The organism is Flavonifractor sp. An306, assembly GCF_002159455.1.
Classification (GTDB): domain Bacteria; phylum Bacillota; class Clostridia; order Oscillospirales; family Oscillospiraceae; genus Flavonifractor.
The window spans coordinates 1-43,782 of record NZ_NFIQ01000030.1 but is presented as its reverse complement, the minus strand read 5'-3'; the positions used below and the strand labels follow the sequence as shown (position 1 = coordinate 43,782).

The following is a 43,782-nucleotide window of genomic DNA, read 5'->3' as shown; positions in this document are numbered from 1 at the left end:
CCGCCCCCCCTCCGGTGGAGGACCAGGCGGCCGCCGCCTTCCGCCGCACTGAGGAGATCCGCCGCAAAGCCCTGGCGGGGCTCAAATCTCCCAAGCCCTCAGAGAAAAAGGGGGGGAAAGGGAGCCCCAAGAGCCGCGGCAAGCTGCTCTTCGGCAAGCACGAGATCAAGCGCATGGCCACCCCCATGCGTCAGCTGGAGCTGGACATGGGCACGGTGATCGTGGAGGGGGACGTGTTCGCCATCGACCACCGGGAGCTGAAAAAGCGGGGGGCCTGGGTGGTGTCCTTCGATGTCACCGACTACACCGGGTCGGTGCGCATCAACAAGTTCTTCCCCGGGGACGAGGGCAAGGGCATTGTGGACGGGGTAAAGAAGGGCCAGCGGCTGCTTATCCAAGGCAAGCTGAACATCGACCGCTTCACCGGCGACATGGTGCTGGAGCCCTACGCCATCATGGAGACCGAGCGGGAGCAGCGGGTGGACGGCGCGCCGGAGAAGCGGGTGGAGCTCCATCTGCATACCAATATGTCCGCCATGGACGCCCTCACCGCCGTGGGGTCCAAGATGGACTCCCCCATCGGCAGCGACAAGAACGTGGTGAAGCGGGCGGAGCGGTGGGGCCACCGGGCCATCGCCATCACCGACCACGGGGTGGCCCACTCCTTCCCCAACGCCTGGCACTCCGCCAAGCAGATCAAGCTCCTCTACGGGGTGGAGGCCTATTTCATCAACGACGTGGACGACCGGGTGGCCGTCCACGGGGAGCAGGACCAGCCCCTGGAGGGGGAGATCGTCTGCTTCGACCTGGAGACCACCGGCCTGGATAACCGCCGGGAGGTCATCATCGAGATCGGGGCGGTGGTGCTGCGGAACGGGGAGGTGGCCGAGCAGTTCTCCACCTTTGTGGATCCGGGCAGGCCCCTGACTCGGGAGATCACCGAGCTCACCGGCATCACCGACCAGATGCTGGAGGGGGCCCCCTCCCAGGAAAAGGCCATCCGGGCTTTTCTGGACTTTGTGGGGGACCGGCCCCTGGCCGCCCACAACGCTGAGTTCGACATGGGCTTTCTGGCCGCCGGGTGCCGCCGGCTGGGCATCCCCTTTGACAAGACCTCCATTGACAGCCTGATCCTGGCCCAGAACCTGCTGCCCGACCTGGGCAAATACAAGCTGAATATCGTGGCGGAGCACCTGAACCTGCCCGCCTTCAACCACCACCGGGCCTATGACGACGCGGCCACGGTGGGCTATATGCTCATACCCTTCTTCGACATGCTGCGGGACAAGGGGGTACATACCCTCCAGCAAATCAACCCCGCCATGGCCAGGCTCCGCTCCGGGGGCAAGGCCAAGCGGCACCCCAAACACCTCATTGTGCTGGCCAAGAATCAGCTGGGCCTGCGCAACCTGTACAAGCTGATCTCCGCCTCCTACCTGGACCACTTCAAGCGGTATCCCATCATGCCCAAGAGCCTCATCAACCAGCACCGGGAGGGCCTGATCATCGGCTCGGCCTGCGAGGCGGGGGAGCTGTTCCAGGCCGTTATCAAGCGCAAGGACTTTCAGGAGCTCAAGCGCATCGCCTCCTGGTACGACTTTCTGGAGATCCAGCCCCTGTGCAACAACGCCTTCATGCTCCGCAAGGGGATGGTGCGCAGCGAGGAGGAGCTGCGGGACTTCAATCGCACGGTGGTGGCCCTGGGGGAGGCCCTGGACAAGCCGGTGTGCGCCACCGGGGACGTCCACTTCCTGGACCCGGAGGACGAGATCTACCGCCATATCCTGCTGGCCTCCAAGGGCTTTGAGGACGCCGACTCCCCCCTGCCCCTCTACTTTAAGACCACCCAGGAGATGCTGGACGAATTTGCCTACCTGGGGGAGGAGAAGGCCTACGAGGTGGTGGTGCGCAACACCAACCTGGTGGCCGACTGGTGCGAGGAGGTAGTGCCTCTGCCCCAGGGCCTGTTCGCCCCCAAGATTGAAAACTCCGCCGAGGAGCTGACCAGGCTGGTGTGGGACAAGGCCCACGCCCTCTACGGCGAGGAGCCTCCCCAGATCGTGGTGGACCGGATCAACGCCGAACTGGGGGACATCATCAAATGTAAATACGACGTGATCTACATGTCGGCCCAGAAGCTGGTGCAGGACTCCCTGGACCACGGCTACCTGGTGGGTTCCCGTGGCTCGGTAGGCTCCTCCCTGGTGGCCTTCATGTCGGGCATCACGGAAGTCAACTCCCTGCCCCCCCACTACCGCTGCCCCAAGTGCAAGCACTCCGACTTCGAGACGGCCAAGGAGCTGGGTATCGGCTGCGGGGCCGACATGCCCGACGGGGTGTGCCCCGTCTGCGGCACCCCCTACGAAAAGGACGGCTTCAACATCCCCTTTGAGACCTTCCTGGGCTTCGGAGGCGACAAGGTGCCCGATATCGACCTGAATTTTTCCGGCGAGTACCAGTCCAACGCCCACCGGTACACCTTTGAGCTGTTTGGCCAGACCCACGTGTTCCGGGCGGGCACCATCGGCACCGTGAAGGACAAGATCGCCTTCGGCTACGTTAAGCACTATCTGGACGACCACGGCATCAACGGCACCCGGGCGGAGGAGAACCGCCTGTCCCTGGGGTGCAGCGGGGTGAAGCGCACCACCGGCCAGCACCCCGGCGGCATGGTGGTCATCCCCCAGAACCGGGAGATCTATGACTTCTGCCCGGTGCAGCATCCCGCCGACGACCCCAACAGCGACATTATCACCACCCACTTTGAGTACCACTCCATGGAGTCCAACCTGCTGAAGCTGGACATGCTGGGCCACGACGACCCCACCATGATCCGGATGCTCCAGGACCTGACAGGGGTGGACCCCCAGAAGATCCCACTGGACGACAAAGACACCATGAGCATCTTCACCTCCTCCAAGGTGCTGGGCTTTGAGAATGACCCCATCCTGGGCCCCACCGGGGCGGTGGCCATCCCCGAGTTCAACACCAAGTTCACCCGGGGGATGCTGATGGACACCCAGCCCCATGAGTTTGACATCCTGCTGCGGCTGTCCGGCTTCTCCCACGGTACCGACGTGTGGCTGGGCAACGCCCGGGACCTGGTGGTGGAGCAGGGTATCCCCGTCGGCCAGGCCATCGGCTGCCGGGACGACATCATGATCTTCCTCATCTCCCGCGGCATGCCGGAAAAGCGCTCCTTCAAGATCATGGAGGCGGTGCGAAAGGGAAAGGGTCTGCCCGACGGGGCAGAGGAGGAGATGAAGGCCGCCGGCGTGCCCGACTGGTACATCGGCTCCTGCAAGAAGATCAAGTACCTCTTCCCCAAGGCCCACGCCGTGGCCTACGTCATGATGGCCTTCCGCATCGCCTGGTTCAAGGTCCACCGGCCCCTGGCCTTCTACGCCGCCTTTTTCTCCATCCGGGCCAAGGCCTTCGACGCCACCTGCATGTGTATGGGTATGGACGTGTGCAAGGCCAAGATGCAGGAGATCGAGAGCAAGGAGAAGCCCACCCCGGTGGAGGAGGACATGCTGGTCACCCTGGAGGTGGTGTACGAGTTCTACCTCCGGGGCTTTACCTTTGAGGCCATGGACCTGTACCGTTCCCATGCGGTGAACTTCCTGCCCGACATGGAGAAGGGCACCCTGCTGCCCCCCTTTACCTCCATCCCCGGCCTGGGGGAGACCGCCGCCTGGTCCATCATGGAGCAGCGGGAGGGCAAGCACTTTATCTCCATTGAAGAGTTTTCCGCCGCCTGCCCCAAGGTGTCCAAGACCCACATCGAGCAGCTCAAGGCGGTGGGGGCCCTGGACGGTATGCCGGACACCAGCCAGATCACCCTGTTTGACATGTTCTGAGGAAAGAAAGAGAGGTTTGTATGAAAAAACGCCTTTTGTCGCTGCTGACAGCGGCGGCGCTGCTGTGCACGCTGCTGAGCACCACCGCCCTGGCCCGGGAGACCGACTTTTTTGACGCCTGGCCGGAAGACGTGGACTTCAACACCCTGACCTGGGGCCCGGCGGACGCCGGGGAACTCTATGGCCTGCTGGAGGACCTGAAAGCGGCCTGCGCCCAGTCAAACAACGAGGCCCGGGTACTGGAGCTGATGGAGCAGGTCGAGACAGAATGGGAGGACCTGCAGACCCGGTATGCCGTGTGTACGGTGGCCTATTACCGGGACGTGACCGCCGTTGCCCAGGACTATGTGGCCTGGGGCCAGCTGATGGTAGAGGCCCAGAACGCCTATATCCTGGCCCAGCGGGAGCTGCTCCAGTCCCAGTACGGACAGGCGCTGGCTCAGGCCGTGGGAATGGAGGCGGAGGAGCTGCTGGCCCAGCTGACCCCGGACGACCAGCGGCAGCAGGAGCTGATGAGCCGGGACCAGGAGCTGATCAACGACTACTGGACCGCCGTGGGCGCTGAATATGAGGTGACCTGGCAGGACCGGAGCTGGACCCAGGCGGAGCTGGATCAGGACGAGAGCCTGACCCCGGAGGAGGCCGGTCAGGTGCAGCGCCTGCTGGACCAGGCCCGCAATGCCGCCGCCGTTTCCATTTTGCTGGAGATGGTGGAGGTGCGCAACGAATACGCCCGCAGCAAGGGATATGACAATTATGCCTCCTACGCCTATGAGAACGTATATTACCGGGACTACAGCCTGGAGGATGCCCAGCAGCTCTATGCCCAGGTGAAGGAGGAGATCGCCCCCCTGCTGAACCAGATCCCGCTCGTAGTCCAGAACCGGGAGGAGCTGTTTGACGACCAGCTGAGCGATTATGTGGCCGACCTGACTCAGGAGGAGACGCTGGAGCTGGTGGAGCCCTGTGTGGAGGAGGTCTCCAGCGAATACGCCGAGCTGTTCCGGTATATGCGGGAGAACAACCTGGCGGATATCGGTCCCCTGGACACCAAGATGGACGTGGGCTTTACCACGGACCTGCCCGCCTACCGTTCGGCGGTGATGTTCAACTGTCCCTCCGGCAGTTACTACGATGTGGAGAGCCTGCTCCACGAGTTCGGCCACTACGCCGAAATGTGTCTGTCCGATGCGGTGGGGGGCGGCTTTGAGTGCATTGACGTGGCCGAGATTGACTCCCAGGGTCTGGAGCTGCTCAGCCTGAACTTTGCCGATCAGATGTTCCCCCAGGCCGGAGACGCCTACCGGGTGCGGGTGCTGTACCAGCTCCTGACCAATGTGGCAAACGGCTGCCTGATGGATGAGTTCCAGGCGGCCCTGTACGCCGGCGGGGACTGGACGGCGGAGGAGCTCAACGCCTTGATGGAGGAGCTGCTGGAGGAGTACGATATCGTTGGAATGTTCGGGGACAACTCCGACTACAACTGGGTGCTGATCAGCCACACCTTCGAGTCTCCCATGTACTATATCAGCTATGCCACCTCCGCCCTCTCCGCCCTGGAGCTGTTTCTGGATGCTCAGACCGATTTTGACGGGGCGGCGGATACCTACCTGAGCCTGGTGGCCATGGGCACCGGCCTGGGCTACCGGGAGGCGGTGCGTGAGGCCGGGCTGTCGGATATCTTCCAGGCGGGTGCGGTGTCTGCCCTGGCCCAGAGGCTCCAGGACTACCTGAATGGCCAGGTGTATGATCTGCCGCAGATGGCCGACCTGGAGGGCCACTGGTCCTCGGACGCGGCTCTGTTCTGCACTGCCGTCGGCCTGTTCCGGGGTGACGGGGCGGGCAGCTTCCGGCCCGACGGCACCATGACCCGGGCCCAGATGGTTACCATCCTCTGGCGGCTGATGGGCCAGCCGGAGCCGGAGGGAGCGCCTGTGTCCTTCACCGACGTGGCGGATGGCGTCTGGTATGCCCAGGCGGTCCAGTGGGCTGCCCAGACCGGCATTGTGAAGGGAACGGGGAGCGCCCGGTTTGAGCCCGATGGGTTGGTGACCTGGGAGCAGCTGGCCGTCGTGCTGGACCGCCTGCTGGGGGAGGACAGCGCGCTGGGCGGCGAACTGGACAGCCAGGGCGTCCTCACCCGGGGAGAGGCTGCGGTCCTGTTCCAGCGCCTGCTGACCGGCGACCTGGCGGCCTGATTGGTTTGCCGCCTGTCAGAACCCCCGGACCTTCTGGCCCGGGGGTTCTTCGCCTGTATTTCCACTTGACAATGGTTGGATGTTATAGTATAGTAGCGTGGTAAAGTGCGAAAGTAGAAGGGGGAACTCCCATGAGCGTCATGATTAACACCCCGGAGGGCACCCGGGACCGGCTGTTTGCCGAGTGCCAGGAGCGCCGCCAGGTGCAGGCCCGTCTGACCCGCCTGTTCCGGCAGCGGGGTTTTTTGGAGGTGTCCACCCCGGACACCGAATTTTATGATCTGTTTGCCCTGTCGGGCAGCGCCATCCCGCAGGAGCGGATGATCAAGGTGTGGGACCCCAGCGGCAAGATCTGCGTCATGCGGCCCGACTCCACCACACCCATCGCCCGGGTGGCGGCCACCAAGCTGAAGGCGGTGGCGCTGCCCCAGCGGCTGTACTACGACCAGACAGTGTACCGTTCCAACCCCGCCCACAACGGCGGCAGCCGGGAGCTCCCCCAGTGCGGGGTGGAGCTCATCGGGGCCGGCGGGAAGAAGGCGGACGTGGAGATCATCGTCACCGCCATCGACGCCCTGCGCTCCTGCGGGGCCGCCAGGTTCCATGTGGAGCTGGGCCACGCCGGGTATTTCCGGGAGCTGGCCGGCCGGCTGGAGCTGGGGGAGGAGGCGGTGGAGGAGATGCGGGCCCTCATCGAGGGGAAGAACTTCGCCGCCCTCAACGCCTTTCTGGAGCCCCACCGGGGCAACCCGGCCTGCGCCGCCCTGGAGCGGCTCAGCCGCCTGTTCGGTGGGGTGGAGGTGCTGGCCCAGGCGGAGAAGCTGGCGGGCAAGACCCCGGCGGTGGACTATCTCTCCGAGGTGTACGACGAGCTGTCCGCCGCGGGCTACGGGGCCTATGTCCGCTTTGACCTGGGCATGGTCCATCAGATCGACTACTACACCGGCGTGGTGTTCCGGGGCTATGTGGAGGGGGCGGGAGACGCCGTCCTCTCCGGCGGCCGGTACGACAATCTGGTGGGGGTGTTCGGCCGGGAGGCCCAGGCCACCGGCTTCGCCGTGGATGTGGACGCGGTGGCCCGCACCCTGCCGGAGATCGCCCCGCCGGTGCTGCGGGTGGTGGTCCACTACGAGCCGGGCTATCTGGCTCAGGCCCTGGAGGCGGTGGACGGCCGCCCCGCCGGCACCAGCGAGCTCTCCCCCTGCCGCACCCTGGAGTCCAGCCTGAACCTGGCCCGGGACAAGGGGGCGGAGGCTGTGCTGGTCTTTGACAAGGACGGAGAAAGGATGGTGCGGGTATGAGCGAGCGTCTGAAAATCGCCATCACCAAGGGCCGCCTGCTGGACAAGAGCGTGGAGCTCTTCGAGGGGGCGGGTCTGGACTGCTCCCCCATCAAGGACCCGGGCCGCCGGCTGGTCCACAGCCTGCCCAACTACCCCCTGGACGCGGTGCTGGCCAAGGCCCCCGACGTGATCACCTACGTGGAGCACGGGGTATGCGATCTGGGCATCGTGGGCAAGGACACCATTCTGGAAAAGGGCGGGTCCTTCTATGAGGTGCTGGACCTGGGCTTCGGCAGGTGCCGCTTCGCCCTGGCCGTCAAGCAGGGCAGCGACTTCTTTGGTACCTACAAGACCCGGCGGGTGGCCTCCAAGTACCCGGAGGTGACCCGGGCCTTCTTTGCCCAGAAGGGTATGGATGTGGACATCATCAAGATCGAGGGCAGCGTGGAGCTGGCCCCCATCCTGAACCTCACCGACGCCATTGTGGACATTGTGGAGACGGGGGCCACTCTGAAGGCCAACGGCCTGGTGCCCATTGAGGACGTGGCCCCGGTGTCCGCCCGGCTCATTGTCAATACCGCCAGCATGAAGCTGTATAAGGATCAGATCGCAGATTTTATCGCCCGCTGCGAGGGAGAATTGGAGAAGCGGAAATGATACAGATTGTAAAGGCCGACGGCTCCGCCGAGGAGGCGGTGCTGGCCGCCATGAGGGCCCGGGCCGCCCAGGCCAACCAGGCCATCGACGCCGCCGCGGCGGAGATCATGGAGACCGTCAGGGAAAAGGGGTTTGAGGCGGTGCGGGACTACTCCCTCCGCTTCGACAAGGCCGAGCCCCGGGAGCTTACCCCGGCTGAGCTGGACGCGGCCTATGGCCGCTGCCCCAAGGAATTGATCGCCGCCCTGGAGCGGGCGGCGGCCAATATCCGGGATTATAACGAAAAGCTGCTGAGCCGCACCATGGAGTGGACCTCCCCCGACGGAGGGATCGTGGGCCGGGTGGTCCGGGGCCTGACCCGGGTGGGCATCTACGTCCCCGGCGGCACCGCCGCCTACCCCAGCAGCGTGCTGATGAACGCGGTGCCCGCCAAGGTGGCGGGGGTGGAGGAGATCGTCATGGTGACGCCCCCCACTGAAAACCTCAACGACGCGGTGCTGGCCGCCGCCAAAATCGCCGGGGTGGACCGGGTGATCGCCGTGGGCGGCGCCCAGGCGGTGGCCGCCCTCACCTACGGGGCGGGCTTCATCCCCCGGGTGGATAAGCTGGTGGGCCCCGGCAACGCCTACGTGGCCGCCGCCAAGCGGCAGGCCTACGGCAAGCTGGACATCGATATGGTGGCCGGTCCCTCTGAGGTGCTGGTGATCGCCGACGGCAAGGCCAACCCCAAGTTCGTGGCCGCCGACCTGCTGAGCCAGGCCGAGCACGACAAGCTGGCCTCCGCCGTGCTGCTCACCGATTCCATGGAGCTGGCTCAGGCGGTGGACGCTGAGATCATCCGCCAGACCGGCTATCTCAGCCGCTCGGAGATTATGGAGTGCTCCCTCCGGGACTTCGGCTGCGCCATCGTGTGCGAGAGCCTGGCCGACTGCGCCGCTCTGGCCAACGAGGTGGCGCCGGAGCACCTGGAAATTGTCACCGAGGATCCCAGGGCTCTGCTGCCCGCTATCAAAAACGCCGGGGCGGTGTTTTTGGGGGCCTGGTCCCCGGAGCCTCTGGGGGATTACCTGGCCGGGCCCGACCACGTGCTGCCCACCAGCGGCACCGCCCGGTTCTTCTCCCCCCTCAGCGTGGACAGTTTCCTCAAAACCATGAGCATCATCCAGTATGATCAGGCCAGTCTGGCCCCCATCAAGGACCAGATCATCACCCTGGCCCAGAGCGAAAAGCTCACCGCCCACGCCAATTCCATCCAGGTGCGGTTTGAATCGGATGGGCTGGTCAAGGAGGAAATTTGATGGACATTCCCGTGTATCAATCGGATGCCCCAGTGCGGGCCTATTCCATAGAGCGCAAGACGAAGGAGACCCAAATCAGTGTGAACCTCTGCCTGGAGGGCGGGCCGGTGGAGATCCACACCGGCATCGGGTTTTTCGACCACATGCTTACCGCCTTTGCCTTTTACGGCGGCCTGGGGCTGGAACTGGCCGTCAAAGGCGACCTGGAGGTGGACGGCCACCACACGGTGGAGGATACGGGCATCGTGCTGGGCCAGGCTATGAGCCGGGCTTTGGGGGGCCGGAAGGGGATCCGCCGGTTTGCCTCCGCCTACATCCCCATGGACGAGGCCCTGTGCTTTGCCGCCCTGGACTTCTCCAACCGGCCTTTCCTGGTGTTTGACGCCGACATGCCCCAGCCCATGATCGGCGCCTATGACGCCTGCCTTACCGAGGAGTTTATGCGGGCCTTCGCGGTAAACAGCGGCCTGACCTTACATATGAAATGTCTGTACGGCAAAAACGCCCACCACATCACCGAGGCCCTGTTCAAGGCCCTGGGGGTGGCGGTACGGGAGGCCGTCCAGGTCACCGGCGCCGGGGTCACCTCCACCAAGGGGGTGCTGTGATGGCGGGAGAGCTGCGGGTGCGCCCCTACAGGGCGGAGGACCTGCCCGCCCTGGCGGAGATCTGGAACCAGATTGTGGAGGACGGCGTGGCGTACCCCCAGGAGGAGACCCTGGACGGGGTAGAGGCGGCGGCCTTTTTTGCCGGCCAGAGCCGCACCGCCGTGGCTGAGCTGGACGGGAAGGTAGTGGGGCTATATATTTTGTACCCCAACAATGTGGGCCGCTGCAGCCACATTGCCAACGCCAGCTACGGCGTGAGCCGGGACTGCCGGGGCCGGGGCGTGGGCCGGGCCCTGGTGGAGGACAGTCTGGCGGCCTGCGGAGCGCTGGGCTTCCGGCTGCTCCAGTTCAACGCTGTGGTGGCCAGCAATCTGGGAGCAATCGCCCTGTACCAGTCCCTGGGTTTCCAGCGGGTGGGAACCATTCCAGGCGGATTTCGCCTGAAGGACGGCAGATATGAGGATATTATCGTCTTTTACCACAGGGTATAAGGCGGAAGGAGAGAGCGCATGGGCTATACCGCCATTGTGGATTACGGCGTGGGCAACCTGAAAAGCGTCACCAACGCCATGGACTACCTGGGCCTGAGCACCCGGATCACCAGCGACACCAGGGAGCTGGAGCAGGCCGACGCCATCATCCTGCCCGGCGTGGGGGCCTTCCCCGACGCGGCGGATAAGCTGCGCCAGACCGGCCTGGACAGGGTGCTGACCGCCCAGGCGGAGAAGAAACCCATCCTGGGCATCTGCCTGGGGATGCAGCTGCTGCTGGACCGGGGAGAGGAAGTGCGGGAGTGCGCCGGTCTGGGGCTGGTACCCGGCCGGGTGCGGAGGATCGAGACCGGCCTGAAGCTGCCCCACATCGGCTGGAACAGCCTGAGTTTCCCCAATCCCTCCCCGCTGCTGGCCGGGGTGGAGGAGGGCAGCTACGTCTACTTTGTCCACTCTTTCTGTGCCGTGGCGGACGACCCGGCCACCGTCATCGCCCGGACCGACTACGGCGTGCCGGTGACGGCGGCGGTGCAGCGGGGCAACGTGTACGGCTGCCAGTTCCACCCGGAGAAGAGCGGCGAGGTGGGGCTGCAGATTTTACGGAATTTCGGAGGGCTGAACACATGATCCTGTTTCCGGCCATAGATTTGAAGAACGGTCAGGCGGTACGCCTGTACAAGGGGGACTTTGCCACCGCCCATCAGGTGGCCGCCGACCCCCTGGCGGTGGCCAGGGATTTTTATAATGCCGGGGCCCGGTATGTCCATATGGTAGACCTGGACGGGGCCCGCAGCGGCGCCCGGCAGAACGGGTCTATCGTGCAGGCGGTGGCGGAGCAGTCCGGCCTGAAGGTGGAGCTGGGGGGCGGCATCCGCTCCATGGCCGACCTGGAGGAAGTATTTTCTCTGGGCGTGTGGCGGTGCGTCATCGGCTCCGCCGCCGTCAGTCACCCGGAGTTCGTAAAAGAGGCGGTGGAACAGTACGGCGAGCGGGTGGCCGTGGGCATCGACGCCATGGACGGCATCGTGAAAACCGCCGGGTGGGAGCAGTCCTCGGGGCTCAACTACCTGGACTTCTCCAGGTCCATGGAGGGCCTGGGGGTCCGCACCATCATCTTTACCGACATCGCCACCGACGGCATGCTGTCCGGCCCCTCCTTTGACCGGCTGGCGGAACTCCAGAAGGCGGTAAGCTGTCAGATCACCGCCTCCGGCGGGGTGTCTTCCAACGAGGATCTGTCCAAACTGAACGCCATGGGCCTGTACGGGGCCATCATCGGCAAGGCCTATTATGCCGGGACGGTGGACCTGCCGGCGGCGGTAAAGGAGGCGGGCGAGCAGTGTTAGCCAAACGGATCATCCCCTGCCTGGACGTGCGGGACGGCCGGGTGGTGAAGGGGGTCAACTTTGTCAACATCCGGGACGCCGGAGACCCGGTGGAGCTGGCCAAATATTATTCCGACCAGGGGGCCGACGAGATCGTATTCCTGGATATCACCGCCACCAGCGATGCCCGGGACACCGTGGCCGACGTGGTGGAGCGCACCGCCGCCCAGGTGTTCGTCCCTCTGACGGTGGGGGGCGGCATCCGCACCGTGGAGGACTTTCAGCGGCTGCTACGGGCGGGGGCGGACAAAATTTCGGTGAACTCCGCCGCCGTGGCCCGGCCGGAGCTGATCTCTGAGGCGGCGGAGCGGTTCGGCTCCCAGTGTGTGGTGCTGGCCGCCGACGCCCGGGCCAGAGGCGACGGCACCTGGGAGGTTGTCGTGGCGGGCGGAAGAAAACCCACCGGCATGGACCTCATCCAGTGGGTCAAACAGGCGGAGGCCCTGGGGGCGGGGGAAATTCTGCTCACCTCCATGGACGCCGACGGCACCAAGGCGGGCTTTGATTTGGCCATGACCAAGGCGGTCACCGAGGCGGTGTCCATCCCGGTGATCGCCTCCGGCGGCTGCGGGTCCCTGGCCCATTTTGCGGAGGTCTTTGAACAAACCAACTGTGACGCCGCACTGGCCGCTTCCCTGTTCCACTTCGGGGAGCTGACGGTACCCCAGGTGAAGGACTATCTGCGCACCCAAAACATCCCCGTGAGGTGAACCATGGACTTTGATTTGCATTTGCTCTTTCAGAAATCCGACCTGATCCCGGTGATCATCCAGGACGCGGAGACTAAAGATATCCTGATGCTGGGCTTCACCAATCGGGAGGCGGTGGAGCTGACCCTGAAAACCAGGACCGCCTGGTTCTGGTCCCGCAGCCGTCAAAAGCTGTGGAACAAGGGGGAGAGCTCGGGCCACTTCCTCCATGTGAAGAAGGTGGTTACCGACTGCGATACCGACACCCTGCTCTATCTCTGCGTACCCCAGGGCCCCACCTGCCACACCGGGGCCAGAAGCTGCTTTTTCAACGACATTTGGGAGGAAACCACATGAATGATACCGTATTGCGGGACCTGTACCAGGTGGTGCTGAACCGCAAGAGCGACCCTCAGGAGGGGTCCTACACCTGCTACCTGTTTGACAAGGGCCTGGACAAGATCCTGAAGAAGGTGGGGGAGGAGTGCTCCGAGACCATCATCGCCGCCAAGAACGGCAAGCAGGAGGAGACGGTGGGGGAGATCTCCGACCTCATCTACCACCTAATGGTGATGATGGCCGACCAGAACATCCCCCTGGACGCGGTGCTCTCCGAGCTGGAGCGCCGCAGCCACAAGATCGGCAATCTCAAGCAGATGAAAACCGTGGACCATGAGACCTGAAAAGGAGGCGCTGCCTGGGCAGCGCCTCCTTTTTTATGCCTGACCGTAGGTGACGAACAGGGTATACAGCCGGCTGATGGTGTTCCAGCTGTCCTGATCCAGGATACCGGTCTCCGGTCGGCCGTCCAGCCGCTGGACCCAGCGGATGTTGCGCTGGGTGGCGGCGTCGTTCTGGCCGGTGACGGGGGCGGACTCCACCCCGTCCAGCAGCCGGGCCAGGGCCCGGAACATGGACTGCACCAGATAGAGGTGGACGCTGTTCTGGTCCGGCTGGACGGTAAAGCCGCCCTTGGGGTAGGTCCGGCCGGGGAGAGGGCCCGCCAGCCGGGCCCTGGCCTGGAGATAGAGGGCGGCGATGGCGTCCCAGGTGGCCTGGTTTACCTGCCCGGTGACCGGGGGAAAAAACTCCCGCTGAAACAGCATGACGGCCTCCAGGGTGCGCTCCCCAAAGATGCCGTCGGGGGTGAGGCGGGGGAGGAAATCATAGAGGAAGGACAGCTCCCGCAGCATGGTCTGGAGGCTGCGGACGGGCTGGCCGATGAGGCGGATCTCCTGGGGTACAATCATGAGGCGGCTCCTCTCTGGTCGGCGGAGCCCAGGGTCATGGGCTGGCCGGGATACTGGGTCAGGCCGGTGGCCTGGCTCTCAGGCAGGTCGGGACGGAATTGCTCGGGGATCACGTTGGTGTAGGTGCTTACCGTGTCCACGATACCGGCATACAGCCGGTACAGGGCGGCCCAGGTCTGGGGGCCCATGATGCCGTCCTGGGGCAGGCCGGTCATCCGCTGGACGGCGATGACGGCGTTTTTGGTGGCCGGGCCGTAGATGCCGTCGATGGCTACCGAGGGAATGTTGCTGTAGAACTCGGCCACCACCGACAGCACGTACTGGATCACCTTCACCGACTCCCCACGGTCCCCCTCCCGCAGCACGTTGGGGAAGGGCTGGCTGCCGGTTTCGGGGTAGTAGGTCTGGCCCTGGCTGATGAGCTCCGCCAGGTCCAGCACCCCCACGTAGAGAAACACCATTTTATACCAGGTGGAGTTGCCCACAATGCCGTCGGGGGTCAGGTCGAAGATCTCCTGGAACTTTTTCACCGCCGCCTCGGTGGCCGGGCCAAAGACGCCGTCCACCGGGTAAACCTTGGGTATGGCGGGGTAGTCCCGGGAGATCCGGTTGAGCATCACCTGGATGCGCTGCACCGCCTCGCCGCTGTCGTACCGGCGGATGGGGTAACCGGGGTAGGAGTAGCGGATGCCCTGCACCGGGGCGTTGGTCACCAGCTCGATGTTGTCGCCGTAGTAGTAGCGCAGGATGGACATGTAATCCGCCCCCTCCTCCGCCATGGCCTGGCTGCCCCACTGGGAGAGCCCGTCGCAGGTGACGGTGGTGCCGTTGCAGAATTTGGCGGCCAGGGGCTCCACAAAGCCGATGCGCCGTATGTAGGAGTTAAACATCTCATCCACCAGCTGGCTGATGTTCTCAAAGATATTGCGGCCCTTGATGAACTTCTGGTCGTAGGCGGTGGAGGAGGTGATGTTGAAGGGATAGCCCCGGCTGGGGTAAAACTCGGTGTACACCCGGTTGAGGGCGAAGGAGATGATGGCCAGGATGTTGGCATGGAGGGCGGCGGTCTCCCAGGTGGGGTAGATTTCGCTGGAGGCCACGTTTTTCACGTAATCGGGAAAGGACACCGTGACGTTCTCCGCGTTGGACCCCGGCGGGCCCAGGTGTACCGTGATGTACTGGGGCACGTAGGGGGTAATGGGCAGGGTTTCAGGCATGCTATCCCTCCTTTACAGGCTCTGGGGCGGGATGTTCACCGGGTGCTCGGGCAGCAGGGCGTCCGTCTGCTCCGGCAGGGGGATGAGCTCCAGGTCCTGGATGGTCTCCGTATTGGGGAAGATCTGCACGTTTTCCACCACCAGCAGCTCATAGCCCGGGGACTCCGCCCAAATGTCGCACACCGCGAAGGGCTCCACCGTGCCGGGGGATTCACTGGCGGCGTCATCCGGGGTGCTCACCTGTACCGGGGCGGTGCGGCCGTTTCCGTCGGTGACCCGCACCGCCAGCAGTTTGTGCCGACCCTCCGCTCCCCGCTGGGTAAAGGCCACCGTGGCGCCTGATACGGGAATCTGTGCCCTTGAGGTGTAAACCCGGGTCAAAATGGTTCCAAATGCGTCCAACTGACATTCCTCCTTTTACGGCATCCTATGCCGCCAGGCTCCCCGGGGTTCCCCGGTGAATTGGACGGGAGAAGTTGACAAGGGCACCTGTTTCGAGTAAACTAAACAGGAACGATTGGCAGTTATGCTCTGGAAAGAGTGTGATTTATGATGAAAAAGCAAAAGGTGTCCAGCGCGGTGATCCGCCGCCTGCCCCGATATTACCGCCACCTGAACGACCTGCATCAGGCGGGGGTGGAGCGCATCTCCTCCAACGCCCTGGGGGCGTCTCTGGGCCTTACTGCCTCCCAGATCCGGCAGGATCTGTCCTGCTTCGGTGAATTCGGGCAGCAGGGCTACGGCTATAATGTGAGCAGCCTGCGGGACGAGGTGGCTGACATCCTGGGAGTCAACCGGGGGCACAGCGCTGTGATTTTGGGCGTGGGCAACCTGGGCCGGGCGCTGATGGAGAATTTCCACTTCGACCGCTTCGGCGTGACCCTGGCCGCCGCCTTTGACGTGGTGCCGGAAATTGTGGGGCGCTCCTGCTCCGGGGTGCCGGTGTACCATACCGACCAGCTGGAGGAGTATTTGACCCAGCATCCGGCCAATATCGGCGTGCTGACGGTGCCTGGCCGGGTGGCCAACCGGGTGGCCGAGCGGCTGGTTTCCGCCGGCGTCAAGGGGATCTGGAACTTCACCAATATCGAGCTGACGGTGGATGCCCCCGACATTGTGGTGGAGGATGTCCACTTTGCCGACAGCCTGCTGGCCCTGAACTACATGATTTCGGAGGCGCCATGAAGAAAACCATCGTGCTCCTGCTGACGGCCGCCGTTCTGGTGAGCGGCGCGGCGGCTTACGCCACCGGCGCCCTGACCGGGGAGTCGCTGATTTCCAAAAGCTACATCACTGATACCTATGTGCCCGACGTGGAAAAGCAGGTCTCCCAGCGTGTGCAGGAGCGGACGGAGCAGGCTTACCAGGCCGCCCTCACCGCCCTGAACCAGGCCCACAGCGCCTATCTGGCCCAGGCCGGCAGCGGCGGCAGCGGCAGCGGCGAAACAGTCGGGACGGGAACCTATGTATCCGCCCTGACCGATCTGCGATTCAAGAAGGGGGACGTGATCACCCTCTCCACCGGCTCCGGCGGGATGCTGCTGGCGGGGGACGCATGGATATCCTATACCGGCGGCGGGGTGGTGGACGTGACGGCGGGGGAGACGGTTCTCTCCGGCACCGCCATGGTCCCGCGGCACCGCTATTTGGCGGGGGAGAACACCACCGCCAGCCTGACCATCACCTCGGATACCGCGGTGCTCAGTGTGGAGGGGTATTATTCCCTTGCCGTCAGCGGCAGCGTGGACTATAACGCCCTGGCCGACGCCCTGTTTGAGATGGGTCTGTTCCAGGGCAGCGGCACCACATACGGCAGCGGCTACGACCTGGAGAACCCCACCACCCGGATCATGGGGGTGGTGATGTTCCTGCGCCTTATCGGGGAGGAGCAGGCCGCCCTGTCCAGCACGGCAGTCAACCCCTTTGTGGACACCCCCGCCTGGTGCGACCGCTATGTGGCCTACGCCTTTGAGAAGGGCTACACCAACGGCGTGGGAGAGAGTGCCTCCGGGGCGCTGTACTTTGCCCCTGACCGCCAGATCTCGGCGGAGGAGTACATGACCCTGATTCTCCGGGCCCTGGGCTATACCGACAGCGGGGCCGCCCCCGACTTTACCTGGGATACCGCCCTGTCCAAGGCTGTGTCCTGGGGGATCCTCAGCAGCGGGGAGCAGGCTATGCTGTCCCAGAGCCAGTTTTTGCGGGCCCAGGTGGTCTATCTCTCCTATTTTGCCCTGAACGCCCCCATGAAGGGGGGCGGCGTGCTGCTGGACCGCACCGTGTCCAGCGGCGGACTGAACCGCGGCCAGCTGGAGCAGATCATGGCGGCGGTGACAGTGCCAAGACTGTAAGATGGGAACGCGCGGCCCCTGCGGGGGCCGCGCGTTTTGTCTGTCAGAAGGGACAGGGTGGAAGGGGAGGAGTTTTGGTGATGTTGCGCATTGACAACTGTTAGCAATGAAACTAAACTGGGAGTAGCGCAAAAAAGGAGATGAGCGGATGCGTCAGGAGCACCACGTGGGATATGAGATCAAGGCGCTGGCCAACCTCTTGCGGCGCAAGGTGCTGGAGACCGCGGGAGAGCCCGAGGGAGACGATTTTACCGAGATGCAGGCCAAGATTCTGGGCTTTTTGTGCCATAATCAGGATCAGGAGGTGTACCAGAAGGACATTGAGGAGGCCTTTTACATCCGGCGGTCTACCGCCTCCCGCCTGCTGAAGCGGCTGGAGGCTGACGGCTTTATCCTGCGGCAGTCGGTATCCTGGGACGCCCGGCTCAAGCGGGTGACCACCACGCCCAAGGCGGAGGCTCTGCATCAGGAGATTATGGAGCGTATCGCCAGCGTGGAGCGGACGCTGACCCGGGACATTTCCCAGCAGGAGCTGGACCAGTTTCTGGCCACGGTAGAGAAGCTCAAGCGGAACCTGATGTAGGAGCGCGACAACAGAGATCCAAGGAGGAGACCTATGAAGAAGAAACGAGGGCTTACAAGCTGTATTCAGGAATTTACGCGGGATACCATTCTCACCCCCATCTTTGTCATCGGTGAGGTGGCCTTTGACGTGCTGATCCCCATGATGACCGGCAAGCTGCTGGACGAGGGCGTAAAGGCGGGCAGCATGTCCCATATCCTGCAGTACGGGGTTCTGGTGGTGGCCATGGCCCTGATGGCCCTGCTGCTGGGCGCCCTGTCCGGCCGGTTCGCCGCCCGGGCCTCCACCGGCTTTTCCCGCAATCTGCGCCGGGAGATGTATCAGCAGGTGCAGAAGTTTTCCTTTTCCAACATTGACAAATTCTCCACCGGCGGCATCATCACCCGCCTGACCACCGATGTGACCAACGTGCAGATGGCCTTTATGATGATCATTCGCATCGCGGTGCGTTGCCCCATCATGCTCATCTGCGCCTGGGTGCTCACCTTTACCATCAATCCCCAGCTGGCCCTCATCTTCCTGGTGGTTATCCCCATCCTGGCGGTGGGCCTGCTGGTGATCATGAAGTCGGCCCATCCCCTGTTTGAGCGGGTGTTCAAGAAGTACGACTGGCTGAACAACGTGGTACAGGAGAACCTGCTGGGCATCCGTGTGGTGAAGTCCTTTGTCCGGGAGGACCACGAGAAGGAGAAGTTCGGCAAGGTGTCCAATGAGATCTACATGGACTTCTCCAAGGCGGAAAAGATCATCGCCTTCAATATGCCCCTGATGCAGATCTGCGTCTACGCCTGTATGCTCACCGTGTCCTGGATCGGCGCCAACCTGGTGGTGGGCGGCGAGCTGACCACCGGCCAGCTCACCAGCATGTTCAGCTATATCATGATGATCCTCATGAGCCTGATGATGCTGTCCATGGTGCTGGTGATGATCATTCTGGCCCGTGCCTCCGCCGAGCGGATTGTGGAGCTGCTCAACGAGGAGAGCGACCTGAAGAACGGGCCCAACCCCGTCCATGAGGTGAAGGACGGCTCCGTGGTCTTTGAGAACGTCAGCTTCAGCTACGCCAAGGACCCCACCAAGGAATGCTTGAAGGACGTGAACCTCACCATCAATTCCGGCGAGACGGTGGGTATCTTGGGCGGCACCGGCACCTCCAAGACCACCCTGGTGCAGCTGATCCCCCGCCTGTACGACGCCACCGAGGGCCGTGTGCTGGTGGGCGGCGTGGACGTGCGGGACTACGACATGGACGCCCTGCGGGAGCAGGTGGCCATGGTGCTCCAGAAAAACGTGCTGTTCTCCGGCACCATCAAGGACAATCTGCGCTGGGGCAACAAGGAGGCCACCGACGAGGAGATGGTCCGGGTGTGCAAGCTGGCCCAGGCCGATCCCTTCATTCAGGAGTTCCCCGACAAGTACGACACCCACATCGAGCAGGGCGGCTCCAACGTGTCCGGCGGCCAGAAACAGCGGCTGTGTATTGCCCGGGCTCTGCTGAAAAAGCCCAAGATCCTCATTCTGGACGACTCCACCTCCGCCGTGGACACCAAGACCGACGCCCTGATCCGCAAGGCCTTCCGGGATGAGATCCCCGAGACCACCAAGTTCATCATCGCCCAGCGTATTTCCTCCATTGAGGAGGCCGACAAGATTCTGGTGATGGACGGCGGCAGGATCGCCGCCATGGGCACCCACGACCAGCTCCTCAAGAGCTGCGAGATCTACCGCGAGATTTACCAGTCCCAGACGAAGGGAGGCAGCGACGATGAATAAGTATCCGGTCAAAAAGTCCCACACCGTCCGCCGGCTGATGCGTTACGTGGGCAAGGGCTACGGCGTGCAGTTTGTGCTGGTGCTGCTGTGTATTCTGGTCAGCGCCACGGCCTCTGTGTCCGGCTCCCTCTTCCTGGGCTCCCTCATTGACGACTATATCACCCCCCTGCTGGCCATGGACAACCCGGTGTTTGACGGGCTGCTCCGTGCTCTGACCATGATGGGCTGCCTGTACCTCACCGGCGCGCTGTGCGCCCTGATCTATAACCGGCTGATGGTCACCATCTCCCAGGGCGTGCAGAAGAAGATCCGGGACGACCTGTTCGGCCACATGCAGGAGCTGCCCATCAAGTACTTCGACACCCACGCCCACGGCGACGTGATGAGCGTCTACACCAACGACGTGGACACCCTCCGCCAGATGTTCTCCCAGAGCATCCCCCAGGTCATCAACTCCCTGATGATGATTGTGGTGGCCTTCATCGGGATGCTGTTTACCGATCTGCTGCTCACCGGCGTGGTCATCCTGTGTATCATCGGCATGCTGACCGTCACCCGGTTCCTGGCGGGCCGCAGCGGCCGCTATTTCGTCCGCCAGCAGGTGAAGCTGGGCGATCTGAACGGCTATATCGAGGAGATGATCAACGGCCAGAAGGTGGTCAAGGTGTTCTGCCATGAAGCCGAGGCCCAGGAGGGCTTCGACCAGGTGAACAACGCCCTGTTTGAGAGCGCCGACAAGGCCAACAAGTACGCCAACATCCTCATGCCCATCCTCATCAATATCGGCAACATCCAGTACGTGATCATTGCCATGGCCGGCGGCGCCCTGGCCCTCAGCGGCATCGGCTCCGGCATCACCCTGGGCGTCATCGCCACCTTCCTCCAGCTGTCCAAGAGCCTGTCCAACCCCATCAGCCAGATCTCCCAGCAGCTCAACTCGGTGGTCATGGCCCTGGCCGGCGCCCAGCGGATCTTTGATCTGATGGATGAGCCGGTGGAGGAGGACCACGGCAGAGTGACCCTGGTGAATGTGAACTTTGACCAGGAGGGCAACCTCCATGAGACCGACCAGCGCACCAATATCTGGGCCTGGAAGGTGCCCCAGGAGGACGGCAGCTACTCCTACGTGCGCCTCACCGGCGACGTGCGCTTTGACGACGTGGACTTTGCCTACGAGGAGGGCAAGACCATCCTCCACGACATCACCCTGTTCGCCAAGCCCGGCCAGAAGCTGGCCTTCGTGGGAGCCACCGGCGCGGGCAAGACCACCATCACCAACCTGATCAACCGCTTCTACGATATTGCCGACGGCAAGATCCGCTACGACGGTATCTCCATCAACGACATCCACAAGCCCGACCTGCGCCGCTCCCTGGGCATCGTGCTCCAGGATACCAACCTGTTCACCGGCACCGTCCGGGAGAACATCCGCTACGGTAACCTGGAGGCCACCGACGAGGAGGTGGAGGCCGCCGCTCAGCTGGCCAACGCCGACGACTTCATCCGCCGCCTGCCCCAGGGGTATGACACCATGCTTACCGGCAACGGCGCCAACCTGTCCCAGGGCCAGCGGCAGCTCATCGCCATCGCCCGGGCCGCTGTGGCCGACCCCCCGGTGATGATCCTGGACGAGGCAACCTCCTCCATCGACACCCGTACCGAGGCCATTGTCCAGCAGGGCATGGACGCGCTGATGAGCGGCCGCACCGTGTTTGTCATCGCCCACCGGCTCTCCACCGTCCGCAACTCCGACGCCATCATGGTGCTGGACCACGGCCGGATCGTGGAGCGGGGCAACCACGAGGACCTGATCGCCCAGCACGGTATCTACTACCAGCTGTACACCGGCGCATTTGAATTGGAGTAAAAAAGCAGCCCCTTTCCCGCACCTCTCCGCCGCCCTGGCATAGTATGGAATGAGACCGGGCCGGACAGCGGGAGCCACCCGCCGCCAGCTCCAGGTTTCCATTTTAAACCAGGAGGTACTTCATGATGGGGTGCAACAATGGCTGTGGTTTTGGCGGCGGTAGCTGCCTGTGGATCATCCTGATCATCATTCTGCTCTGCTGCTGCTGCGGGAACGGCAACGCGGGCGGTAACAGCTGCGGCTGCGGCAACAGCTGCTGCTGAGACGACCGTACCATAGCCGGAAGCCGGCATAACAAGGAGCGCCGCGGGGCATTGCCCCGCGGCGCTCCGTGCTTTTTCCATATAATAGAAAACAGATAGGAGATGTTGTTATGAATCAGCACGCAAAGGTGACCGCCCTCTTTTTCAGCCCCACCGGAGGTACCAGGGCCTATGTGGAGGAGATTGCGGGCGCCATGTCCGACCACGTGGAGACATGGGATCTGACCCGGCCGGAGGTGCGGCGGCAGAGCCGGTCCTTTGGATCCGACGAGGTGGTGGTGCTGGGCGTGCCGGTGTACTATGGCCGGGTGCCCGAGGTGGAGGGCCTGCTGGACGGCCTGACGGGATCGGACACCCCGGCGGTGCTGGCGGCGGTGTACGGCAACCGGGCCATTGACGACGCTCTGGCGGAGCTGGCCGACCTGTGCGCCGCCCGGGGCTTCCGGCCGGTGGCGGCGGGGGAGTTCATCGCCCCCCACACTTTCTCCGCCAAGATAGGGGCCGGCCGGCCGGATGAGGCGGACCGGGAGGCGGCCCGGGCGCTGGGCAAACAAGCGTCAGACAAGCTGGACAAGCCGGACTGGACCCAGCCCCAGCTGCCGGGAAAGCGGCCCTACCGGGAGTTCCAGGTGGCGCCCTTCTATCCGGAGGGGGACAGCCGCTGCGTCCAGTGCGGCGCCTGCGTCCGTACCTGCCCGGTGGAGGCCATTTCCAGCCAGGATCCCAGGCAGACCGACTCGGAGCGGTGCCTGCGCTGCCTGGCCTGTGTCCGGGCCTGCCCCACCGGCAGCCGGGCGGTGCGGAGCATGGCCTACGACGCCACGGTGGACAAGCTGGAGCACGCCCTGGTCCAGCCCCGCCAGCCCCAGCTGTACCTCTGAGGACTCAGACTGCCTGGAGCTTGTCCTGAGCGGGCATCCGCCGCATCTCCCGCCAGGTGAGCAGGCCGGCCACCAGCAGGGCGGCGGTGTCGGCGATGGGCCCGGCGTACATCACCCCGTCGATCCCCCATAGCAGGGGGAAGAGCAGGATCAGGGGGATGAGGAAGAGCACCTGCCGGGTGAGGGAGATGAGGATGCCCTTTTTGGCCTTGCCGATGGAGGTAAAGAAGTTGGAGGTAATGGGCTGCACCGCGTTGACGAAGGTCATCAGCATAAAAATACGGAAGTAGCGTTCGGAGAACTGGAAGTACAGCTGGGAGCCGGAGGAGTCGAAAATACCGGCAATCTGCCGGGGGAAGAGCTGGAAGCACAAAAAGGCCACGCAGCAGATCAGGGTGGCCACGATGATGGCCTTCCGGTAGGCCTCCCGCACCCGGCTGTACTTGCCGGCCCCGTAGTTGAAGCTGAAAATGGGCTGGCAGCCCTGGGAGATGCCGATGGTGAAGCCCAGCACCAGGATATTCACCTTGGAGATCACCCCCACACAGGCCAGGGGGATGTCGGAGCCGTACTGGGACTGGGCGCCATAGTAGGTCAGGGTGTTGTTGAGCACCACCTGTACCAGCAGCATGGCGATCTGGTTGAAGAAGGGGGCCATGCCCAGGGAGAAGATGTCCTTCAGCAGCCTGGCCTTTGGCCGCAGGTCGGCCCGGGTGAGGGGGACGGTGCGGATTTTGGTGCGCAGCAGGTAGCCCAGGGCTAGGGCCAGGGAGAGGGCCTGACCCAGCACGGTGGCCAGGGCGCCGCCGTCCACCCCCATGTCCAGGGGGAAAATAAAGATGGGGTCCAGAATGGTGTTGAGCACCGCCCCCGACAGGGTGCAGAACATGGAGTAGGCCGGGCTGCCGTCGGCCCGGATCATGTTGCTGGCCCCGGTGGTGAAGGTGACCATGGGCAGGCCGAAGGCGATGATGCCGGTGTAGGTCATGGCGTAGGGAAACACGTCGGGGGTGGCGGCAAAGAAGGTGAGCAGGGGGGCCCGGAGGAAGTAGGCCGCCAGCCCCAGGCAGACGCCCAGCACAGCCAGCACCGTCAGTCCGGTGCCCGCCACCTGCCGGGCGGTGTCCCGCCGTCCCGCACCCAGGTTCAGGTTGAAGTTGGCCGCTGTGCCGATGCCCATAAGCAGGGCGATGGCGGTGGAGGCGGTGACAAAGGGAAAGGCCACCGTGGTGGCCGCGTTGCCCAGATAGCCCACCCCCTGGCCAATGAAAATCTGGTCCACAATGTTGTACAGAGAGGTGACCAGAAAGGCGATCACCGACGGAATGGCGAATTTGGGCAGCAGCCTGCCGATGGGCGCGGTGCCCAGGGGGTTGCTCCGGGTAGGTTCCATTTGCCTCACCTCAAATTTGGAAGTTGCGGATTTATTTTAATACAGGGATATTGATATGTCAATATTCCGGACAGGGAAAGGGGGCCGTCCCGTATGGGGACGGCCCCCTGTTTTCTGCCCTTATGCCGCCGGAGGCTCCTCTTCTGGCCTCCGGCCGGTGAGGAGGAAGGATACCCGGGCGGTAAACAGGTCCGCCTCGGTCTGTACCGCGAAGCTGCCGCCGCAGGCCTCGGTGAAGGTGCGGGCGATGGACAGGCCCAGGCCGCTGCCTCCGTCGGTACGGCTGGCGTCTCCCCGGACGAACCGTTCGGTCAGGTCCACCCCCTGGGGCAGCTCGTCCCGGGAAATATTCCGCACCATGGCGGTGGCCGTGCCTTCTGCCACCGTCAGGTCCAGGTAGATCCGGGAGCCACCCAGAGCGTATTTCAGGGCGTTGCCGATGAGGTTCTGAAACACCCGGTACAGCCGGTCCCCGTCGGCCTCGATCCACACCGGCTCCTCCGGCAGCCGGGGCCGCAGGGAAGCGGGGGAGGCCTCGATGGCCTCGCTCATGTCTGCCAGGGTCTGCCGCAGCAGCTTGGCATAGTCCAGGGGCGCCATCGTCACCTGCAGATTCCCGGCGGCCGCCTTGCTCACCTCGAATACGTCCCGCACCATGGTCTGGAGCCGCTGGGACTTTTCCGACAAAATCCGCACGTAATCCCGGGCGTGCTCCGGCAGACCCTCCTCCTGTCCCAGCAGCTCCACATAGCTGACAATGGAGGTGAGGGGGGTTTTCAGGTCGTGGGACACATTGGCAATGAGCTCAATTTTGGTGCGCTCGCTCTTCATCTGCTCCTCCAGAGCGGCCCGCAGTCCGTCCTCCATGTGGCCCAGACTGGCGGCGGCCTCCCGCAAGTCGGAGTCCTCCGGCAAAGCCAGCTTCCCGGTGGGGCTGCCCGCTCCGGCGGCCTGAATGTGGGTGAGCAACCGGTCCATATCCGCCGTGGTTTTCCGGTTGGCGGTCATCAGCTTGAGCTGGGCGGCGATCAGGCCCGTGCCCACCAGAAAGAAGCCCGCCAGCACCAGAGGCCACAGACTGTAATAGTACCGCTGGTAGAGGCTGGGGAACCGGGCCAGCCACACCAGGAAAAAGGGAACGCACAGGACAAACTGGAGCACCGCCCGCCGGTCCATCCGCCGCTGGACCGTCCAGCCCAGCTCCTGCCGCCGGAACAGCCGGACGCAGGCGGCGCAGAAGCTGTGGCTCCGGAGATGGCCAAAGTTGTACCGCAGGTCATTGAGGTAGAGGCAGGACCACCACAGGGGCAGCGGCGTGGCCAGGCACCAGGGGAGTCCACCGCTATTGCTGTAGACAAACAGCTGAAGGAGACACACCCCGCAGCCGCTCCACAGAAAGACCAGAGGCACCAGCAGAAGTGCTTTCACTTCCAGCCAGATGTGGCCGGTGAACCAGCCGATGGCCTCCACCCCCCGCCGCCGGTGCCGCCGCCAGAGGATGGACCACACCAGCAGAGCGGCCCCCGCTGCCGGAGGCACCACCAGCAACCAGATCACATAGGTGCGCACCTGGGCCATGTTCTGCACCACGTTGTAGGGCCCGTAGCTCCAGCCGTAGTCCACCGGCTCCTTTGCCGCCGCCAGACACACCACGACGTCCTGGCCGCCCGCCGAGATCCAGGCCGTCTCCAGCTCCCGGAACATGCCGTCGCCATATGTGTCCAGCTCCTGGCCGTCCTTCCAGATGGTGACGGAGTTTTGGGCGAACACCAGCAGGAAGTTGTAGCCCTCGGGCAAGGTGTCCGGGGAGGAGAGGTCGCCGGTGGTGTTGGAGACCAGCCACTGACCCTCTTTGCCCACTTGGTAGAGCAGGTTGGAATCCCTCTCCTCCAGTGGCATGCTGTAGAGGTCGGGATAGGCGGCGTAGTCCAGCAGGGCGTACAGATCATCGCCGATCATCTGGCGAAACACCTGAGTCTGCTGGTAGTCCCCCCGGAAGGCGTCCACCAGGTTGGTCCGGACACTGGCGCTGGTGCCGGTAAAGAGATACAGCCACCCCCCTCCGCTGTACAGCAGCAAGGTCACACCCAGCACGAAGGCCAGCACGGCCAGGCCCGGCTTAATGCTTCTCCATTTTGTATCCAATGCCCCACACCACCTTTAGATATTCCGGCTCCTTTGGATTGAGCTCGATTTTCTCCCGAATGCGCCGTATGTGGACCATCACCGTGTTCTCGGTGGCAAAGGGCTCCTCCCCCCACACCCGGCGGTAGATTTCCTCCGCGGGAAAGACCCGGCCTGCATTGCGCATCAGCAGCTCCACGATCTTCAGCTCGGTGGCGGTGAGCCGTACCGGCTCCCCGTCCACCAGCAGGGTGCGCTCCTCCACCTGGTAGCGCAGCCGCCCGTTGACGATCTCCTGCTCCCTGGCTGGCGCATTCACATCCCCCAGCTGGGTGTACCGCCGCAGGTGGCTGCGCACCCTGGCCACCAGCTCCTGGGGGTGAAAGGGCTTGGCGATGTAGTCGTCCGCCCCCATGGAGAGACCCAGCACCTTGTCGGTGTCTTCGCTTTTGGCGCTGAGGATCAGGATGGGCAGGTTGCGCTTCTCCCGGATGCGCAGCACCGCCGAGAGCCCGTCCAGCTTGGGCATCATTACGTCAATGAGGATGAGCCGCAGGCTGGGCTCCAGCGCCAGGTCCAGGGCCTCCATGCCGTTGTAGGCCTTCAGCACCCGGTAGCCCTCTTTTTCCAGTAAAATGGCGATGGCCTTGACGATCTCGGCGTCATCATCCACCACCAGCACGCACTCATTCATGTAATCCCCCCTGTGGACATAGAATAGCCCAGATTTCTTTCAAACTCAACGGCTGAAATCTTTCAGAATTCTTAAGAAACAGAGCCTTGACAGCAAAGTTAAAAGGTGCTAAATTATTAGTAACAATTACTATTAGCAAATAATGGAGGTCAATATCATGGAACTGAAAGGAACCCGTACGGAACAGAATCTGCTTGCCGCTTTCAGCGGCGAGTCTATGGCCCGGAATAAGTATCTCTTCTTTGCTGAGAAGGCCAAGCAGGAGGGACATGAGGAAGTAGCCGAGCTCTTTGAGAAGATGGCCCAGAACGAAGGGGTCCACGGCAAGCTGCTGTACCAGCGGCTCAAGGGGGTGGGCAGCAGCGCCGCCAACCTTCAGGAGGCCGTCATGGGGGAGTATGGCGAGTGGAGCAGCATGTACCCCTCCTTTGCCAAGATTGCCCGGGAGGAGGGCTTTGAGGGCATCGGGGAGCTCTTCGACCAGATCAGCAAGATCGAGCGGGACCATGAGCACCGTTTCCTGGCGGCGCTGGCCAAGCTGAACGGGGCGGCACCCGCTGCCAAGCCGGCCGCTCCCGCCGCCTCTGCTTCTGCGCCTGCCGCCAAGACCACCAAGACGGTGGAGGTGGCCGGCTACCGCTGCATGTTCTGCGGCGCTACCTATGAGCAGCGGCCCGACGTGTGCGGCGTGTGCGAGGCCATCGGCTCCTTTGAGCCCACCACCATCCAGAAGACGGTGGAGGTCTGAGCAAAGTGAAACCGGGGGACGTCCTCAGGGACGTCCCCCGGTTTTTGTGTTGTATCAGATCTCCCGCAGCTTCAGCTGCCCCTTCTGGCTCTTTTTGATCTCGTAGAGCACCTGATCGGCCAGCTGGTACAGCTCCGCGAAGGTGCGGGGGGTGTGGCCGTATACGCCGCCCACCGACAGGGTGGACTGGGCCGCGGGGCATTGGCTCCAGGTCATCTCGCCATAGGCCTGGATCAGGGCCGTGACCTTGCGCTCAATGGCGGCCACATCCTGACAGTCCGTCACAAAAACCGCGAACTCGTCGCCGCCCAGGCGGCAGACGGTGTCGGACTTTCGGAAGGACTCCATCATCTACTCGGCGATATAGCACAGCACCCGGTCTCCCTGCTCGTGTCCGTAGATGTCGTTGACCTGCTTGAAATTGTCCAGGTCCACCATGAAAAACACGTAGTCGGAGGTGGTTTGTACGGCATGGGTGATGCGCTCCTTGCCGCCCTTGCGGTTGTATACGCCGGTGAGGGGATCGTTGGAGGCCTCCTGCAGCAGATGGGTCTGGGTGTTGACCTGCTGGGAGATGTCAATGAGTACGCTGATGATGGCGTCCCGGCCGTCGCTGGAGACCGTCCGGCGGCCGATGTCATGCACCCAGAGATAGGTGCCGTCCTGCTTGCGCATCCGGTACTCAATCTCATACTGATCCCCCGGGGCGGGAAGGTGCTGGAGCGCCCTGCTGATGAGTTCCCGGTCCTCCGGGTGGATGCAGTTGATGATATAGCCGTGAATGTCTGCCTCGAAGGCCTGATAGCGCTCATAGCCCACCATTTGCAGCAGGCGGTCGTTGGCCACGTAGAGGGGGAAATCTTTCTCCACATATCCGCCAATGATGCCGCCGGGCATGATCTGGCTGATGATCTCCATCAGTTCGTGCTGGGTCTCCCAGTTGATCACTTTGGGCCCCTCCGAGATAAACCTCATGGGCAGATATTCGCCCTCTTCCTGGTAGCTGCTGGACTCGGAGGCATGGAGGGTGTCAATGGTGATGGTATCGTTCTCCTTGTGAAGGCCGGCGGTAACACGCAGGAAATACAAAGCCTCCACCCCGTTGGGGGCCTTGACCTGCATTTCCAGATTGCAGAAGCAGTCCCAGCAGTTCTCCATCCGGCGTTTCTCGTTGTAATTGGTGATGGTATAGTGCAGCGGTCCGGGGAGCAGGGCGATCTCATCGTAAAGCAGCTCGCGGAAAGCCGCCTTTTCAAGCGCGACCTCTCCTTCTCCTGTACCAATGCTGTAAAGATGGTCGGAAAGCAGGGAAAGGGTTTTCTCGGCGTCTCGCTCTACGAAGTAGTGATGAAAGAACTCGTCCAGCACGGAATAGATCTCGCAGTTTTCACACATCATATCCCGCCTTTCCACCGGCGACCCCCTCCTTATGCTATTCTATGTTCTGATGGCTTTCGCTGACCAACTGATACACGTCATGGACCTCCATGGGGCGATAGTAATAGTAGCCCTGGATCATATCGCAGCCGGTGTCCAGGATGATGGAGTTCTGGTCGGCGTCCTCCACGCCCTCCATACATACCGCCTTGCCGAACTGGTGGCAGGCATAGACGATACTCCGGATGAAATTCATTTTTTCGTCGGATTCGGTTACCTCCTGAACCAGGGACTTGTCCAGCTTGATGATGCTGGAGGGATATTGCAGCAGCATCCGCAAAGAGGAATAGCCGCTGCCAAAGTCATCCAGGGCAATATACAGCCCCATTTTCTGGCATTCTGCCACAAACTCCTCCAGCTTTTTGGGCTGCTCATCCAGGCAGCTCTCGGTCAGCTCGGCCACCAGGCTGGAGCCGGCCAGCTGGTATTTTTCCAGGACATCCCGCATGAAGGGCAAAAATCCGCTGTCAGAGAGCTGGAGCAGGCTGACGTTAAAGGTGAGATAGAAGGCCGGATCATAGGCGTGGAGCCGGGCGCAGGTACAGGCCGCCTGCTCAAAGACCCACCGGCCCGCCAGATGGATCATGTTCTCCTTCTCCAAAATGGGGATGAAGATTCCGGGGGAGACGTCCCGGCCCTCAAAGGTCCAGCGCAGCAGCACCTCGCCGCCGATGGCCGTTCCGTCCCCGGCGGCCACCACGGGCTGGATGACGATGCGGAAATGCTGCATGCCATGGGTTACGTCCTGACAGAGGGCCAGGGCCATATTGGACATCTGCTTGATCTGCTGGATGCTCTGGGCGGAGTATTCCACATACTGATCCTTGACCTCCTGCCTGGCCACCCGGATGAGGGAGATCAGGTTGTCCACCAGGTCCTCCGGCGTGAAGTCATGGCAGGGGTATTCCATCAGACCGAAGGAGCAGGTGTTCTGGATGGAGATGCCCATGGATTCATAGCAGTCCCTGATGATACTCCGCAGCTGTTCCACAAGGCTCTCTTTCGTTTCGCTCTGAAAGACGATGGGGTGGACGATGGCCATGCACCGCATGCCCTCCAGACGGTAGAAGTACATTTTCCAGGACAGATTTTCCATCAGGCTGTCCACCACTTTTTTCAGCAGGCGGTCGCCGTAGGACCGGCCCTTGGTGCTGTTGACCTCGGTGATACCATTGAGGCTGAAGCCGATGACCAGGGATTTTTCCCCGTTGGTGTTCTGATCGGCCAGATGGCGGTAGGCGGTGTGTTCCCGGGGCAGGTTGCTGATGGGGTCGATGACGAAGCTGACGTCCTGATGGGTGACCCGGCCGGAGAAGAACAGGGGTGTGGTTTTCTCCTGATCCCACTTCAGCATACCGTAGCAGCGGATCCACTGGTTGTTGCCATGGATGTCCCGCACCCGGTAGCTCAAATCGTGGAGGGTGCGCTTTTCCCGCAGCATCCCGGAGATATCCTGCCAGAACAGGTCCTGGAATTCCGGCGTGCTGATGCGCTTGGCCCACAGCTTCAGCAGCCCGGGGACCACATTGTCCTGGAATCCAAAGTCGTCCCGCATATTGTCTGAGATGTAAAAGATATCCCGCTGCATGTCGCCGAAATAGAAATAGCTGGAGGCATTGTCCTGGGCGATGGACTGGAACAGGGCCTCCGTATCGCAGTAGGCGATGTTCAAGAAATCCTGGAAGGGGCCGTCGGACCGGAAGGCGGGGGTCGGCAGGTCAGAGAGCTGATCTCTGTGCTTCGCGCCGGGCAGGGCGTGGTTTTTGTCATAATAGGCCCGCTTGTTCTGGTACATGGCCTGACCGGCCTGACTGACCAGCTTTTCCAGCATCAGCGGCTGCTGGTCCGACCAGACGTACCCGACGGAGAGGCTGAGCTGGTGATTCCGCAGCTGGTTTTGCAGCGCGGAGACATGGTCGTGAAAGACATCCTCCGGGCAGTTGGAGTATACCACGGTAAACTCATCGCCGCCGCTGCGGAAGATCATACAGTCGCGCAGCGTGTCCCGGATCAGATTATAACAGCGGCAGATCAGCCGGTCGCCCGCCTCATGGCCCTGGGCGTCGTTGATCCGCTTCAGGCCGGTGATGTCGCAGTTGAGCACGCCGATGGACTGCGCGTTCAGGGTTCCGTAGCGCTCAACCAGAGCGTTGCGGTTGAGGGCCCCGGTCATCTGGTCGTAATAGCTCAGCTCGTGAAGGCGGCGCAGCAGATCCCGACGCTTCAGCAGGGAGGTGGTAAAATACCCGATCACGTTGAGCAGGGGGGTCACCAGGCTCATCATCTGCTCGTTGGGGTTGTCCACCCCCAGAAAACCAATCACCTGGCCGTCCACCTTGATGGGACCGGCGGCCAGGGAGGTGATGTCCTGGGGCTTCAGGATAGCGTAGGCCTCCGGATGTTTGGCACGGATCTCCTCCAGCTGGTCGATGACGATGACCTCGTTCCTTTCAAAGGGAGGCATCCACCAGTCGATGGCGGACAGGGGCACGCTCTGCAGCACCGCCTTTTGGGGAGAGACATTTTCCGCACACCACTCATAGGTGTTTTTCACCACAAACTCGTCCTGCTGTTCAAAAATATAGGCCCGGTCGCAGGAGAAGGTGGTGCCCAGATAGGACAGCATATTGTGAATGGGGCCCTCCGGCGTGGCGCTGGAGAAGATCTGCTGCAGGCACTCGTTCAAAATGGTCTCGCTGCGGGCGTAATAATAGGGTGTTCTGCACACCACGTCGGCGTCCACGTCGATGGCGATCTCCATCCGGTACTGCCGGCCATTGTGGAAAAAGGAGCCGTCCTTCACCAGAAAGCGCTTGCCCAGAACCGGGTTTTTGTGGGTCCAGGAGAGGAATTTTCCCACCTCCAGGTTCTGGTTGGTGCAGAAATCGCAGGGTGAACCCCGCCCCTGTAAAACCGCATAGCAGGGCTGTCCCACATAGTCGCTGTGGGACGTATAGCCAAGCGCATTGCGCAGATGCCGGTTCATGAACACAAGCTCATAGGTCTGCACATCTGACACGTACACCATTTCGTCCAGATCTTCAAAGAACTCCCATATGTTGTCCATAGACAGGCACCTCATCTTTTCTATGCGGACATGCATTTATTTCCTGTACCTAAAGAGTACCACGGGACGGAACATTTTTCAATTACCGGAAACAATATCAACTGGGAATTTTGCAAATGTAAAAAAAGACCGTGAGAGCTGAACAACAGATCTCACGGTCTTGGCGCAGAAGGAGGGATTTGAACCCTCGCACGGTTTAACCCGCCTACTCCCTTAGCAGGGGAGCCCCTTCGGCCACTTGGGTACTTCTGCATACAGAATACGCTGCCGAATCAAAGCGCAATATAAAAATGGCGGAGAGAGTGGGATTCGAACCCACGGATGCTTGCACATCGCCGGTTTTCAAGACCGGTTCCTTCAACCACTCGGACATCTCTCCAAGTCCGGGCTCCGGCCAAATACAAAAGAAATTATACAACACTTCCCCGGTCTTGTCAATGAAAAATGAAAATATTTTCTTTGGCGGCGGGCCCTCAGTTGAGGGCCCATACGCCGAAGTTGAGATAGGCCGCGAAGCTGACCCACAGCAGATAGGGCAGCTGCAGCCAGGCGGCCGGCTTGTCGCAGGCCCGGAAGAGCAGGAGCATGGCCAGTATCAGCCCCCACAGGGCGGCCAGCCACACCAGTGCGAAGCCGTAGGCCTGGGCGTTGAAGAAGATGAGGCTCCAGCAGAAGTTGAAGGCCAGCTGCACGCCGAACACGGTCAGAGCCCGGGTCCGGGCGGGGGAAGGGGGCGTCAGCCATACCCGGGCCGCCCCCACCCCCATCAGGGCGAACAGGGCGCTCCACACCACGGGGAACACCACGCTGGGCGGGGAGAGGGGCGGCTTTGCGGTGGTTTTGGCGTAGAGGTCCGCCCCCTGCTGGGTCAGCCAGCCGGAGAGGCCGCCCACCGCCTCAACCGCCAGAATACTCAGAGCATAAACTTTCCATGGCTTTGTTTTCACGCTGCATCACCCGGGGCTAGCTTATGCACTCCGCCGGCCGGTCATACGTGACAGATCCAGGGGACAGACCTGGCGGCGGGCTATGCCTCCGGGACAAAGGACAGGGTGCAGCTTTTTTGCTCGCCCGCTCCGTCGCCGAAGGAGACGGTCACGCTGTCGGTATGCCAGGTCACGGCGTAATCGCCCGCTTCAATGGGCTTGTAGCCGTCGTCCGTGATTTCGCTGGCCCGCAGGCGCACCACCAGCGGATGGACCCGCTCATACACGCTTACCGAACCGGCCAGAAGAACGCTGCGCTCGTGTACCACAATGGTGTGCGCGCCGTCCGGGGATGTAAAGCTGTGGTTGCAGTCTCCGTTGTCCCAAAACAGACAGAACAGATTGGAGAGGAGCAGCAATACCGCCAGCCCAAAAACGGTGAGGCCGAGAAAAACACGGTCGCTCGGCTTGTGCTCGCTGCCCAGGCGATAATGCAATACGGCCAGCAACGTGCCGCTGATGAAGGCCAGATCGTTGAACAGGCACTGAAAAACCGGTCCCGTTCCCCATGTCCCAAGCAGGAACGCATGGCCCGGAGCGATCAGATACATGCTTATATGGAGAACCGGCCAGAGAAAGCACAGGGAGAAAGCCGCACACAGCAGGAGCTTGCTCCTTTTAACGGCTGGTTCATCCGCCTGCCGGCCTGATACTGTCTGGTCCGTCAGGATGCCAGCGCCCAGAGCAATAAAAAGCACGCAGCCAAATGCCTCCAGAGAGTACATAGTGACCCCCTCCTTTTGAAAAGGCACCCCATTGCGCGGACAAATGGGGTGCCGGTTTTTATGTATTCAGGACTTGTGAGCTTCCTGGCTGCTGTGGAGCAGCCGCTCGTGGTCCTCCAGCAGGGCCTGGGAGGCCATGCCGAAGGCCTCGGCGTCCTCGTAGCGGTTGACCAGCTCGCTCTCCTGCAGGTCGCTGTAGTCCTTCTCCTTGCCGCGGTAGACCAGCTTCAGCAGGATGGGGGTGAGAATGGTGGTGGCAATGACCATCAGCACCACCGGCCCGAAAAATTCCTCCTTCATCAGGCCCACGGCGATGCCGTTGTTGGCCACGATCAGGGCCACCTCGCCACGGGAGATCATCCCCACGCCGATGCGCAGGGAGTCCTGTCCGGAGTAGCCGCACAGTCTGGCGCCCAGTCCGCAGCCGATGACCTTGGAGGCCACCGCCCACACAATGAGCAGAACGGAGAAGAGAATGATGGCCATGCTCATCTGGGGCAAGACCACCTTCAGGCCCAGGCTGGCGAAAAAGACCGGGGAGAGCAGGGTGTAGGAGAGGGTGTCGAACCGGTCCTGCAGGTAGGTTGCACGGGGGGTCTTGGCGAAGATCAGTCCGGCGATGTAGGCTCCGGTGATATCGGCCACGCCGAAGAAGGCCTCCGCCACGTAGGCGTACAGCAGGCAGAAGGCGAAGGAGATGACCACAAAGCGGCGCTTGTCCCGGTTATAGCGCTTGAACCACCACTCTGCCGCCCGGTGGAGCAGCATCCAGGCCACCACGCTGACGGCGAAGAAGGCGGCGATCTTCACCAGCACCAGCACCAGGCTGGTTCCGGTGCCCGACAGGCTGGTGATGATGGTGAGGGCCACGATGCCCAGCACGTCGTCGATGATGGCGGCCCCCAGAATGGCGTTGCCCGAGCGGGTGGACAGCTTGCCGATCTCCTTCAGGGTTTCCACCGTGATGCTCACCGAGGTGGCGGTGAGGATCACGCCGATAAAGCAGTTCTGCAGCATAGTGTCCGGCCCCTGGTTGAAGAAGCCGGCCAGGACAAAGCCGCCGGCCAGAGGCACCAGCACGCCGATAAGGGCAATGATAAAGGCGGATTTTCCGGCCTTTTTCAGCTCCCCCAGGTCGGTCTCCAGCCCGGCGTTGAACATCAGCACGATGACCCCCAGCTCGGCCAGCTGGTCCATCAGGTCGGTCTCCTGCAGAATGTTCAGCATGGCGGGGCCCATGATCAGGCCGGCCAGCAGCGCGCCCACCACCTGGGGCAGGGCAAACCGCTTGGTGATGATGCCCAGTACCTTGGTGCTCAGCAAAATCAAAGCCAGCTCAAACAGGTAATGATAGCTCACAACAAACACTCTTTTTGTGGACAGGGTAAAAACGTATTGTAAATAGTATTTCGATTTCAACCGAAAGTCAACGGTTAACCTGGATAGAAATTCAACGGCGGACAGCCAAAATTATGGCGAAACAAAGGGATTTGGCAAGAGCGGTGCCCAAAAATTCCAGAATAAGGCCATCCTGGGAGACTCTTGACTGTGGCCCTTTAAAGCGATAAAATAGACGGCGCAAAACAGTCGCGCCTGCCCCCGGCGGTGAGCCGGAGGGAAAGGGGAGAGGGATATGGTAATTACGGAGTTTCTGGAGCGCAACGCCCGGCTGTACCGGGACGAGACGGCGCTGGTGGAGATTAACCCCTCGGAGGAGCGGGACCGGGCCGTCACCTGGCGGGAGTTCAGCCTCATTGAGCGCAGCCGCCCCGACGAGCCCTACCGCCGGGAGATGAGCTGGGGGCAGTTTGACAAAAAGGCCAACCGCTTTGCCAACCTCCTGCTGAGCCGGGGGGTGAAGCGGGGGACCAAGGTGGGGATCCTGCTGATGAACTGCCTGGAGTGGCTGCCCATCTACTTTGGCATCCTCAAGGCGGGCTGCCTGGCGGTGCCGCTGAACTTCCGCTACTCCTCCGACGAGATTGCCTACTGCCTGGATCTGGCGGATGTGGAGGCGCTGGTGTTCGGCCCGGAGTTCATCGACCGGCTGGAGCCCATCCTCTCCCAGCTGGACCGGGTGCGCCTGTGGTTCTATGTGGGCAACAAGGTGCCCGGCTTTGCCGAGAGCTACCGGGAGCTGGTGATGTACTGCTCCTTTGAGAATCCGCCGGTCCATCTGGAGCTCAGCGATCTGGCGGCCATCTATTTTTCCTCCGGCACCACCGGCTTCCCCAAGGCCATCCTGCATAATCACAAGGCCCTGCTGTCCGCCTGCCTCACCGAGCAGCGCCACCACGGACAGACCCATGAGGACGTGTTTTTGTGCATCCCGCCCCTGTACCACACCGGGGCCAAGATGCACTGGTTCGGCTCCCTGGTCACTGGCGGCAAGGCGGTGCTGCTGCGGGGGGTGTCCCCCCAGTGGATCCTGCGGGCGGTGACGGAGGAGAAGTGTACCATCGTCTGGCTGCTGGTGCCCTGGGCCCAGGACATTCTGGACGCCATCGACAGCGGAACTCTGGAGCTGGACGACTACCTGCTGGACCAGTGGCGGCTGATGCACATTGGCGCCCAGCCGGTGCCCCCCAGCCTGATCCGGCGGTGGAAAAAAATCTTCCCCCACCACCTGTACGACACCAATTACGGCCTGTCCGAGTCCATCGGACCGGGCTGCGTCCACCTGGGTGTGGAAAACATCCGCAAGGTGGGGGCCATCGGCAAGCCGGGCTACCTGTGGCAGGCCAAGGTGGTGGACGAGCAGGGCAACGAGGTGCCCCAGGGCCAGGTGGGAGAGCTGGCGGTCAGCGGCCCCGGCGTGATGCAGTGTTACTACAAAAACCCGGAGGCCACCGAGCAGGTGCTCAAGGGAGAGTGGCTGTACACCGGCGATATGGCGGAGGTGGACCCGGAGGGCTTCATCTATCTGGTGGACCGGAAGAAGGACGTGATTATCTCCGGCGGCGAGAACCTGTACCCGGTGCAGATCGAGGACTTTTTGCGCAAGTTTGACAAGGTGAAGGACGTGGCGGTGATCGGCCTGCCCGACCACCGGCTGGGCGAGATCGCCGCCGCCATTGTGGAACTCAAGGAGGGGGTCTCCTGCACGGAGGAGGAGGTGCGGGCCTTCTGCCAGGAGCTGCCCCGGTACAAGCGGCCCCGCCGGATCATTTTCGACCAGGTGCCCCGCAACCCCACCGGCAAAATCGAGAAGCCGGTGCTGCGGGAGCGGTACTGCCGGGGCAGGTTGGTGGAGGCCCAGATTACGCAGTAAATGTGAAGAACTGGATGAAACACATTGACTTTATTGTAAGAAAGTGATAAAGTAAAACCGTTCAAAGTTTTGCGAGTACGGAACCAGGTAGAGGCCGTTTCGCCGGAATTTTTCGTCCTCTGCATGTGCGCAGAGGACGTTTTTTTATCTTCCGGGCCTCTGATAAAGGAGAGATGCACCATGAAAACCCTGATGCTCGGCAACGAAGCCGTGGCCCGGGGCCTCTATGAGGCGGGCTGCTCCGTCGTTTCCAGCTATCCCGGCACCCCCAGCACCGAGATCACCGAGGCCGCGGCCAAATATCGGGAGATCTACGCCGAGTGGGCCCCCAACGAGAAGGTGGCCATGGAGACCGCCTTTGGCGCCAGCCTGGCGGGGAAACGGTCCTTCTGCGGCATGAAGCACGTGGGCCTCAACGTGGCCGCCGACCCCCTGTTCACCATTGCCTACACCGGGGTGAACGCCGGCATGCTCATCGGCGTGGCCGACGACGCGGGCATGCACTCCTCTCAGAACGAGCAGGACTCCCGCCACTATGCCCGGGCCGCCAAGCTGCCCATGCTGGAGCCCGCCGACTCCGCCGAGGCCCTGGCCTTTACCAAGCTGGCCTATGAGCTGTCCGAGCGGTTTGACACCCCGGTGCTGCTGAAGATGTGTACCCGGGTGTCCCACTCCCAGAGCGTGGTGGAGACCGGCGAGCGGGTGGAGCCCGCCCCGGTGCCCTATGAGAAGAAGCCCGCCAAGTACATCATGATGCCCGGCTACGCCAAGCTGCGCCACCCGGTGGTGGAGCAGCGTCTGGCGGAGCTGGCGGAATACGCCGAGACCTCCCCCCTGAACCGGGTGGAGGAGGGCGCCGACCACAAAATCGGCATCATCACCTCCTCCACCAGCTACCAGTACGTAAAAGAGGTGTGCGGCGACAAGTACCCGGTGCTCAAGCTGGGCATGATATGGCCTATGCCCGACCGGAAAATCAAGGAGTTCGCCGCCTCGGTGGATCTGCTGACGGTGGTGGAGGAGCTGGATGGCTTCATTGAGGACCACTGCCGCGCCCTGGGTCTGGCCCTGGCGGGGAAGGACTACTTCTCCCCCATCGGGGAGCTGAGCCAGAACCTGGTGGCCGAAAAGCTGGGCGCGACCCCCGACGCCGGCAAGGCCCTGGAGGAGAATATTCCCGCCCGGCCGCCGGTGATGTGCGCCGGCTGCCCCCACCGGGGCCTGTTCTATACCTTAAATAAACTGAAGCTCACCGTGCTGGGTGACATCGGCTGCTATACCCTGGGGGCGGTGGCCCCGTTGGCGGCCATTGACTCCACCATCTGCATGGGGGCCTCGGTGTCGGGACTCCACGGCTTTTTGAAGGCCAGCGGAGGGGAGATGGACGGGAAGACCGTGGCGGTGATCGGCGACTCCACCTTCATGCACTCGGGGGTCACCGGACTTATCAACATCGCCTACAACGAGTCCAACGCCACCGTCATCATCCTGGACAACTCCATCACCGGCATGACCGGCCACCAGCAGAACCCCACCACCGGCTATAATCTGAAAGGGGATCCCTGCACCAAGATCGACCTGGAGAGCCTGTGCAGGGCGGTGGGCATCCGCCGGGTGCGGGTGGTGGACCCTTACGATCTGAGCCAGTGTGAGCGTGTGATCAGGGAAGAGCTGGCCGCCCCCGAGGCGTCGGTGGTGATTTCCCGCCGGCCCTGCGCCCTGTTGAAGTACGTCAAGCACAAGGCCTCCCTGACGGTGGATACCGCCAAGTGCGTGGGCTGCAAGGCCTGCATGAAGATCGGCTGCCCCGCCATCTCGGTGCGGGACGGCAAGGCCGGGGTGGACGCCACCCTGTGCGTGGGCTGCGGCGTGTGCCAGCAGCTGTGCAAATTCGACGCCCTCCAGGCGCCGGAGGAGGTGTGAGGGATGCAGACGAAAAACATCATGATTGTGGGCGTGGGCGGCCAGGGCACCCTGCTGGCCAGCAAGCTGCTGGGCCGTCTGCTGCTGGACCAGGGCTATGACGTGAAGGTGTCCGAGGTCCACGGCATGAGCCAGCGGGGCGGCAGCGTGGTTACCTATGTCCGCTACGGCGACAAGGTGTATTCCCCCGTGATTGACAAGGGGGAAGCCGACTTCATCGTATCCTTCGAGCTGCTGGAGGCCGCCCGGTGGCTGGAGTTTCTCCGCCCCGACGGACGGCTCATCACCAACACCCAGCAGACCAACCCCATGCCGGTGATTACCGGCGCGGCGGAGTATCCTCAGAACCTGGTGGACAAGATGACCGCCGTCGGCGCGCAGGTGGACGCTATGGACGCCCTGGCCCTGGCCGAGGAGGCGGGGAGCAGCCGGGCGGTGAACCTGGTGCTGATGGGGCGGCTGTCCCGATACTTCGACCTGCCGGAGGAGGTGTGGCAGAACGCCATCACCAACAGCGTGCCGGAGAAGTTTTTGGAGCTGAACCGGAAGGCATTCCATCTGGGCAGAAATTCCTGAGGGTACGAGGAGCGACAACATGGAACGGTATTATCAGAAAGAGATTGAGTGCGCCAGCCGGGAGCAGATCCGCGCCTGGCAGGACGAGCGGCTGGTGAAGCAGGTACATAATGTGTGGGACAACGTGCCCTATTACCGCAGGAAGATGGAGGAGAAGGGCCTGACCCCGGAGGACATCAGGGGCGTGGACGATCTGCACAAGCTGCCCTTCGTCACCAAGGACGACCTGCGGCAGGCCTATCCCTACGGCCTGCTGGCCCGGCCCCTGAAGGACTGCGTGCGCATCCAGTCCACCTCGGGCACCACCGGCAAGCGGGTGGTGGCCTTCTATACCCAGCACGACATCGACCTGTGGGAGGACTGCTGCGCCCGGGCCATCATGGCCGCCGGCGGCACCGACGAGGACGTGTGCCAGGTGAGCTACGGCTACGGCCTGTTTACCGGGGGCCCCGGCCTCAACGGCGGCTCCCACAAGGTGGGCTGCCTCACCATCCCCACCTCCTCCGGCAACACCGAGCGGCAGATCATGTTTATCCGGGACCTGAACGCCACCATTCTGTGCTGCACCCCCTCCTATGCCGCCTATCTGGCCGAGAGCATGAAGGAGATGGGCCTCACCCCCGACCAGATCCCCCTGAAAGCGGGCATCTTCGGCGCCGAGGCCTGGAGCCAGGAAATGCGGCAGAATATTGAGGAGACGCTGGGCATCAAGGCCTACGACATCTACGGCCTCACCGAACTGTCCGGGCCCGGCGTGTCCTTCGAGTGCTCCGCCCAGAGCGGCATGCACATCAACGAGGACCACTTCATCGCCGAGATCATCGACCCCAACACCGGGGAGGTGCTCCCCGAGGGGAGCAAGGGGGAGCTGGTGTTCACCTCCATCACCAAGGAGGCATTCCCTCTGCTGCGCTACCGCACCCGGGACATCTGCGTGCTACGCCATGAGGACTGCCCCTGCGGCCGCACCCATGTGAAGATGAGCAAGCCCATGGGCCGCAGCGACGACATGCTCATCATCAAGGGCGTCAATGTGTTCCCGTCCCAGATCGAGACGGTGCTGCTGGGCCAGAGCTTCGCCCCCAACTATCAGATCATCGTGGACCGGGTGAACAACACCGACACCATGGAGGTGCTGGTGGAGATGACCCCGGAGATGTTCTCCGACCAGCTCAGCCAGGTGGCCGAGAAGGAGAAACAGGTGGTGGCCGCCCTGAAGGCCATGCTGGGCATCTACGCCAAGGTGCGCCTGGTGGCGCCCAAGTCCATCCAGCGCAGTGAGGGCAAGGCGGTCCGGGTCATCGACAAGCGGAAGATATAAGGGAGGAAAGAGTGATATGACCATCCAACAGATTTCCGTCTTTCTGGAGAACCGGGCGGGACAGCTGGCGGAGATTACCACCATTCTGGCCGACAGCCAGATCAACATGCGGGCCCTCCACATCGCGGAGACCAGCGACTACGGCGTGCTGCGCATGATCGTGGACAAGCCCCAGAAGGCGGCGTCCCTGCTGCTGGAGCACGGCTTTATCCTCTCCATGACCGCTGTGCTGGCGGTGACGGTGCCTGACGAGCCGGGCGCGCTGGGGAAGATCCTCACTCTGCTGGCCAGGGAGAATATGGATGTGGAGTATGTCTACTCTGTATTCGGCCAGGTGCAGGACCGGGCCTGTATGATTTTCCGGGTGGCCGACTTCAAACGGCTGGCCGCTCTGCTGGAAGAGAACGGGATGCCCCCCGCGCGCCGGGAAGAGCTGGGCATCCAGGAAGAACGGAAAGGGGAAGACTGATATGCAGCCCATGAGCGGCAAGACCCAATATTTTACCGACTCGGTCATCCGCCGGATGACCCGTATCGCCATCGCCAACAACGCCATCAACCTGGCCCAGGGCTTTCCCGACTTTGATCCCCCCAAGGCGCTGCTGGACCGGCTGGCCCAGGTGAGCTACGAGGGGCCCCACCAGTACCCCATTACCATGGGCGCCCCCAACTTCCGCCGGGCCCTGTCCAAAAAGTGCAAGCGCTTTATGGGCCGGGACATTGACCCGGACACTGAGATGGTGGTGACCATCGGCTCCACCGAGGCCATGGTGGACTCCATCTTTGCCCTCACCAACCCCGGGGACAAGGTGGTGCTGTTCTCCCCCTATTTTGAGAACTACCATGCCCAGATCCTCTTCGCCGACTGCGAGCCCATCTACGTGCCTTTGGTGCCGCCCCAGTTCCACTTTGACCCCAACGTGCTGGAGGACGCCTTCAAGCAGCACCCCAAGGCCATTCTCATCTGCAACCCCTCCAACCCCAGCGGCAAGGTGTTTACCGAGGAGGAGCTGAAGCTGATCGCGGAGCTGTGTGTCAAATACGACGTGTACGCCATTATGGACGAGGTGTACGAGCACATCGTCTACGCCCCCCATAAGCACCTGTACATGTGCAACATGCCCGGCATGTGGGAGCGGACCATCTCCTGCTCCTCGCTGTCCAAGACCTACTCCATCACCGGCTGGCGCATCGGCTATGCCATTGCCCCCCAGCCCATCATGGACAAGATCAAGCAGTACCACGACTTCAACACCGTGGGCGCCCCCTCTCCGCTGATGGAGGCCGCCGTAGCCGGCCTGGAGATGCCGGACAGCTACTATGAGGAGTTTGGGGCGCATTATGCCCACATGAAGCAGCTCTTTACCGACGGGCTGCGCAATATCGGCATTCCCTTCACCGATCCCCAGGGCACCTACTTCGTCCTGGCGGATATTGGCCCCTACCTGAAGAAGGGCCAGACCGACGTGGAGTTCTGCGAGGAGATGACCCGGAAGGTGGGGGTCTCCGCCGTACCCGGCACCTCCTTCTTCAAGGAGGATGTGCAGAATATCGTCCGGCTCCACTTCGCCAAGAAAGACGAAACTTTGCTGGAGGCCCTGGACCGGCTGAGCCACATCAAAGAGAAAATGGCATGAGAAAACCTGCGCCGTCCGCTTTTGCGGACGGCGCAGGTTTTGTATGTTTACAGATCCTTCAGATCATAGGGTGTGGTCTGATAGACATAATAATTCAGCCAGTTGGTGTAGAGCAGCTGCCCGGCGCTGCGCCACCGGACCACCGGTACCTTGGTGGGGTCGTCGCCGGGAAAGTAGTTGGCGGGTACCGCAATGTCCAGCCCTTTGTCCACATCCCGCCAGTATTCCTTGGCCAGGGTGTCCGGATCATACTCCGGGTGGCCCATGACAAAGAACTGCCGGCTGTCCTCGGTCTTGACCGCATACACTCCGGCGTCGGCGGATACGGCCACCAGTTCCAGGCCGGGCGCTTTGCGGACGTCCTCCTCCCATACCTCGGTATACCGGGAGTGGGGCGCGTAGAATACATCGTCAAAACCTCGGAAAAGCGGCGAATTGGGCTTCAGTACCCGGTGCTCATAGACGCCGAACAGCTTTTGGGGCAGGGAGCGCTTCTCAATTCCATGATGGAAATACAGGCCGGCCTGGGCGCCCCAACAGATATGCAGGGTGGAGTGGATGTGGGTACGACTCCAGGCCATGATCTCACACAGCTCCGGCCAGTATTCCACCTGGTCGAACTCCAGATTCTCCACCGGCGCGCCGGTGATGATCATACCGTCAAAGTTCTTTTCCTTGATCTGATCAAAGGTTGTATAAAAGGAGGCCAGGTGATCCTCGTCGGTGTGCTGGGATTGGTAGCTGGCCGTGCGGAGCAGTTCCACTTCGATCTGCACCGGCGTATTGGACAGCTTGCGCAGGATCTGGGTCTCCGTAACGATTTTGGTGGGCATGAGATTGAGAATCAGCACATTCAGCGGACGGATATCCTGGTGCATGGCCCGATACTCAGTCATGACAAAGATGTTTTCGCTCTCCAGAATGGCGGTAGCCGGCAGCGAATCCGGTATTTTAATTGGCATAGCGGCACTTCCTTCTATGGGTTCTTGATATAGTTAAGAGTAGCATATTTTGCCGTCTGCCGCAACTGAGGAATAAGAAGTGAAAAAACTGAAAAAAGGTGTTGACAAATGGGGAAATGGGTGGTATTCTATCTGAGCGCCTTGCGAGAGGGCACTGAAAACTGAAGAATTTGGAAGAGACCGAGGCAGAACCTGGACGGACTTCTGAATGAGATCAGAAAAAAGTGCTTGACAAACTCAAGAGTGCGTGGTAAAATAAACGAGT

The 43,782-nt window shown here is 62.3% G+C and carries 37 protein-coding genes, 2 tRNA genes and 1 pseudogene; 26 read left to right on the top strand and 14 right to left on the bottom strand.

Annotation, left to right across the window (positions count from 1 at the left end):
* The 12 genes from B5F88_RS09285 to hisE all read left to right on the top strand — a co-directional run.
* Nucleotides 1-3,860 (top strand): PolC-type DNA polymerase III (locus B5F88_RS09285; RefSeq protein ID WP_087344801.1); only part of this gene is annotated, 3,860 nt, incomplete at its 5' end.
* A 20-nt stretch (nucleotides 3,861-3,880) separates the two neighbouring features.
* Nucleotides 3,881-6,058: an S-layer homology domain-containing protein gene (locus B5F88_RS09280; RefSeq protein WP_087344792.1), complete on the top strand. Its 2,178-nt coding sequence runs from the start codon at nucleotides 3,881-3,883 to the stop codon at nucleotides 6,056-6,058.
* 131 nt (nucleotides 6,059-6,189) lie between these two features.
* Nucleotides 6,190-7,359, top strand: coding sequence for an ATP phosphoribosyltransferase regulatory subunit (gene hisZ / locus B5F88_RS09275; protein ID WP_087344789.1), 1,170 nt, complete (start codon nucleotides 6,190-6,192; stop codon nucleotides 7,357-7,359).
* Complete coding sequence (hisG, locus tag B5F88_RS09270) at nucleotides 7,356-7,997, top strand: ATP phosphoribosyltransferase (RefSeq protein ID WP_087344786.1); 642 nt, start codon at nucleotides 7,356-7,358, stop codon at nucleotides 7,995-7,997. Before hisZ ends, hisG begins: the two co-directional genes overlap by 4 nt.
* A complete protein-coding gene (gene hisD / locus B5F88_RS09265) occupies nucleotides 7,994-9,295 on the top strand; it encodes a histidinol dehydrogenase (RefSeq protein WP_087344783.1) in 1,302 nt (433 codons plus the stop codon). The genes hisG and hisD overlap by 4 nt, the downstream gene beginning before the upstream one ends.
* A complete protein-coding gene (gene hisB / locus B5F88_RS09260; protein ID WP_087344781.1) occupies nucleotides 9,295-9,903 on the top strand; it encodes an imidazoleglycerol-phosphate dehydratase HisB in 609 nt (202 codons plus the stop codon). Before hisD ends, hisB begins: the two co-directional genes overlap by 1 nt.
* On the top strand, nucleotides 9,903-10,394 hold the full coding sequence (locus tag B5F88_RS09255; RefSeq protein ID WP_087344777.1) for a GNAT family N-acetyltransferase: 492 nt from the start codon (nucleotides 9,903-9,905) through the stop codon (nucleotides 10,392-10,394). Before hisB ends, B5F88_RS09255 begins: the two co-directional genes overlap by 1 nt.
* A gap of 18 nt (nucleotides 10,395-10,412) precedes the next feature.
* A complete protein-coding gene (gene hisH / locus B5F88_RS09250; RefSeq protein ID WP_087344773.1) occupies nucleotides 10,413-11,021 on the top strand; it encodes an imidazole glycerol phosphate synthase subunit HisH in 609 nt (202 codons plus the stop codon).
* Entirely contained in the window at nucleotides 11,018-11,740 is a 723-nt protein-coding gene (gene hisA / locus B5F88_RS09245) for a 1-(5-phosphoribosyl)-5-[(5-phosphoribosylamino)methylideneamino]imidazole-4-carboxamide isomerase (protein ID WP_087344770.1), read from the top strand. Before hisH ends, hisA begins: the two co-directional genes overlap by 4 nt.
* On the top strand, nucleotides 11,734-12,489 hold the full coding sequence (hisF, locus tag B5F88_RS09240; protein ID WP_087344767.1) for an imidazole glycerol phosphate synthase subunit HisF: 756 nt from the start codon (nucleotides 11,734-11,736) through the stop codon (nucleotides 12,487-12,489). The genes hisA and hisF overlap by 7 nt, the downstream gene beginning before the upstream one ends.
* A gap of 3 nt (nucleotides 12,490-12,492) precedes the next feature.
* Nucleotides 12,493-12,825: a phosphoribosyl-AMP cyclohydrolase gene (hisI, locus tag B5F88_RS09235; protein ID WP_087344764.1), complete on the top strand. Its 333-nt coding sequence runs from the start codon at nucleotides 12,493-12,495 to the stop codon at nucleotides 12,823-12,825.
* Nucleotides 12,822-13,151 (top strand): phosphoribosyl-ATP diphosphatase, encoded by a 330-nt coding sequence (gene hisE, locus B5F88_RS09230; RefSeq protein ID WP_087344761.1) that lies wholly within the window; start codon nucleotides 12,822-12,824, stop codon nucleotides 13,149-13,151. The genes hisI and hisE overlap by 4 nt, the downstream gene beginning before the upstream one ends.
* A gap of 33 nt (nucleotides 13,152-13,184) precedes the next feature.
* Here hisE and B5F88_RS09225 read toward each other — a convergent pair whose 3' ends face one another.
* From B5F88_RS09225 to B5F88_RS09215, 3 genes are read right to left on the bottom strand one after another with little or no spacing between them, the layout of a single operon-like run.
* Nucleotides 13,185-13,718, bottom strand: a complete 534-nt coding sequence (locus B5F88_RS09225) for a peptidoglycan-binding protein (protein ID WP_207754508.1) — start codon at nucleotides 13,716-13,718, stop codon at nucleotides 13,185-13,187.
* A complete protein-coding gene (locus B5F88_RS09220; RefSeq protein ID WP_087344758.1) occupies nucleotides 13,715-14,935 on the bottom strand; it encodes a peptidoglycan-binding protein in 1,221 nt (406 codons plus the stop codon). The genes B5F88_RS09225 and B5F88_RS09220 overlap by 4 nt, the downstream gene beginning before the upstream one ends.
* A gap of 12 nt (nucleotides 14,936-14,947) precedes the next feature.
* Nucleotides 14,948-15,337 (bottom strand): spore cortex-lytic protein, encoded by a 390-nt coding sequence (locus B5F88_RS09215; RefSeq protein WP_087344755.1) that lies wholly within the window; start codon nucleotides 15,335-15,337, stop codon nucleotides 14,948-14,950.
* A gap of 147 nt (nucleotides 15,338-15,484) precedes the next feature.
* Here B5F88_RS09215 and B5F88_RS09210 point away from each other — a divergent pair, with 147 nt between their 5' ends.
* The 7 genes from B5F88_RS09210 (at nucleotide 15,485) to B5F88_RS09185 (ending at nucleotide 22,653) form a co-directional block, all read left to right on the top strand.
* Nucleotides 15,485-16,120: a redox-sensing transcriptional repressor Rex gene (locus B5F88_RS09210; protein ID WP_343286463.1), complete on the top strand. Its 636-nt coding sequence runs from the start codon at nucleotides 15,485-15,487 to the stop codon at nucleotides 16,118-16,120.
* Nucleotides 16,117-17,286 carry a hypothetical protein gene (locus B5F88_RS09205; protein ID WP_087344752.1) on the top strand — a complete coding sequence of 390 codons (1,170 nt, stop codon included), beginning with the start codon at nucleotides 16,117-16,119 and terminating at the stop codon, nucleotides 17,284-17,286. The genes B5F88_RS09210 and B5F88_RS09205 overlap by 4 nt, the downstream gene beginning before the upstream one ends.
* A gap of 148 nt (nucleotides 17,287-17,434) precedes the next feature.
* Nucleotides 17,435-17,869, top strand: coding sequence for a MarR family transcriptional regulator (locus B5F88_RS09200; protein ID WP_087344749.1), 435 nt, complete (start codon nucleotides 17,435-17,437; stop codon nucleotides 17,867-17,869).
* Nucleotides 17,870-17,902: 33 nt separating this feature from the next.
* Nucleotides 17,903-19,642, top strand: coding sequence for an ABC transporter ATP-binding protein (locus B5F88_RS09195; protein WP_087344746.1), 1,740 nt, complete (start codon nucleotides 17,903-17,905; stop codon nucleotides 19,640-19,642).
* On the top strand, nucleotides 19,635-21,509 hold the full coding sequence (locus B5F88_RS09190; RefSeq protein ID WP_087344743.1) for an ABC transporter ATP-binding protein: 1,875 nt from the start codon (nucleotides 19,635-19,637) through the stop codon (nucleotides 21,507-21,509). The genes B5F88_RS09195 and B5F88_RS09190 overlap by 8 nt, the downstream gene beginning before the upstream one ends.
* Nucleotides 21,510-21,631: 122 nt before the next feature.
* Nucleotides 21,632-21,772, top strand: coding sequence for a hypothetical protein (locus tag B5F88_RS20650; protein WP_162612151.1), 141 nt, complete (start codon nucleotides 21,632-21,634; stop codon nucleotides 21,770-21,772).
* A 110-nt stretch (nucleotides 21,773-21,882) separates the two neighbouring features.
* Entirely contained in the window at nucleotides 21,883-22,653 is a 771-nt protein-coding gene (locus B5F88_RS09185; RefSeq protein WP_087344741.1) for a 4Fe-4S binding protein, read from the top strand.
* Between the two features lie 4 nt (nucleotides 22,654-22,657).
* Here the strand turns inward: B5F88_RS09185 and B5F88_RS09180 are convergent, their stop codons facing one another.
* The 3 genes from B5F88_RS09180 to B5F88_RS09170 all read right to left on the bottom strand — a co-directional run bounded on the left by B5F88_RS09180 (nucleotide 22,658) and on the right by B5F88_RS09170 (nucleotide 26,864).
* On the bottom strand, nucleotides 22,658-24,046 hold the full coding sequence (locus B5F88_RS09180; protein WP_087344738.1) for an MATE family efflux transporter: 1,389 nt from the start codon (nucleotides 24,044-24,046) through the stop codon (nucleotides 22,658-22,660).
* 120 nt (nucleotides 24,047-24,166) lie between these two features.
* Nucleotides 24,167-26,191, bottom strand: coding sequence for a HAMP domain-containing sensor histidine kinase (locus tag B5F88_RS09175; protein ID WP_087344734.1), 2,025 nt, complete (start codon nucleotides 26,189-26,191; stop codon nucleotides 24,167-24,169).
* Nucleotides 26,166-26,864: a response regulator transcription factor gene (locus B5F88_RS09170; protein WP_087344731.1), complete on the bottom strand. Its 699-nt coding sequence runs from the start codon at nucleotides 26,862-26,864 to the stop codon at nucleotides 26,166-26,168. The genes B5F88_RS09175 and B5F88_RS09170 overlap by 26 nt, the downstream gene beginning before the upstream one ends.
* A gap of 157 nt (nucleotides 26,865-27,021) precedes the next feature.
* Between B5F88_RS09170 and B5F88_RS09165 the strand changes: the two genes are divergently transcribed.
* Nucleotides 27,022-27,612: a rubrerythrin family protein gene (locus tag B5F88_RS09165; protein WP_087344728.1), complete on the top strand. Its 591-nt coding sequence runs from the start codon at nucleotides 27,022-27,024 to the stop codon at nucleotides 27,610-27,612.
* Nucleotides 27,613-27,666: 54 nt separating this feature from the next.
* On the opposite strand, the pseudogene B5F88_RS09155 reads toward B5F88_RS09165, so the two are convergent.
* The 7 genes and pseudogenes from B5F88_RS09155 to B5F88_RS09125 form a co-directional block, all read right to left on the bottom strand.
* Nucleotides 27,667-29,007: pseudogene (locus B5F88_RS09155) on the bottom strand (diguanylate cyclase).
* A gap of 37 nt (nucleotides 29,008-29,044) precedes the next feature.
* On the bottom strand, nucleotides 29,045-32,116 hold the full coding sequence (locus B5F88_RS09150; RefSeq protein ID WP_162612152.1) for an EAL domain-containing protein: 3,072 nt from the start codon (nucleotides 32,114-32,116) through the stop codon (nucleotides 29,045-29,047).
* Between the two features lie 161 nt (nucleotides 32,117-32,277).
* Nucleotides 32,278-32,368 (bottom strand) — tRNA-Ser (locus B5F88_RS09145).
* A 39-nt stretch (nucleotides 32,369-32,407) separates the two neighbouring features.
* Nucleotides 32,408-32,495: transfer RNA gene (locus B5F88_RS09140), tRNA-Ser, on the bottom strand.
* A gap of 94 nt (nucleotides 32,496-32,589) precedes the next feature.
* A complete protein-coding gene (locus tag B5F88_RS09135; protein ID WP_087344717.1) occupies nucleotides 32,590-33,063 on the bottom strand; it encodes a TspO/MBR family protein in 474 nt (157 codons plus the stop codon).
* Between the two features lie 80 nt (nucleotides 33,064-33,143).
* On the bottom strand, nucleotides 33,144-33,827 hold the full coding sequence (locus B5F88_RS09130; protein WP_087344712.1) for a hypothetical protein: 684 nt from the start codon (nucleotides 33,825-33,827) through the stop codon (nucleotides 33,144-33,146).
* Between the two features lie 66 nt (nucleotides 33,828-33,893).
* Nucleotides 33,894-35,186 carry a cation:proton antiporter gene (locus B5F88_RS09125; protein ID WP_087344709.1) on the bottom strand — a complete coding sequence of 431 codons (1,293 nt, stop codon included), beginning with the start codon at nucleotides 35,184-35,186 and terminating at the stop codon, nucleotides 33,894-33,896.
* A gap of 274 nt (nucleotides 35,187-35,460) precedes the next feature.
* Between B5F88_RS09125 and B5F88_RS09120 the strand changes: the two genes are divergently transcribed.
* The 6 genes from B5F88_RS09120 to B5F88_RS09095 all read left to right on the top strand — a co-directional run bounded on the left by B5F88_RS09120 (nucleotide 35,461) and on the right by B5F88_RS09095 (nucleotide 42,555).
* Nucleotides 35,461-37,098, top strand: a complete 1,638-nt coding sequence (locus B5F88_RS09120; protein WP_087344706.1) for a class I adenylate-forming enzyme family protein — start codon at nucleotides 35,461-35,463, stop codon at nucleotides 37,096-37,098.
* A 180-nt stretch (nucleotides 37,099-37,278) separates the two neighbouring features.
* On the top strand, nucleotides 37,279-39,021 hold the full coding sequence (iorA, locus tag B5F88_RS09115; RefSeq protein ID WP_087344702.1) for an indolepyruvate ferredoxin oxidoreductase subunit alpha: 1,743 nt from the start codon (nucleotides 37,279-37,281) through the stop codon (nucleotides 39,019-39,021).
* A 3-nt stretch (nucleotides 39,022-39,024) separates the two neighbouring features.
* The gene (locus B5F88_RS09110; RefSeq protein WP_087344699.1) at nucleotides 39,025-39,597 is read left to right on the top strand and encodes an indolepyruvate oxidoreductase subunit beta; all 573 of its coding nucleotides are present in this window, start codon (nucleotides 39,025-39,027) and stop codon (nucleotides 39,595-39,597) included.
* A gap of 19 nt (nucleotides 39,598-39,616) precedes the next feature.
* The gene (locus tag B5F88_RS09105; RefSeq protein WP_087344696.1) at nucleotides 39,617-40,918 is read left to right on the top strand and encodes a phenylacetate--CoA ligase; all 1,302 of its coding nucleotides are present in this window, start codon (nucleotides 39,617-39,619) and stop codon (nucleotides 40,916-40,918) included.
* 16 nt (nucleotides 40,919-40,934) lie between these two features.
* Complete coding sequence (locus B5F88_RS09100) at nucleotides 40,935-41,387, top strand: ACT domain-containing protein (protein WP_087344693.1); 453 nt, start codon at nucleotides 40,935-40,937, stop codon at nucleotides 41,385-41,387.
* Nucleotide 41,388: 1 nt separating this feature from the next.
* Complete coding sequence (locus tag B5F88_RS09095) at nucleotides 41,389-42,555, top strand: aminotransferase class I/II-fold pyridoxal phosphate-dependent enzyme (protein ID WP_087344690.1); 1,167 nt, start codon at nucleotides 41,389-41,391, stop codon at nucleotides 42,553-42,555.
* Between the two features lie 47 nt (nucleotides 42,556-42,602).
* Here B5F88_RS09095 and metA read toward each other — a convergent pair whose 3' ends face one another.
* Complete coding sequence (gene metA, locus B5F88_RS09090; RefSeq protein WP_087344686.1) at nucleotides 42,603-43,517, bottom strand: homoserine O-succinyltransferase; 915 nt, start codon at nucleotides 43,515-43,517, stop codon at nucleotides 42,603-42,605.
* Nucleotides 43,518-43,782: the final 265 nt, after the last annotated feature.

What these genes read in the sequence shown, in the direction of transcription:
- B5F88_RS09150 (WP_162612152.1), bottom strand. Translation starts at nt 32,116, where the DNA reads ATGGACAACATATGGGAGTTCTTTGAAGATCTGGACGAAATGGTGTAC.
- iorA (WP_087344702.1), top strand. Translation starts at nt 37,279, where the DNA reads ATGAAAACCCTGATGCTCGGCAACGAAGCCGTGGCCCGGGGCCTCTAT.
- hisG (WP_087344786.1), top strand. Translation starts at nt 7,356, where the DNA reads ATGAGCGAGCGTCTGAAAATCGCCATCACCAAGGGCCGCCTGCTGGAC.
- B5F88_RS09210 (WP_343286463.1), top strand. Translation starts at nt 15,485, where the DNA reads ATGATGAAAAAGCAAAAGGTGTCCAGCGCGGTGATCCGCCGCCTGCCC.
- hisI (WP_087344764.1), top strand. Translation starts at nt 12,493, where the DNA reads ATGGACTTTGATTTGCATTTGCTCTTTCAGAAATCCGACCTGATCCCG.
- B5F88_RS09190 (WP_087344743.1), top strand. Translation starts at nt 19,635, where the DNA reads ATGAATAAGTATCCGGTCAAAAAGTCCCACACCGTCCGCCGGCTGATG.
- B5F88_RS09130 (WP_087344712.1), bottom strand. Translation starts at nt 33,827, where the DNA reads ATGTACTCTCTGGAGGCATTTGGCTGCGTGCTTTTTATTGCTCTGGGC.
- B5F88_RS09225 (WP_207754508.1), bottom strand. Translation starts at nt 13,718, where the DNA reads ATGATTGTACCCCAGGAGATCCGCCTCATCGGCCAGCCCGTCCGCAGC.
- B5F88_RS09100 (WP_087344693.1), top strand. Translation starts at nt 40,935, where the DNA reads ATGACCATCCAACAGATTTCCGTCTTTCTGGAGAACCGGGCGGGACAG.
- hisE (WP_087344761.1), top strand. Translation starts at nt 12,822, where the DNA reads ATGAATGATACCGTATTGCGGGACCTGTACCAGGTGGTGCTGAACCGC.
- B5F88_RS09255 (WP_087344777.1), top strand. Translation starts at nt 9,903, where the DNA reads ATGGCGGGAGAGCTGCGGGTGCGCCCCTACAGGGCGGAGGACCTGCCC.
- B5F88_RS09205 (WP_087344752.1), top strand. Translation starts at nt 16,117, where the DNA reads ATGAAGAAAACCATCGTGCTCCTGCTGACGGCCGCCGTTCTGGTGAGC.
- hisB (WP_087344781.1), top strand. Translation starts at nt 9,295, where the DNA reads ATGGACATTCCCGTGTATCAATCGGATGCCCCAGTGCGGGCCTATTCC.
- B5F88_RS09280 (WP_087344792.1), top strand. Translation starts at nt 3,881, where the DNA reads ATGAAAAAACGCCTTTTGTCGCTGCTGACAGCGGCGGCGCTGCTGTGC.
- B5F88_RS09095 (WP_087344690.1), top strand. Translation starts at nt 41,389, where the DNA reads ATGCAGCCCATGAGCGGCAAGACCCAATATTTTACCGACTCGGTCATC.
- B5F88_RS09105 (WP_087344696.1), top strand. Translation starts at nt 39,617, where the DNA reads ATGGAACGGTATTATCAGAAAGAGATTGAGTGCGCCAGCCGGGAGCAG.
- B5F88_RS09165 (WP_087344728.1), top strand. Translation starts at nt 27,022, where the DNA reads ATGGAACTGAAAGGAACCCGTACGGAACAGAATCTGCTTGCCGCTTTC.
- metA (WP_087344686.1), bottom strand. Translation starts at nt 43,517, where the DNA reads ATGCCAATTAAAATACCGGATTCGCTGCCGGCTACCGCCATTCTGGAG.
- B5F88_RS20650 (WP_162612151.1), top strand. Translation starts at nt 21,632, where the DNA reads ATGATGGGGTGCAACAATGGCTGTGGTTTTGGCGGCGGTAGCTGCCTG.
- B5F88_RS09110 (WP_087344699.1), top strand. Translation starts at nt 39,025, where the DNA reads ATGCAGACGAAAAACATCATGATTGTGGGCGTGGGCGGCCAGGGCACC.
- B5F88_RS09180 (WP_087344738.1), bottom strand. Translation starts at nt 24,046, where the DNA reads ATGGAACCTACCCGGAGCAACCCCCTGGGCACCGCGCCCATCGGCAGG.
- hisA (WP_087344770.1), top strand. Translation starts at nt 11,018, where the DNA reads ATGATCCTGTTTCCGGCCATAGATTTGAAGAACGGTCAGGCGGTACGC.
- B5F88_RS09170 (WP_087344731.1), bottom strand. Translation starts at nt 26,864, where the DNA reads ATGAATGAGTGCGTGCTGGTGGTGGATGATGACGCCGAGATCGTCAAG.
- B5F88_RS09195 (WP_087344746.1), top strand. Translation starts at nt 17,903, where the DNA reads ATGAAGAAGAAACGAGGGCTTACAAGCTGTATTCAGGAATTTACGCGG.
- B5F88_RS09185 (WP_087344741.1), top strand. Translation starts at nt 21,883, where the DNA reads ATGAATCAGCACGCAAAGGTGACCGCCCTCTTTTTCAGCCCCACCGGA.
- B5F88_RS09220 (WP_087344758.1), bottom strand. Translation starts at nt 14,935, where the DNA reads ATGCCTGAAACCCTGCCCATTACCCCCTACGTGCCCCAGTACATCACG.
- B5F88_RS09120 (WP_087344706.1), top strand. Translation starts at nt 35,461, where the DNA reads ATGGTAATTACGGAGTTTCTGGAGCGCAACGCCCGGCTGTACCGGGAC.
- hisD (WP_087344783.1), top strand. Translation starts at nt 7,994, where the DNA reads ATGATACAGATTGTAAAGGCCGACGGCTCCGCCGAGGAGGCGGTGCTG.
- hisZ (WP_087344789.1), top strand. Translation starts at nt 6,190, where the DNA reads ATGAGCGTCATGATTAACACCCCGGAGGGCACCCGGGACCGGCTGTTT.
- hisH (WP_087344773.1), top strand. Translation starts at nt 10,413, where the DNA reads ATGGGCTATACCGCCATTGTGGATTACGGCGTGGGCAACCTGAAAAGC.
- B5F88_RS09200 (WP_087344749.1), top strand. Translation starts at nt 17,435, where the DNA reads ATGCGTCAGGAGCACCACGTGGGATATGAGATCAAGGCGCTGGCCAAC.